This window comes from Bacillus sp. m3-13, from assembly GCF_000175075.1.
Classification (GTDB): domain Bacteria; phylum Bacillota; class Bacilli; order Bacillales; family Bacillaceae_I; genus Sutcliffiella_A; species Sutcliffiella_A horikoshii_C.
Map to the genome: position 1 here is coordinate 57,672 of NZ_ACPC01000009.1, position 57,671 is coordinate 115,342.

At 41.0% G+C, this 57,671-nt stretch carries 52 protein-coding genes and 1 pseudogene (2 of these 53 cut by a window edge); 18 read left to right on the top strand and 35 right to left on the bottom strand.

Going from position 1 to position 57,671, the window contains the following annotated elements; translation table 11 throughout:
- The 4 genes in view from M313_RS22425 to M313_RS0102520 are tightly spaced (at most 28 nt apart) and all read left to right on the top strand, a layout consistent with a single transcriptional unit that may run on beyond the window.
- Positions 1 to 776, top strand: the 3' portion of a protein-coding gene (locus M313_RS22425; RefSeq protein WP_010192092.1) for a carotenoid biosynthesis protein. It extends 16 nt beyond the left edge of the window; only the last 776 of its 792 coding nucleotides appear in the window; the start codon falls outside the window, past its left edge; its stop codon occupies positions 774 to 776.
- Positions 745 to 1,410, top strand: a complete 666-nt coding sequence (locus M313_RS0102510; RefSeq protein WP_010192095.1) for a lysophospholipid acyltransferase family protein — start codon at positions 745 to 747, stop codon at positions 1,408 to 1,410. The genes M313_RS22425 and M313_RS0102510 overlap by 32 nt, the downstream gene beginning before the upstream one ends.
- Before the next feature lie 28 nt (positions 1,411 to 1,438).
- The gene (locus tag M313_RS0102515; RefSeq protein WP_010192097.1) at positions 1,439 to 2,548 is read left to right on the top strand and encodes a glycosyltransferase family 2 protein; all 1,110 of its coding nucleotides are present in this window, start codon (positions 1,439 to 1,441) and stop codon (positions 2,546 to 2,548) included.
- A complete protein-coding gene (locus M313_RS0102520) occupies positions 2,545 to 4,020 on the top strand; it encodes a phytoene desaturase family protein (protein WP_010192099.1) in 1,476 nt (491 codons plus the stop codon). Before M313_RS0102515 ends, M313_RS0102520 begins: the two co-directional genes overlap by 4 nt.
- 223 nt (positions 4,021 to 4,243) lie before the next feature.
- On the opposite strand, the gene M313_RS0102525 is transcribed toward M313_RS0102520, so the two are convergent.
- The 4 genes from M313_RS0102525 to asnB form a co-directional block, all read right to left on the bottom strand.
- Positions 4,244 to 5,077, bottom strand: coding sequence for a phytoene/squalene synthase family protein (locus tag M313_RS0102525; RefSeq protein ID WP_010192101.1), 834 nt, complete (start codon positions 5,075 to 5,077; stop codon positions 4,244 to 4,246).
- The gene (locus M313_RS0102530; protein WP_010192104.1) at positions 5,043 to 6,545 is read right to left on the bottom strand and encodes a phytoene desaturase family protein; all 1,503 of its coding nucleotides are present in this window, start codon (positions 6,543 to 6,545) and stop codon (positions 5,043 to 5,045) included. The genes M313_RS0102525 and M313_RS0102530 overlap by 35 nt, the downstream gene beginning before the upstream one ends.
- On the bottom strand, positions 6,542 to 8,068 hold the full coding sequence (locus M313_RS0102535) for a phytoene desaturase family protein (protein WP_010192106.1): 1,527 nt from the start codon (positions 8,066 to 8,068) through the stop codon (positions 6,542 to 6,544). The genes M313_RS0102530 and M313_RS0102535 overlap by 4 nt, the downstream gene beginning before the upstream one ends.
- Before the next feature lie 286 nt (positions 8,069 to 8,354).
- On the bottom strand, positions 8,355 to 10,205 hold the full coding sequence (gene asnB, locus M313_RS0102540) for an asparagine synthase (glutamine-hydrolyzing) (RefSeq protein WP_010192107.1): 1,851 nt from the start codon (positions 10,203 to 10,205) through the stop codon (positions 8,355 to 8,357).
- 246 nt (positions 10,206 to 10,451) lie between these two features.
- Here asnB and M313_RS0102545 point away from each other — a divergent pair, with 246 nt between their 5' ends.
- On the top strand, positions 10,452 to 11,030 hold the full coding sequence (locus tag M313_RS0102545; RefSeq protein WP_010192108.1) for a DUF2777 family protein: 579 nt from the start codon (positions 10,452 to 10,454) through the stop codon (positions 11,028 to 11,030).
- A 442-nt stretch (positions 11,031 to 11,472) separates the two neighbouring features.
- Here the strand turns inward: M313_RS0102545 and M313_RS0102550 are convergent, their stop codons facing one another.
- Together M313_RS0102550 and M313_RS0102555 are read right to left on the bottom strand one after the other, a co-directional pair.
- Entirely contained in the window at positions 11,473 to 13,230 is a 1,758-nt protein-coding gene (locus tag M313_RS0102550; protein ID WP_010192110.1) for a sensor domain-containing protein, read from the bottom strand.
- A gap of 184 nt (positions 13,231 to 13,414) precedes the next feature.
- On the bottom strand, positions 13,415 to 13,759 hold the full coding sequence (locus M313_RS0102555) for a YisL family protein (RefSeq protein WP_010192113.1): 345 nt from the start codon (positions 13,757 to 13,759) through the stop codon (positions 13,415 to 13,417).
- A gap of 156 nt (positions 13,760 to 13,915) precedes the next feature.
- On the opposite strand from M313_RS0102555, the gene M313_RS0102560 reads away from it, so the two are divergent.
- On the top strand, positions 13,916 to 15,109 hold the full coding sequence (locus M313_RS0102560) for an ornithine--oxo-acid transaminase (protein ID WP_010192114.1): 1,194 nt from the start codon (positions 13,916 to 13,918) through the stop codon (positions 15,107 to 15,109).
- A 65-nt stretch (positions 15,110 to 15,174) separates the two neighbouring features.
- On the opposite strand, the gene M313_RS0102565 is transcribed toward M313_RS0102560, so the two are convergent.
- Positions 15,175 to 16,080, bottom strand: a complete 906-nt coding sequence (locus tag M313_RS0102565; protein WP_010192116.1) for a fumarylacetoacetate hydrolase family protein — start codon at positions 16,078 to 16,080, stop codon at positions 15,175 to 15,177.
- A gap of 158 nt (positions 16,081 to 16,238) precedes the next feature.
- On the opposite strand from M313_RS0102565, the gene M313_RS0102570 reads away from it, so the two are divergent.
- Entirely contained in the window at positions 16,239 to 16,418 is a 180-nt protein-coding gene (locus M313_RS0102570; RefSeq protein WP_010192118.1) for an aspartyl-phosphate phosphatase Spo0E family protein, read from the top strand.
- Between the two features lie 20 nt (positions 16,419 to 16,438).
- Here the strand turns inward: M313_RS0102570 and M313_RS0102575 are convergent, their stop codons facing one another.
- The gene (locus M313_RS0102575; protein ID WP_010192119.1) at positions 16,439 to 17,614 is read right to left on the bottom strand and encodes a DUF418 domain-containing protein; all 1,176 of its coding nucleotides are present in this window, start codon (positions 17,612 to 17,614) and stop codon (positions 16,439 to 16,441) included.
- A 158-nt stretch (positions 17,615 to 17,772) separates the two neighbouring features.
- Between M313_RS0102575 and M313_RS0102580 the strand changes: the two genes are divergently transcribed.
- The 7 genes from M313_RS0102580 to M313_RS0102605 all read left to right on the top strand — a co-directional run bounded on the left by M313_RS0102580 (position 17,773) and on the right by M313_RS0102605 (position 20,162).
- Entirely contained in the window at positions 17,773 to 17,994 is a 222-nt protein-coding gene (locus tag M313_RS0102580) for a spore germination protein (RefSeq protein ID WP_010192122.1), read from the top strand.
- Between the two features lie 27 nt (positions 17,995 to 18,021).
- Positions 18,022 to 18,267 carry a spore germination protein GerPB gene (locus M313_RS22430; protein ID WP_010192125.1) on the top strand — a complete coding sequence of 82 codons (246 nt, stop codon included), beginning with the start codon at positions 18,022 to 18,024 and terminating at the stop codon, positions 18,265 to 18,267.
- Between the two features lie 97 nt (positions 18,268 to 18,364).
- Positions 18,365 to 18,982, top strand: a complete 618-nt coding sequence (gene gerPC, locus M313_RS0102590) for a spore germination protein GerPC (RefSeq protein WP_010192128.1) — start codon at positions 18,365 to 18,367, stop codon at positions 18,980 to 18,982.
- Positions 18,983 to 18,999: 17 nt separating this feature from the next.
- Positions 19,000 to 19,176: a spore germination protein GerPD gene (locus M313_RS24920; protein WP_010192131.1), complete on the top strand. Its 177-nt coding sequence runs from the start codon at positions 19,000 to 19,002 to the stop codon at positions 19,174 to 19,176.
- Positions 19,177 to 19,179: 3 nt separating this feature from the next.
- Complete coding sequence (locus tag M313_RS22435; RefSeq protein ID WP_083800855.1) at positions 19,180 to 19,596, top strand: spore germination protein GerPE; 417 nt, start codon at positions 19,180 to 19,182, stop codon at positions 19,594 to 19,596.
- A gap of 2 nt (positions 19,597 to 19,598) precedes the next feature.
- Entirely contained in the window at positions 19,599 to 19,817 is a 219-nt protein-coding gene (locus M313_RS0102600; protein WP_010192137.1) for a spore germination protein, read from the top strand.
- 126 nt (positions 19,818 to 19,943) lie between these two features.
- Positions 19,944 to 20,162, top strand: coding sequence for a spore germination protein (locus M313_RS0102605; protein WP_010192140.1), 219 nt, complete (start codon positions 19,944 to 19,946; stop codon positions 20,160 to 20,162).
- A 115-nt stretch (positions 20,163 to 20,277) separates the two neighbouring features.
- On the opposite strand, the pseudogene hlpB reads toward M313_RS0102605, so the two are convergent.
- The 5 genes and pseudogenes from hlpB to addB form a co-directional block, all read right to left on the bottom strand.
- A pseudogene (gene hlpB / locus M313_RS22440) lies at positions 20,278 to 20,590 on the bottom strand (HNH nuclease-like protein HlpB).
- Positions 20,591 to 20,678: 88 nt separating this feature from the next.
- Positions 20,679 to 24,104 (bottom strand): SbcC/MukB-like Walker B domain-containing protein, encoded by a 3,426-nt coding sequence (locus M313_RS0102615; RefSeq protein ID WP_010192147.1) that lies wholly within the window; start codon positions 24,102 to 24,104, stop codon positions 20,679 to 20,681.
- On the bottom strand, positions 24,101 to 25,279 hold the full coding sequence (gene sbcD, locus M313_RS0102620) for an exonuclease subunit SbcD (protein WP_029326295.1): 1,179 nt from the start codon (positions 25,277 to 25,279) through the stop codon (positions 24,101 to 24,103). Before sbcD ends, M313_RS0102615 begins: the two co-directional genes overlap by 4 nt.
- An 82-nt stretch (positions 25,280 to 25,361) precedes the next feature.
- On the bottom strand, positions 25,362 to 29,129 hold the full coding sequence (gene addA, locus M313_RS0102625) for a helicase-exonuclease AddAB subunit AddA (RefSeq protein ID WP_010192153.1): 3,768 nt from the start codon (positions 29,127 to 29,129) through the stop codon (positions 25,362 to 25,364).
- Entirely contained in the window at positions 29,126 to 32,641 is a 3,516-nt protein-coding gene (addB, locus tag M313_RS0102630; RefSeq protein ID WP_010192156.1) for a helicase-exonuclease AddAB subunit AddB, read from the bottom strand. Before addB ends, addA begins: the two co-directional genes overlap by 4 nt.
- Before the next feature lie 158 nt (positions 32,642 to 32,799).
- Between addB and M313_RS22445 the strand changes: the two genes are divergently transcribed.
- Positions 32,800 to 33,942: an MFS transporter gene (locus tag M313_RS22445; protein ID WP_010192158.1), complete on the top strand. Its 1,143-nt coding sequence runs from the start codon at positions 32,800 to 32,802 to the stop codon at positions 33,940 to 33,942.
- Positions 33,943 to 34,391: 449 nt separating this feature from the next.
- Here M313_RS22445 and yidC read toward each other — a convergent pair whose 3' ends face one another.
- The 8 genes from yidC to M313_RS0102675 all read right to left on the bottom strand — a co-directional run bounded on the left by yidC (position 34,392) and on the right by M313_RS0102675 (position 44,007).
- Positions 34,392 to 35,162, bottom strand: a complete 771-nt coding sequence (yidC, locus tag M313_RS0102640) for a membrane protein insertase YidC (protein ID WP_010192161.1) — start codon at positions 35,160 to 35,162, stop codon at positions 34,392 to 34,394.
- Positions 35,163 to 35,189: 27 nt separating this feature from the next.
- The gene (locus M313_RS0102645) at positions 35,190 to 35,462 is read right to left on the bottom strand and encodes a hypothetical protein (protein ID WP_010192162.1); all 273 of its coding nucleotides are present in this window, start codon (positions 35,460 to 35,462) and stop codon (positions 35,190 to 35,192) included.
- 144 nt (positions 35,463 to 35,606) lie between these two features.
- Positions 35,607 to 38,663, bottom strand: a complete 3,057-nt coding sequence (locus M313_RS0102650) for an efflux RND transporter permease subunit (protein ID WP_010192165.1) — start codon at positions 38,661 to 38,663, stop codon at positions 35,607 to 35,609.
- 195 nt (positions 38,664 to 38,858) lie between these two features.
- Entirely contained in the window at positions 38,859 to 39,596 is a 738-nt protein-coding gene (gene fabG, locus M313_RS0102655; RefSeq protein ID WP_010192167.1) for a 3-oxoacyl-ACP reductase FabG, read from the bottom strand.
- 101 nt (positions 39,597 to 39,697) lie between these two features.
- Positions 39,698 to 40,222, bottom strand: coding sequence for a signal peptidase I (gene lepB, locus M313_RS0102660; protein WP_087942034.1), 525 nt, complete (start codon positions 40,220 to 40,222; stop codon positions 39,698 to 39,700).
- A gap of 112 nt (positions 40,223 to 40,334) precedes the next feature.
- Entirely contained in the window at positions 40,335 to 40,940 is a 606-nt protein-coding gene (locus tag M313_RS0102665) for a TVP38/TMEM64 family protein (RefSeq protein WP_010192172.1), read from the bottom strand.
- A gap of 92 nt (positions 40,941 to 41,032) precedes the next feature.
- Complete coding sequence (locus tag M313_RS0102670; protein WP_010192173.1) at positions 41,033 to 41,950, bottom strand: aminoglycoside phosphotransferase family protein; 918 nt, start codon at positions 41,948 to 41,950, stop codon at positions 41,033 to 41,035.
- A gap of 65 nt (positions 41,951 to 42,015) precedes the next feature.
- Positions 42,016 to 44,007 (bottom strand): S9 family peptidase, encoded by a 1,992-nt coding sequence (locus tag M313_RS0102675; RefSeq protein WP_010192175.1) that lies wholly within the window; start codon positions 44,005 to 44,007, stop codon positions 42,016 to 42,018.
- 178 nt (positions 44,008 to 44,185) lie between these two features.
- On the opposite strand from M313_RS0102675, the gene M313_RS0102680 reads away from it, so the two are divergent.
- Entirely contained in the window at positions 44,186 to 44,563 is a 378-nt protein-coding gene (locus M313_RS0102680; RefSeq protein WP_010192196.1) for a YhjD family protein, read from the top strand.
- 81 nt (positions 44,564 to 44,644) lie between these two features.
- Here the strand turns inward: M313_RS0102680 and M313_RS26900 are convergent, their stop codons facing one another.
- The 4 genes from M313_RS26900 to M313_RS22455 all read right to left on the bottom strand — a co-directional run bounded on the left by M313_RS26900 (position 44,645) and on the right by M313_RS22455 (position 45,949).
- Positions 44,645 to 44,743 (bottom strand): DUF421 domain-containing protein, encoded by a 99-nt coding sequence (locus M313_RS26900; protein ID WP_268741873.1) that lies wholly within the window; start codon positions 44,741 to 44,743, stop codon positions 44,645 to 44,647.
- A gap of 55 nt (positions 44,744 to 44,798) precedes the next feature.
- Positions 44,799 to 45,068 carry a YetF domain-containing protein gene (locus tag M313_RS26570; RefSeq protein ID WP_029326296.1) on the bottom strand — a complete coding sequence of 90 codons (270 nt, stop codon included), beginning with the start codon at positions 45,066 to 45,068 and terminating at the stop codon, positions 44,799 to 44,801.
- Positions 45,069 to 45,115: 47 nt separating this feature from the next.
- The gene (locus M313_RS26250) at positions 45,116 to 45,277 is read right to left on the bottom strand and encodes a DUF421 domain-containing protein (protein ID WP_234946531.1); all 162 of its coding nucleotides are present in this window, start codon (positions 45,275 to 45,277) and stop codon (positions 45,116 to 45,118) included.
- A 111-nt stretch (positions 45,278 to 45,388) separates the two neighbouring features.
- Positions 45,389 to 45,949 carry a competence protein ComK gene (locus tag M313_RS22455; RefSeq protein WP_010192213.1) on the bottom strand — a complete coding sequence of 187 codons (561 nt, stop codon included), beginning with the start codon at positions 45,947 to 45,949 and terminating at the stop codon, positions 45,389 to 45,391.
- A gap of 193 nt (positions 45,950 to 46,142) precedes the next feature.
- Here M313_RS22455 and M313_RS0102705 point away from each other — a divergent pair, with 193 nt between their 5' ends.
- Positions 46,143 to 46,388 carry an IDEAL domain-containing protein gene (locus M313_RS0102705; RefSeq protein WP_010192214.1) on the top strand — a complete coding sequence of 82 codons (246 nt, stop codon included), beginning with the start codon at positions 46,143 to 46,145 and terminating at the stop codon, positions 46,386 to 46,388.
- Between the two features lie 71 nt (positions 46,389 to 46,459).
- Here the strand turns inward: M313_RS0102705 and aceA are convergent, their stop codons facing one another.
- The 9 genes from aceA to M313_RS0102755 form a co-directional block, all read right to left on the bottom strand.
- A complete protein-coding gene (gene aceA, locus M313_RS0102710; RefSeq protein WP_010192215.1) occupies positions 46,460 to 47,746 on the bottom strand; it encodes an isocitrate lyase in 1,287 nt (428 codons plus the stop codon).
- Positions 47,747 to 47,776: 30 nt separating this feature from the next.
- Positions 47,777 to 49,372 (bottom strand): malate synthase A, encoded by a 1,596-nt coding sequence (aceB, locus tag M313_RS0102715; protein ID WP_010192216.1) that lies wholly within the window; start codon positions 49,370 to 49,372, stop codon positions 47,777 to 47,779.
- Between the two features lie 165 nt (positions 49,373 to 49,537).
- Positions 49,538 to 50,797, bottom strand: coding sequence for a M48 family metallopeptidase (locus M313_RS0102720; RefSeq protein WP_010192217.1), 1,260 nt, complete (start codon positions 50,795 to 50,797; stop codon positions 49,538 to 49,540).
- A 103-nt stretch (positions 50,798 to 50,900) separates the two neighbouring features.
- Positions 50,901 to 51,209: an AzlD domain-containing protein gene (locus M313_RS0102725; RefSeq protein ID WP_010192218.1), complete on the bottom strand. Its 309-nt coding sequence runs from the start codon at positions 51,207 to 51,209 to the stop codon at positions 50,901 to 50,903.
- Positions 51,202 to 51,927 carry an AzlC family ABC transporter permease gene (locus M313_RS0102730; RefSeq protein WP_010192219.1) on the bottom strand — a complete coding sequence of 242 codons (726 nt, stop codon included), beginning with the start codon at positions 51,925 to 51,927 and terminating at the stop codon, positions 51,202 to 51,204. Before M313_RS0102730 ends, M313_RS0102725 begins: the two co-directional genes overlap by 8 nt.
- A gap of 560 nt (positions 51,928 to 52,487) precedes the next feature.
- The gene (locus M313_RS0102740) at positions 52,488 to 53,267 is read right to left on the bottom strand and encodes an enoyl-CoA hydratase-related protein (RefSeq protein WP_010192226.1); all 780 of its coding nucleotides are present in this window, start codon (positions 53,265 to 53,267) and stop codon (positions 52,488 to 52,490) included.
- A gap of 80 nt (positions 53,268 to 53,347) precedes the next feature.
- Entirely contained in the window at positions 53,348 to 54,898 is a 1,551-nt protein-coding gene (locus tag M313_RS0102745) for a fatty acid--CoA ligase family protein (RefSeq protein WP_010192228.1), read from the bottom strand.
- A gap of 177 nt (positions 54,899 to 55,075) precedes the next feature.
- A complete protein-coding gene (gene lplA / locus M313_RS0102750; protein WP_010192229.1) occupies positions 55,076 to 56,062 on the bottom strand; it encodes a lipoate--protein ligase in 987 nt (328 codons plus the stop codon).
- The gene (locus tag M313_RS0102755) at positions 56,062 to 56,805 is read right to left on the bottom strand and encodes an MBL fold metallo-hydrolase (RefSeq protein ID WP_010192230.1); all 744 of its coding nucleotides are present in this window, start codon (positions 56,803 to 56,805) and stop codon (positions 56,062 to 56,064) included. Before M313_RS0102755 ends, lplA begins: the two co-directional genes overlap by 1 nt.
- Before the next feature lie 153 nt (positions 56,806 to 56,958).
- On the opposite strand from M313_RS0102755, the gene yhfH reads away from it, so the two are divergent.
- On the top strand, positions 56,959 to 57,093 hold the full coding sequence (gene yhfH / locus M313_RS24925; RefSeq protein WP_083800857.1) for a protein YhfH: 135 nt from the start codon (positions 56,959 to 56,961) through the stop codon (positions 57,091 to 57,093).
- Between the two features lie 427 nt (positions 57,094 to 57,520).
- Here yhfH and M313_RS0102760 read toward each other — a convergent pair whose 3' ends face one another.
- Positions 57,521 to 57,671 carry the end of a LacI family DNA-binding transcriptional regulator gene (locus M313_RS0102760; RefSeq protein ID WP_010192232.1) on the bottom strand. Its footprint extends 860 nt past the window's final position, so 151 of the gene's 1,011 nt are visible here — the last part of the coding sequence; the start codon falls outside the window, past its right edge — the gene reads right to left on this strand; the stop codon is at positions 57,521 to 57,523.

The following is a 57,671-nucleotide window of genomic DNA, read 5'->3' on the forward strand; positions in this document are numbered from 1 at the left end:
GGGAAAAATTGATTGTCCGTTTTTTTATCATATGGTACATATGCGGGGTCGTGTTATTGACTTTTGATCTCTTGCCTCCATGGCTAGAATGGGCGAATGTCGTTTTTCTCGTTACCGCCGGAACCCTCGGAGCCATATATCTCATTAAAAACTACCGTTCTATTGGATTTTTCTTTACTTTTCTCGTCTTTTTTGCAGCAATGGCTGCTGAGCATTTTGGAGTAAAATACGGTTTTCTTTTTGGGGACTATTATTATAATTCCTATTTCGGACCAAAGTTGTTTGGTGTACCTATTACAATAGGCTTTGCATGGTTATTGGTCATTTCCACGTCCCATGTCCTGGCAAACAGGGTGATTCCAAATGCACCTATTCTCTTAAAAGCAACCCTTGCCGCTCTTGCCACTGTTGTACTCGATCTTATCATCGACCCTGTTGCTTTTATAGCAAAAGAGTATTGGATTTGGGAAGGAACAAGCTTTTATTACGACATTCCTATGTTTAATTTTTACAGTTGGTTCGGTCTTTCTTTCCTGTTTCACATGGTCATATTATTACTTTCGAAAAATATTTCTCCAAAGGAAAATAAGTACTGGGAGAAGAATATGTATGTATTGTACGGTTTGATGATCGGTATGTTCTGTATGATTGCCATAACTGCCAAACTTTATCTGGCATTGACGGTGACCATTATTCCAACCCTATTATTATATTTGGCTACACTGAAATCAAAGGAGTTCCTACATGATTCCAGCAAAAAAAAGCAAACGGTTTGATTATTTTTTTCACCAATTTAATAAACGCTTCCTTCGATTTCATTTTAAAGGAATCTATTATGCCAAGGGTGAGCACGCAAGCCTTCCCCCGTCCCCTGCCCTGTATATTGTCAATCACAGTACATGGTGGGACTCATTGGTTGTTTTCCATTTGAATCAAGTTGTCACCAAACAAGAGAGCTATGTGATGATGCACGAAAAAGGAATCCGGGAGTTCCCCTTCTTTAGAAAAATCGGAGCATTTTCGGTGAACAGAGACAACCCTAAGGACATTGTCCGTTCTATGAATTATGCAAAAGAAAGATTAAAAGACGGCAAAACTTTATGGCTGTTCCCACAAGGAGATGAGAAACACCTCGAGATTCGCCCGCTTGGTTTCCTTCCGGGAGCCGTGCACATCACCAAGAATACTGCTATTCCGATTGTACCTGTCTGTCTTTACTATACTTTCACTGGTGAACGCAAACCTGAAGTTTATATTAAAGTAGAAGATCCGGTCTATTATTCTCAACTGGCAGGCAATTCTTCAAAAGAAAAAAACCAATCATTAGAAGATCGCTATACCATTCTGCTAGATAAAGTGAAGCAAGATGTTATACAACAAACAACAAGCCATTATCAATCTTTACTATAAGTTTGGACTTTGAAGGAGGAAAACAGTAATGGAGTCATTCACTATCATGCTATCTGGCGGGTTATTCTTGTCTTTCCTCTGGATTATTATCAATGGTTTGTTTTATCCTGCCTATCCAAAACCAATGAAATCCGCTATACCACCGCTTGTATCCATTCTTGTACCAATGCGGGATGAAGAACGGAACGTCCTCCAGTTAATAGAAAATTTCAAGAAACTCACATACTCAAATTTAGAATTTATCTTATTGGATGATCATTCTTCAGACTCCACATATTCCTTGGCGGTAGATTCCACTAAAAAAGATAGCCGTTTCTCTATCCTGCAAGGCGTTCCCTTAAAAAAGGGGTGGGCAGGAAAAGTGCATGCCTGCTATCAGCTTTCCCATGCAGCGAACGGCGATTATTTGTTATTTTTAGATGCCGATGCACGATTGAAAAAGAATACGATTGAAAGCATGCTTCCTTTTTTCCAGAATGAGAAAGTGGGATTGGTAACAGGTTTTCCGCGGTTTCCGGTTACAAGCTGGTTAAGTAAGCTAGTGGTACCAATGCAACATTTTGTTATATGGCTTCATCTTCCCCTTGCATTGGCCAATTACAGCTTCTATAAACCTGCTAGTGCCGCTCACGGAGCATTCATGTTTTTTGAAAGAAGCGCCTATGATTTTATAGAAGGACATTTTTCCGTTAAATCTAGTATTGTGGAAGATGTTCATCTTGCAAGGGTGATGAAAGAACACGGATTTCAAGTGAAATTAATCAATGCCACTCCTTTTGTTACCTGTCATATGTATGAAACGAATAAAGAAGTGTGGAATGGCTTTTTGAAAAATATTTATATTGGAATCGGGAAGTCTCCTCTAATGGCAATGGGTTTAACTTTATTTTACAGCTTGTTTTATATTGCTCCTCTTTTCTTGGCACTTCTCTCTCCTTTTTATGGAGTTTGGTTTTTGGTGCCTCTGCTTCTAGTATGGATGCAAAAGCTATATATTGATCTTCGGACGGGACAGCTAGCATACTTATTTCTTTTTATGCCCATAAGCGCCTTGGCATTCTTGGTCATTCTGCACGCTTCCATGTGGAAATCTTGGAGAAAACAACATTATATTTGGAAGGGTCGTGCCTATAAATGAAAAATGTCGTTGTCATAGGTGGAGGCCTTGGTGGTTTGTCTGCAGCAATCAGCCTGGCTACTAAAGGCTACCATGTTACATTATTGGAAAAGAACAACCACCTAGGTGGAAAGCTGATGCCTGTTCAGTTAGGAGAGGCATCTTTTGATTTTGGTCCAAATACGATTACAATGCCAGATGTATTCATGGAAGTAATTTCTCAAACAGGCGAAAATCCCGATTCGTATGTTGAATTTATTAAACTTAATTCACATACTCGTAATTTTTCACCTGATGGGGCCGTTTTTGACTTCAGTTCTGATCGAGAGAAAATGGTAGAGCAGCTCGCAACGCTCGACCCTGTGGGTGCCAAGAATTATCCTGCATATTTAGAGGAAGTAACACGTTTATATAAAATGGGAGAAAGTCAATTTTTCCGAAGGACCTTTACCTCAACTGCGGATTATCTCTCCCCGGGTTTAGGATATTCCTTCAGCAAAGTTCGACCGTTACAGTCCTTGCATCGATTTCACCGGAAGTATTTCACTAACCCTTTTGTTATCCAAGCACTCGACCGATATGCCACCTATATCGGCTCCTCTCCCTATGTCTCTCCTGCGACATTTGGCCTCATCGCTTACTTGGAACTTGTCGAAGGAGTCTATTATACAAAAGGCGGTAACACAAAAATTGCAGAAGGATTCGAGAAGCTTGCAAGAAAGCTTGGAGTTCAAATCCATACAAATTGCAAAGTTACCAGCATTGAAGTGAAAAACAAACAGGCTGTCTCTGTATCAACAGAAGACGAAGAAAAGTATCCTGCAGATACGGTTGTTATGAATGCAGATCTACTTGTCGCATATCCAGAACTGGTTAAAGAAGTAGACAGGCCGCATTTTTCAGATAAGAAGGCGGCAAAATTCGAACCATCCATCTCTGCTTATGTTGTGCTTGCAGAAATGAATAAGAGACATTCTGGACTATTACATCATACTGTCTATTTTTCTAGCGATTACAAGCAAGAGTTCAACAGTTTATTTCAGGACAAAGCGTATGCAATTGATCCCACCATCTACTTGAGTAATTCTTCTTTTACAGAAAAGGAGAAAAGTCCAAATGGGGACAACCTGTTTATTTTGGTGAATGCACCTGCAACATCTCCTCATAACGAGAATGCTAACGACTATAAGGAACTTATATATGATACATTGGCAAAAAGAGGGTTATTGTTGAAAGAAAATGTGCTCGCTGAGAAGGTGATTACCCCAAAAGATATTGAGACTACTTTTGGCGCTTTTAGAGGAGCTTTATACGGAATGGCATCCAATCGTAAAACAGATGCGTTTTTCCGTCCAAGGAACAAATCTGCTGATATTGCCAACCTTTACTTTGTCGGCGGCTCTACCCACCCGGGCGGAGGCTCGCCCATGGTCACACTATCCGGCCTGAATGTTGCAGATGTTATAAGTAAAGCAAATAAAACTAAAAACTAATGTCTTTTTATTATAAGACATTAGTTTTTGGTTTATCACCGCTGTTCCTTTCCGCAAATGGCTTCGCTTTCCGCGGGACGATGCTTGAGCCTCCTAGCTGCGCTGCGGGGTCTCAAGCTACCGTTACTCCTCCGCAGGCAAGCGAAGCGCCTGGAACGGAAAATCAACCGAACTATATACTTTCTTATCCTCAAATAAAACCACAGCCCTTGGACTGTGGTTTTTACATTTGTGAAATGATTTGCTGCTTTTCTTCACTAGTAACATAGTGCTTCGTCTTGAACACGGAATACCCCTTTTTGCGGATCGAACCTAGTATCGCCCGATATAAATAGGCCGCTCCCTTAACAGGAGTTCTCGAATGCATCGGATACAGATGAATCGTACTCAACGCCTGTTCATAAAGACTTTCCGCTTTGTTCGCCATCTCTTCCCACACCGATATGAACTTGTTATTCACGATATGTTTATTCAAGTCATCCAATGAGTAGCCGGCTTTTTCCAACATTTCAATAGGAATGTAGATTCTATCACGCTCAAGATCCTCTCCAATATCCCGAAGAATATTAGTTATCTGCATCGCCTGTCCAAGCGCAATCGCATCCTCTCGCAATATATCTTTATTTGTTGGAGCAAGAATCGGAAGGAGCATCAATCCAACGGTACTTGCTACATGGTAGGAATAATGCAGTACTTCCTCCTCCGAATTATACAACTTTTTATATAAGTCCATTTCTTGCCCAACTATCATGTCATGAAAAGATTGAACATCCATCTCATATCGATTGAACACATCCTGAAGAGCTAACCACATTGGATCTTCAGAGGGCAATTTCCCCTCTAGAAAATCAGCAAACATCGCCTTAAATGCAAAAAGTTCTTCTTTTGGATTCATTCCGTCATCCACTATATCGTCCACCTGTCGGCAAAACGCGTATACAGCCCAGACAGCCTGCTTCTTCTCTTTTGGCAGGAGCATAAAGGCTTTATAAAATGTTTTGGAATGTTCTTTAATTATGGATTCACAATGATGATATGCTTTCATTAAGTCGTTCATTGAGATTCACATCCTTTGCAGATGAATGATGGGCAAAATCATGGATAATCTGGTTTGCTGCAAGCTTTGCGCTTTGCATAACAATTGGAATTCCACCTCCAGGGTGTATGGAAGCACCCGTGGCATAAACATTAGCCAGAGCAGGAGACGGTTTTGCCTGGGGACGGAATACACCAGACTGAAACAGATTCGGAGCGATGCCGAAGCTGCCACCTTGAAACAGTCCGTCAAGCTCTGCATCATTTGGTGTTCTTACTTCCATCCATTCCATTCTTTTAGTCAATTCCGGAAAAGCTCTATTTTCAATACTTTTAATCATCCTGTCTATAAATGACTTTTCCTTACTCCAATCTATGTGACTGCCAGAAGGTACCGGAATAAGGACATAAAGGACGCTTTTTCCAACTGGTGCCAATGTGGAATCGATTACGCTTGGATTAAACGTGTAGAACGAAGGATCTGATGGGACCTTCTTCTCTTGAAACACTTCTTTCATATGCTGTTCGAAATTTCCACCCATAAAAAATTGGTGAACATCCGAATCCTGATAGGTTCCATCCAATCCAAAATATAATAAAACACATCCTGAAGATGGTTCATAGTTTTTCTTCATGTCGAAGTGTTCAGCTGAGGCAGGAAAATCACCATTCCACACGAGTCCATCCACTTTAATAGTCTCATCATTAACCTTAATGGATGTAACGCGTCCATCTTTCTTGTGGATTTTTTCCACCTTACTTGATAAATGCAGTGGAATTCCGTTGGCTTTCAAGGTATCCATCAGTACATCAACGAGAGAGGCATAGCCACCTTTTACATAATGAATGCCATGTTCATGCTCACTGTATGGAATTAAACTATACATGGCAGGTGCCGTTTGTGGATTTCCTCCAATATATAATGTTTGGAGAGAATACGCTTCTCGGAGGCGTTCGTCCTTGAAATAGGATCCTGCGAATTTTTTGGTGGAATGATAAGCTTTTAATCTAAGCAAGGTCTTAAGATTTTTCCCCGTCCAGAAATCTCGTTTTCTCGTAAATGATTTCTCCAGGAAGGAGGCTTTCCCGACATCAAAACTCTTCTTCATGTCTGTCATATATTGCTTAAAACCTTCTTCTTCACCAGGAAATTGCTTTGATAACTCATGTAATTGCGTATTTTTATCTTTATACTTCGTGTATTTTTTTCCATCCTTAAAATGAATAGTATAGAGGGTATCAAGGCCAAGTAGTTCCCAAGCATCCTTAGAAACACCGGCTTCTGCCAAAATTTCTTTAAGCATATCCGGCAGCAGCACGATAGTTGGACCTTGATCAATCCGGTACCCTTCCCTTTCGACAAAAGCAAGCCTACCTCCTGCTTGTTTTTCTTTCTCATATAAGCTAACTTTAAACCCTTGCTTCTTTAGAAGAAGGGCTGTTATCATACCACCGATACCTGCGCCTGCTATTGCAATATGTTTACTCATTGAGCTTTCTCCAATCTTTGCACTTGAAAGTTTTTTTGAGCATGTGTTTCGTGCTTTTCACGCAATAGTCGGGTGGTGATTCTTGCTGATTCGAGAATGGTCGGCAACCCACTTCCAGGATGTGTGCCCCCACCAACAAGCCAACAGTTATCAAGTTCTTCGAATTTATTATGCGGGCGCAAGACCATCATTTGTGTCAGTTGATGACCAAGATTGAAAGTTGCCCCTTTATATACAAGCACTTCTTTTTCCCAATCAGCTGGTGTGATGATTTTTTCTACTTCAATGTGATCTCTCAGCCCTTTAAATCCGCTCTTCTTTTCGAGTATTTCAAAAACTAATTCTCGGAATTTATCTTTATTCTCCTGCCAATCTATTTCACTAAAGTTGTTAGGAACAGGAGCAAGAATATAAAGAGCAGATTTGCCTGATGGAGCCAATGTCGGGTCTGTAACAGATGCATTCTGTACATAGATGGATGGGTCACTTGAAAGTTTTTTTGTTTTAGTGATTTCTTCTACATTCTTTTTATAGTCTTCTGCAAAAATAATGCTATGGTGCGGAAGATCATAAACAGTGTCCAGTCCAAGGTAAATCATGAAAGTGGAACAGGAGTACTTTTTCTTTTCAAGCTTGCGTTTGCTGTACTTTTGTAATACATCCTCATCGACTAAATTTGTCATCACATGGGCAAAATCACCGTTAACCACCACTTCATCCGCTTCCACTTTTGATCCATTCTCCAGTATGACACCTTTCACTTTGCGACCTTCTAGCCAAAGCTTTTTAACACCTGTACCAAGGTTAATCGTCCCACCATATTCTTGCACCACTTTAGCCATGCTCTCGGAAAGCTGATTAACCCCTCCAATAGGATGATAGATTCCATATGCATGCTCCATCCAAGAAAGAATGGAGAACGCACCAGGGCATTCCCAAGGAGACATTCCTAAATATTTGGATTGAAAAGTGAAGGCAAGCTTGAGTTGTTCTTCACGGAAATATTTACTTAATTGATCATACAAACTGCTGCCAAGGCTGAGCTGCGGCAACGCTTTAATAACTTTCCATTGAAAATAATGATAGAAACGATCCATTTTCCCTTGAAGAATTGGAGTAAGGGCGTCCATGCGTTTCTCCGTCTCGGACATAAATCGATCATACCCTTCTCCATCTCCAGGAAAATACCGCTCAATGGTTTCTTTCATTTTTTCCTTATTGCGAGTTACCATAAAAGACTTATCAGGGAAAACAAGTTCATACATGTCCCTTAATTCTTTCATTTCCATGTAGTCATGCATGTTTCGTCTTGATTCCTCAAAAATCTCTTCTGCAATCTGAGGCATACTTAAAAAGGTCGGCCCCATATCAAAAGTGAAATCTCCCAATTTTATAGCAGAGTTTCTCCCTCCAACATAAGGTTGTTTTTCCATTACGGTCACTTCATAGCCATTTGCCGAGAGCATCATGGCAGCTGCCAAACCACCTGGGCCTGCACCAACCACTACAATTTTTTTGCTCATTTTTAGTACGCCTCCTCATTCCAAAAAACCGTTCATTAATTAAACAAAGATTATACAAACATTATACACAATATCATTAACTCTTACAATCAATAACACTCTTTCTATGTAAAAACGGGTGAGACGGTTTTGGGATGATGATTTTCTTCGTAGACTGCCACAGAAGTAAGAGGCTTGTACCGTACTATGGTAGAAATAAAAACTCCTATTCAGGAGCTTTTATCTCTTTAATACGTTAAAGAACTTCTACACTTTAATCAAAACACATTTAATCATACTTAGCAATTTATTCCTTTATTGTTACACCATAATGAGTAAACCATACATGAATTTGTGCGAGATGGGCTAACAGTTGAGGACCTGTCATCAGTTGACCAAACCATGGGACTTGAAAGGCTTTTCCTTCCGAAGAAACGATCTCTTGCAGCTTCTTCTTATCCATAAATTCAAGTAATGGACTATGTGAATCTTCAAGTATTTCTTCTAGCCAGTTTCGAACCAATTTAGTATAAACTGGATGATGGGTCTTTGGGTAGGGACTCTTTTTCCTGTAAAGCACTTCATCTGGAAGTATTCCTTCTAAAGCTTTTCTCAAAATTCCCTTTTCCCTGTTGCCGTGCATTTTCATTTCCCAAGGGATATTCCAGACATACTCTACCAGACGGTGATCCGCAAAAGGAACGCGAACTTCCAAGCTTGCACCCATACTCATTCTGTCCTTACGATCTAATAGTGTTGTCATGAACCAAATCATATTTAAATAGAACAATTCGCGTCTGCGCGCTTCAATCAGACTCTCTCCTTCAAGTCTAGGCGTCTCCGCTACTGTTTCTTCAAATTTGGAAGTTATATATTCATCTAGTTTCAGTTTCCTTCTCCATTCTGGTCGAAGCAACTCCATTCTGGCTTGGGTGGAACGCATCCAAGGAAAGTTACTTGATGCAAGGTCTTCTGGTCGGTGAAACCAAGGGTAACCTCCAAAAATTTCATCCGCACATTCCCCAGAAAGACTTACTACATAATTCTGTTTGATTTCTCTGCAAAACCATAATAAAGAGGAGTCAATATCCGCCATGCCCGGTTGGTCCCTTACCAGCACCGCTTCTTTTAAATAGGCGGCAAGATTGGTTTGTGAAATAATGGATTGATGATGAACGGTACCAAATGTTTCCGTCATTTTTCTTATCCACTTCTCATCGGAATTTGGCTGAAATTCATTTGCTTTGAAATACTTATCATTTTCTTCATAATCAATGGAATAGGTATTTAGTGGAGGCTTTCCTTCATATTTAAAAGCATTTGCAGCGATTGCCGTAATAGCACTTGAATCCAAGCCGCCGGAAAGAAACGTACATACCGGCACATCTGAAACTAGTTGTCTTGTAACAGCATCCGTGAACAAAAAGCGGACTTTCTCCACCGTTTCCTCAAAGCTATCGGTATGCGGCCTGCTCTCCACATTCCAGTATCGCTTGATTTTTACCCCATCCCTTTTACTCATTATCATTAAATGTGCCGGACGAAGCTCCTTGATATCATGAAATAGACCATGTCCGGGAGAACGAGAAGGTCCAAGCCCAAAAATTTCTGCCAATCCATCATACCCAACTGCACTCGAAACTTCCGGATGGGCTAGCAGTGCCTTTAGTTCGGATCCAAAAAGTAACGTCCCCTCCCCTTGATGATAAAATAAAGGTTTCACCCCAAGTCTATCTCTAGCAATGAATAACTTTTCTTCTTCTTCATCCCAAATAGCAAAAGCAAAAATGCCATTTAAATGATGTACACACTCTTCTTTCCATTCCATATAAGCTGTCAGTAAGACTTCTGTGTCAGAGTGACCTTTAAAACCATAACCTCTCTTCATCAATTCTTTTCTAATATCTTCTGTATTATAAAGCTCACCGTTATAGCAGATTGTATAGTCATTCTCTGCTTTATTTCTTGTCATTGGCTGTTTCCCGCCTTCAAGGTCAACAACAGCCAGGCGTTTATGGCCAAACCCCACATGACGGTCCATCCAAATGTTTGTATCATCCGGTCCACGTAAAGATAAGGTTTCCGCCATCTTTTTTACTATATCCTTCTGATCCTTAATATCCTTCTTCCAATCGATCCATCCAGCAATACCGCACATATTGTCCATCCACTCCTTTTGCTTCAAGCAAACTACGGGTGTTCTATACTATGCCGGGAGTGCTTATACCATGAATTCCAGAAACACTTTCACTTTTTTTCCTTGTTAGTCTACCTCCCAATATTCATCTGAAAAGTGGGTAAAGTAATAAAAAAGCATCAAGTTTAAAGGCAACTCAACTAGGGAAGAATGGCAGACACAAAGGTTTACACCTACAAAACTTGTTGACTACTGGAGGAAACGACTGTGAATCTTCAAAAAAGAAAAAACATTATTTACGAACAGAAACGCTCCTATACATGCGGGACAATTGAAAATATAAACGAACAATGGATTTTCTTTGAAGCTGAGGACGATGAAGCATTTCTTTTGGAGGAGATTTCAGAAGAAGGTATTGAAATTCTTTTTTCAAACGAATGGGTACCTGGAGTGTTATTAGAAACAGGTCAAGTTGTGTTACATACCAAGCATTTATATGAATTAAACAATGGCGATGCCGTACGTGTACGTAAAAGACTTCCTCAGCCATATATGGAGTGGCTTGAAGAATTGTCGGAAGAAGCGTTCACAAAGTTCACCACCTTGTTGAATAACTCCAATATATCCATCTATGATTGTATTTATTGCTATAACACGATGCAGTTCATGGACAATATTAAAGAACCATCAGGGGTGAATTTCCTCGTGTATGATAATGAAACATTTATCTGTTCGGTTCAACACCATTTCTCAAGAGGCAAAACGGTAACCGACCGTTTCGAATACACCCTCCAAACCGGCAAAAGATACATGTTCACCAACATGGAGCGCAGAAAAGCTGAATGAACGATTAAAAACTATAATTGATTGGTTAACCGCAGCTGTTCCTTTCCGCAAATGGCTTCGCTTTCCGCGGGACGGTGCTTGAGCCTCCTCGCAACGCTTCAGGGGTCTCAACCTACCGTTACTCCCCCGCTGGAGTCTCCGCCATTTGCTCCAATCCACAGCTAGAAATTACGTTAAGATATGTTAATGCTTTTTAAGATAATTCGATTAGAGCGTTTTATAAAACCTAAGTTGAATGAAGTCACCATGTTGATTGTAGTGGAAGGCGCGTAGACGCCCGCGGGAGGAAGGGACAAGGGAGACCCCGCAGGCGAAGCCTGAGGAGGCTCCCGGACCGCCCGCAGGCAAGCGAAGCGCCTGGAACGGAAATCAACAGTTATATTAACTTTTTAATCTATAAAAAAACCGCGGCTCATTTAGATGAATCGCGGTTTTCCTTGTGTCACACCAAGCTGGGTTGACTATCATTCATAAATTTCTCGAATTCTGTTTGTTCCTTCGGTTTAGAAAGATAATACCCTTGTGCAACATCGCACGTTAACTGCCTAAGGATACTTAGCTGCTCCTCCGTCTCAATCCCCTCTGCAATGACATTCAAGTTAAGTCCTTTGCCCATGGTTATGATGGCATGAACAATGGCAAGGTCTTTTGACTCGGCACGCAAATTTTTAATAAACGAGCGATCAATTTTCAAATTATTGATAGGAAGATCTCGTAAATAACTTAAGGAAGAATAACCTGTCCCGAAATCATCCACGGAAATTTTAACACCCAATCCCTGTAACTCTTTCATCACCTCAATACTATAGGAGGCATTCTTTAACATAGCACTTTCCGTCAATTCCAGATGCAGGTGACAAGCAGAAAGTCCGGAAGTTGTTAATGCATGTTTCACCTCTGATACAAAGCTTGGTTGCTGGAACTGTTGGGCAGAAACGTTTACTGAAATATTCAGCTCTTGATAACCCTCAACCTGTTGCCAATTTTTTGTATGTACGCAAGCAGTTTCCAGCACCCAACCTCCAATCTCTATAATTAATCCAGTTTCTTCAGCGAGAGGAATGAAATCTGCGGGAGGGACAAGTCCCAGCTTCGGATGATTCCAGCGTATTAATGCCTCTGCTCCAATGACGGTGTCTGAATCTATATCGATAAACGGTTGGTAACATAGGAAGAACTCATTTTTCTCCAGCGCTTTACGCAGATAGCTTTCCAGTTCAATCCGGTATAATGCCTGACTATTCATTTCATCGGAATAAAACTTTATTCTGTTTCCGCCAAGCTTTTTTGCTTGATTCATCGCCGCATCAGCATTCTTCAATAAACTCTCTGCAGTTATCCCGTCATTAGGGTACAAACTGACTCCGATACTTGCTGTCACATAGAATTCTTTCTCTAAATACCTAATAGGTTGTTTAATAGTGGTCAAAATAGCCTTAGCCATTGTGATCACTTCATCTATGCTCTCAAAACCGGTATAAGATAATGAAAACTTATCCCCACCAAATCTGGCAAGGTAACAATTCGCAGGTAATAAGGCTGAAATTCGTTCAATTTCCCATTTTAGCAATTCATCGCCAACAAGATGCCCCAGGCTGTCATTAATCAATTTAAAACGGTCAAAATCAATAAAAAGCACTGCTAATTTTTCCTTACTTTTCTTCGATTCTTCCAGCTTCACTTTTAAACTTTCATGAAAGTTTTGTCTATTTGGCAGAGCAGTGGCAGGGTCATAGTAAGCGAGATAAGCCACTTTTTCTTCTGCTTTTTTCTGTGCCGTAATATCTCTTCCTATTCCAAAAACACCTGTCCGAACCCCGTCAATGACAATGGGAATATGTTTAATGAGGTATGTGCTTTCTTCCCCATCCTTCTGGATCAATTCAATTTCATATGTCTGTTCCATCCCATTTAAGGCTTTGAAAAAATGATCAGTCACTCTTTCAATGTCCTTTGCTTTTATGAAATTAAGTGCACTTTTTCGAAGCATCTTCTTTTCTGTAAATCCAAATATCTCTTTGAATTTAGGATTTACACTTATAATTCTGCCAAGCAAATCTACTGAAAAAGCGATGTCACCATTGTGTTCAAATAGTGATTTATATTGTTGGTCCGAAGTTTTCATCATCCGGTTTAGCTTAACTATATCTCTAGCACTTGTTTTATCGGGGTAATATGGTATGTTTCCTTCTGTTTTCATAAGTATATACTCCTATATATTCTTCATCTTTTTACAAAACAAGTGTAATTTTTACAATTTATTCACTAATTTTACTTTATCATATATAACGAGAGAATACATGACTATCATCAAAACATTTACAAAAACATAAAAAAGCTTGAATCTCTTATTAAATAGAGATTCAAGCTTTTGGTTTTATAGATTACATACCCATTGGAAGACTGAAACCTAAGTGGAGAATATATGCAAATACCACAACGAAAAGAACCCAAACCACCACAGTGGATTTTCCTTTTCTAGTGCGGACTGCGATCATTTCCATCAAGCCGATAACGACAATACCTAATACCATCTTCAGTGCGTATTGTCCGTTTGTAATCAAATTCCATCCAAGCTGCAAGCCTGTGACAACGATTAAGATGTAAAACACTCTAAGGACCATCGCTGTTATCTTAGCACCTTTTTCTTTACCTGCTTTTGTTAAAAATAGTACTACGACAAACAGAATAAGTGCGATTGCCCATGTCGAAATATGTGCGTGCGTCATTTCTACTAACCTCCTTCAATTCACTCAAAACTACTAGTATCATACCATAGTGACGGAAAAAAACTAAGTAAATTACCTTAATATAAGATTTTGAATATTAACAATGATATAATACCTTTGTAAACCATTACATTCAATAATGGAGGTACTTCTTTTATGACTACTAAAACACACGATATCATCAGTATGACAGAGAAATTTGGCGCCAATAACTATCACCCCCTACCAATTGTGATTTCCAAGGCACAAGGAGTATGGGTAGAAGACCCGGAAGGTAATAAATACATGGATATGTTAAGTGCCTATTCCGCAGTCAACCAAGGGCACCGTCACCCAAAAATCATTCAAGCGTTAAAAGATCAAGCAGATAAAATCACCTTGACTTCCCGCGCTTTCCACAATGACCAACTTGGTCCTTGGTATGAAAAAATGGCTGCACTAACGAAGAAAAATATGGTGTTACCAATGAATACAGGGGCAGAAGCGGTAGAAACTGCTGTGAAAGCCGTTCGACGCTGGGCTTATGATGTGAAAGGTGTGCCAGTTAATCAGGCAGAAATTATCGTTTGTGAAGATAACTTCCACGGTCGTACCATGACTGCTGTATCCATGTCCTCAAGCGAAGAATACCAACAAGGTTTCGGTCCGATGCTTCCTGGTATCAAGGTAATTCCTTACGGCAGCATTGAAGCACTTAAGGGTGCCATCACACCGAATACTGCTGCTTTCATCTTTGAGCCTATCCAAGGGGAAGCAGGCATCAATATACCTGCAGAAGGATTCCTTTCAGAAGCTTATGAGATTTGTAAAGCAAACAATGTACTATATGTGGCAGATGAAATCCAGGCAGGCCTAGGGCGCTCTGGAAAACTATTTGCTTGTGACTGGGAAAATGTTGAGCCTGATATGTACATATTAGGTAAAGCCCTTGGAGGAGGAGTATTCCCTATTTCCTGCGTGGCAGCAAACAAGGATATCCTTGGCGTGTTCAATCCAGGATCACACGGTTCCACTTTTGGAGGAAATCCACTAGCATGTGCGGTTTCCATGGCTTCATTGGAAGTATTAGAAGAAGAAAAATTAGTAGAACGTTCTTACGACTTAGGAAACTATATGATGGAAGAGTTACGTACCATCCAAAACCCAATCATCAAAGAAGTTCGCGGTCGCGGACTCTTTATTGGAGTAGAGTTGACGGAAGCAGCACGCCCTTATTGCGAAAAGCTTAAAGAAGAAGGCTTGTTATGTAAAGAAACACATGAAACGGTCATCCGGTTTGCACCGCCACTCGTCATCTCCAAAGAAGATTTAGATTGGGCGATTGAAAAAGTGAAACAAGTACTGTCATAATAAAAAAGCTGCCTGCTAGAATGTATTAAGTCTAGCAGGCAGCTTTTTGTTTGACTAACAGGAGGTTACTTGACGGCATTCCTCAGTGTACCAATTTTCTCTAAGCACACTTCCACTACATCTCCCCCGGTTAAAAAACGCGGTGGATTAAATCCTTTCCCAACCCCAGCAGGAGTTCCGGTCGCGATAATATCTCCCGCTTCCAGAGTCATGCCTTTAGAAATAGTTGCTATTATTTCTGGTATAGTAAAAATCATCTGTTCCGTTGATGCAATTTGCCGGACTTCTCCGTTCACCAGTGTTTTCACCTCTAGGCTTTGTGGATCATCTATTGCAGATTTATGCACAATGACTGGTCCCATTGGACACGTTCCATCCAAACTTTTACCAAGAAAGAATTGTTTATGACGCTTCTGCAAATCTCTAGCCGTTACATCATTCACAATCGTGTAGCCAAAGATATAATCCATTACATTTTCTTTGGCTATACCTTTTCCAGCTTTTCCAATTATAATTGCTAATTCCCCTTCATAATCCAATTGACATGTAACCTCTTCGTGTAACGGAATGTTTTCATCGGGGCCGATCACACAAGTGGGAGCTTTCGTAAATATCATTATATGCTCGGGGATATCCTCTTCACTTCCCATCTCCAGTACATGTTCCCGGTAGTTTTTCCCGACACAAAAAATATTCTTACGAGGTCGTTCAATAGGCGCAAGAAGCCTTACCTCTTTCATAGGGATGAAATAATCCTTAGAGTTTCGTTGTGTGAACACCCAGTCCCGCAAGGTAGCAACAGTATGGACAAAGTCCTCACCCATTTCTATGCCTTCCAAAAGAGTGGATGGCCAAATACTTTCCTCTCCCTTAGCTTCGTACGCTTTCTTAAGATCGATGACATATAGTTGTGCTTCGTCGGTTAGTCCAATCCGAACTTCTCCATTGAGTTCCATTGATAATAAATGCATTCACTCATTCATCCTTCCATCTAGACATATGGTGATTATGTAGTAATTTGTTATATTATGACTTGTTTTATCGAAGTGCTTTTTTTCTTATAAAAGCCGTGCCATAATAAGGACAACCGCTTGCGTTACTTAATCTAATAATAATGGAGTAGAAGCAAATGTTAGCCTTAAAAATCGAATTAAAACGACAGCAAATGATTCATTACGCAAAAGAATACGGATTTACTGCATCTCAAACTGTGAAATGCAGCCAAGAACTTGATGTTCTGTTAAACAAGCAGTCGCAACAACAACTCCGCTTATTGCAAAGTCAAAATAAATATTCTTATGCACAGTGACAAAGATGTGAAGCATATGCTCACATCTTTTTAAATTTTGGCTTATTACCGTAAGTACCCGCTCTCCATAACCACTCCATCGGTCCAAAATAGAAGTTAGCCACCCAGACTTTGCTGATAATGATTTGGAAAATATATATACCAAGAACGAGCCATAGACCATAAAACGGTGTAAAGGATCCGTATAACCCTAATCCGTAACTGTAAAAAATGAGCGAACAAACAACGGATTGAAACAAATAATTGGATAAACTCATTTTTCCAACATACTGAAACGGTGACAATAACTTCAAGCCAGCCCCTGTTCTAGTCGCCAACACGATAGATAAAAAATAGAATACGGCACTTGCAGGACCACCTAAACCGTCCTGAAGGTATTCTGTTGTGTAATTTTGTGCGGTGTAATATGGAAGCAACTTAAATATTATTGCCAGCACAAAAGTTGCAATCCAAAGCTTTTTCATCCATGCGAGGTTTTCCTCCACGTTTTCCAACCACTTGGATTTTGCTGCAGCCGCTCCAAACAGGAACATCGGCAGAACCGACAATACAATAAAGAAGAAGTTCGCGATGTTGACGAAAGACCAGTCGGCAATCCGTTGTTTTGTTATCTCCATAAATGTTCCATTGGCATATACCTGTAACGATTGTGCAGCATTAGCCTCAAATGTGGAATAGAGGTCCGTATCTCCCATCGTTAACGTCACGACAAGCATTAACAATGATAACAAGGCTGTCGGAATGACGATAAGAAGTATCCCCGTCCATACCATCGCTTTTGAGGACATTTTCCTCATAAATAGTAAAAGAAACCCACATATAGCATATGTAATGAGAATGTCGCCATGCCAAATCAAAAATGCATGTATGATTCCTATCACCAATAATACAACTAGCCTTCTGGAAAAATATTTTGGTGCAGATAGATTTTTCTCTGCTACTCGGGTTGTGAAAATAATAAAGCCATATCCGAACAAAAATGAGAATAGGGTATAAAAACTTGCTTGGGCAATGATATCAATTCCATTCATCACTAAAATATCCCGTGTATCAGTCCAATAAGTTTTTACGTTCACATAAAGCATCGGAGCAAAAAATGAGGGCATGTTTACGAGAAAAATGCCTAATATCGCAATTCCCCTGATAATATCTAAAGCTACAATTCTCTCTTTTTCTTGTATAGGTGCTGCTTGCATCCAGATTCCTCCCTTGTCCTTTCATAGTGAATATTATAGCTCTTTTTCCTTTATATTCCTATCATCAAATCCTCCTATCCCTTTTTTAGTTTACACTCACCATACCGGGCTAATGTCATAGGATATAACAATAGCGCACAGTAAAGGAGTTAACGTTTATGCCAGCAATCGTCGGAGCTGTAAATGTTAACAGCATCGGTAACTCCGGGATATTTCATATCGGGGATGTATTTCAAATGTCTCCAGTCAGTTCAGCCAAAACATTCGCAGGAGCCGGTAGCTTTAATACCGGAGACAATATCTCTGTTAGCAACACGAACAGTCAAACAAACACCTATGACCAAGATGTTAATGACCAGCCGGTTGCATTGAATATGTAAACCAACATTTATTAGGAGGGGACACGTATGGCATCCAATTTTTTCATCAATCAAAGTATCGTCATCCACCATCTGAAGATAGGAGGTATATCAAACTCCTCCGTTTTTCAGATAGGTAGTGCCGGGGTTATAAAGTCCTTATCAAATTTATACAATACAGGTAACTTTGTCGGACCCGCACCTGTAAGCAGTGCCGAGATAGCACAAGAACAACAAAGTGAAACGCCTCCGAGTGCATCTGAAATATTTGTCCCTTTAACAGGTTCAAGTTGAATTTACATTGTGGGCATTCACCCATTTTCAATGTTTGCATAAAGTATTAGAGATGATTCTTGACGCTTAAACAGCAACCAATGAAAGGGGTGGTCGGATGTACAATAACTATCAGTATTTTTATCAATCGCAGCAACAGATCCAGCAACTTCAACAAGTAGTAGAAAACCAGACGAAACAGATTTCCACCCTCGAGGAACTGGTGAAACTTATGCAACAGGAAATCACCCAATTAAAAGAAAAACCAAGTATGAATATCGAACGAATTGAGTATAAATTTGATCAACTTAAGGTGGAAACGTTGGAAGGCACATTGAATATTGGGTTGACACCTGGGTCCTCAGGTGAGATTGAAGATTTCGTTGTAACCCAAAACAACCTAGAAGTGCCCGTTCCTAAGCGGAACCAGAATTTAGCCCAAGGTATTGAAGCAGACTTACGGGAATATCTCAACAAAAACGGAAAAACAAAGATTGACCAGATAGCGAAACAGCAAGGACGAACTCTTGAAAAACACTATCATGACTTCATGATCCAGGATGTAAACAATCAACTGGCTTCACGAGTGAATCACACGTTAAATACGATTACGGCCGAAGCTGTCCAAAAGGGTTATAATGATGAAAAAATTAAAGAAGTCGCCATTCAACAGCTTCAAGGGGACATGGATAAAGCTTTTGCTACCTTTATTCAAACTCTTCCTCAAAAAAAATAAATGTGTGGTGTTAACCTATGAACTTTCAAGTGACAAACCATAATTTGCAAGTGAATAATGTAGATATCCTTGGGGTTTCTTCCTCGTCTATTTTTCTTGTCGGGGATACCCAGAACATTTGCCTGACATCTTATTTCGACACTCCCCCTGAATCATTGGTAATTGGACCATTTGTTCCATTAACTACGGAATAGCCTATGAGAATTTCTAGAGTAAACGAGATTAATTTGCACTCTTTGTCTTTTAGCTCTTATTTTCATATTGGGGATTCCTATTATATTAATGCTAAATCAAGGGCACTAGCTGTAAAAAGAGAGTTTCCGAAATTTTATGGTAACGAGGGGAACTTCTCTGAGTACCCAATATTTACGATGCAGTCCCCGACTCCTGTTTTAACAGAACGGGTAAACATGTCTGTAAATAATGTAAACCCAAACATTTGTGTGAATCATATCAAAATTAAAGGGGTCTCTTCTTCCTCTGTCCTGCAAATCGGATCATCCCAGACAATCTGCGCGGAAGCGAGGGTTAAACATACAAGACAACTGCTGGGTCCAGAGGTCCACAAAGCAATGGGAATACCAGATACTACGAAAAAGAGCGAGGATGATTAGCGATGCCTTCCATTATAGGACCTGTGAAAGTGACAAATGTAGGCGATGGAATTATTAATTTTGGGGACACTTTTTATATTAGTCCGAAACGAACAGGTAAGACAACGGAAGGGTCCGGCGGTTCCAATACGGGAAATGTTGTAAATACGAATAGTGGATTGAATGCTACCAATGTAATTGACCCTGATGCGACTGATCAGAGTGTTAGTGAAAACAAGTAAACTGCATTTTCACCTTTTAGGGCCGAGGTCATATAGTATAAATATCAAAAACATGGGTGACTGCATTATTTCAATCGTAAGATACCGTGATAGTGCGCTCACCCTAAAACAAAAAGGATGTTCTACATGCCAGCTATCGTAGGTCCGGTTGCCATCAACAGCGTAGGCGGAGGCGTCATCAATTTCGGGGATTCCTTCTACATCTCCCCTAAATCAGCCTCCAAAACCTCAGCAGGATCCGGTGCACTAAACACCGGCAACTTCGTCATCACCAACAACGGTCTATCCGCCACCAACACCATCGACCCTGACATCAATGACCAGGATATAGTGGCGAATAACTAAAAGAGAAAGAAAAGAAAAAAAAGAAAAAAAAGGGGTCAGACCCCTCTAGGACTTTCCACTCCGACCCCGAAATACCACAAAACCCGTGCCAACACAAGTGGCACGGGTTTTGGTATTATCTTTTTTGTTTTCGTTCGTTAGACTTGCGTGTTAGTGGTATTTTGGAAGATGGTTGTTTTTGAATCCATTTAATGAAGGAGGCTATTTTTTGGGTCATCCTTCAGGAGAAGAACTGTGTTCAGACGGATGGCAAGCTCTTCGTTCGTGTATATGGCGTGTATTTGTTTATGACATGGAATACAAAGATTAGCCGTCGGCAGGAAAGTCCCGCCCATCTCCTTTGGAGTCAGGTGATGAACCGTTATTTCCACCTCTTCCCTTTCACAAAGTTCACAGGTCCCAATGTCCCGCTTTTTCTTCTTCCCCATTTAAATACATACACCTCCACCATTTCATTTCAGCATCCATAGACACCCATAACCTTCCTACACCCTAACCACTACTTCCAAGCAAAAATCACAAATTCTCCAGCGTCACAACAGATCCGTTGCCAGAAGATTTGGCAGGTGTAACCACTAATCGTCTCGGCAAACGTGCCCTTAGCTCTTGTACGTGGGAAATGACCCCTACCGCCAAATGGTCGGACTGAAGTTTCTCCAATGCCGTAACCACCGCATCAAGTAGCTCTGAATCAAGCGTCCCAAAGCCCTCATCAAGGAAGAAGAACTGCAGTGGATATTCTCCTCTTAACTGAATCTGAGCGGAAAGAGACAATGCCAGTGCCAGCGAAGTAAGAAAAGTCTCACCCCCAGATAAAGTGGAAACAGGTCTTCTTACGCCACCATTCGCATCGTCACGGATAATGAAGCCGCCATTTGAATCCATTTCCAACGCATATCGCTGGCGGGTAAGCTGCCCCAATCTTTCTGAAGCATCCCTGCTTATTTGATGCAACTGCTCTTCCGCCAAGTATTCAACAAAACTGTTCCCTTTAAAGACACTTTGTAGCTTTTGATATGCTTGAGTTTCCTCCGAAAGCTTGGTCTTCTTTTCCTCGAGAATCCTAAACCGTTCATTACGATCTTTTAGAGAAAGAAGATTTTGTTGAAGCGCACTTTTTCTTTCTATTTCATCACGCAGTTCCTTGCGGGCAAACAATAACTGTTCTTGGGTTTTTCCCCATTCTTCTTCTTCCAACTTTTCTGTACCAATCAAGGCATTCAAACGAGAGAGGTCCTTTTCAACGGCCTTTCTTTCCTCCCAGTAATGTTCTATTTGTTCTTTCCACTTTTCTTTTGAATGTATATGAACAATTGCTGACTCAACAGCATCCGTCGATGTGAACACAGATTTTTCTAGCTCATGTTTCCATTTTTCCTGGAGGAGAGCAAGGCGTGACTCCGTTTCCTTTACCATCTGTTCACTGTGTGAAGCAGCTTTTTCTCTTTCTTGAGCATGCTGCTGGGATTCCATCCATTTTTGATAGTTCTCCCTTTCTAGCCTATTTAAGTTTTCCACCTCGTGCTCAACACGCTTCAGCTCATCTTTGATATTATTCTCACCAACGATGGACTTTATTTCTTCTAGCGTATCTTTAATACGATTCTGAATCTGTTCGAGTTGCAATTCCTCTTGATAAATAGTTTTTTCGATTTCTCTCTTCTTTTCTAGGGCTTCTTTTAATTCTTTCTCTTTTGATTCAATAAAATCCACACTAGTATTGATTCTTTCCTGCAGGTCTAAACGTTTTTTATCAGCATCTTTGACAGCTTGGTAGTTGGTTTCGATTTCTTCAAATTTTTCTTGTTCGAAATCTCTGTGCCAATTGTGTATCTTATTTTCTAACTCCTGTTTCGTATCTTCTAGACGCTTCATCCATTCTTCACGCTGTTCGATAAAACTGGAAGCAAGCTTTTCTGTTTCTTTAAAGGTGCCTGACCACGTTTTAAGGTAGTTGTCTACCTTCTCTTTCTTTTCCTGCAATTGAATGAGATCTTGAATCAATGCCTTTTGTTCTGTTGCGATTCTATGGTGTTTTTCAGCAAGCAGCACCGCTGTATCCTTAGACTCGTTCAATTCCTTGTCCCACAGATCCCATTTTTCCAATGATTCTTTCGGGGCAGGCAAGTCTTTTTCCCCTTCAAGATCTCGGTGAAGCTCGGTAGCTATTTGCTCTAATTTAAACTTGATTTTCAGATTTTCCTGTTTTTGCTGCGTAATGGCAGAAGGCAGCTTTCCAACGCCATTTTCCTCTTTGCTGCTTGCTATTTCCCTATGTGCTTGATGAGAAGCAAGACCAGGATGTTCTGTGGAGCCACAAACTGGACATGCTTCTCCGTCTTCAAGGGATTTGGCCAACTCCAATGCAAGTTGATGAATTTTCGCATCATCTGCAAGCTTTTGTTCTGCTTCTAAAAAGCCTTCAATCTGCCTTTCGAGCCAATCAAGCTGTTGTGCCATTTCTGATGCAAGATCATAGTGATTTTCTGTACGTTGGAAAATTTCTAAAAGGGTTTCTTTCCCCTTATTCAGGTTTTCTTCCGCTTTTTGGTTCTCCACCTGAAACGAAGAAATTTTGTTTTGCAGCGTTTGTACTTCTGCTCCAATTTCCTTCATTTTTTTCTCAAAGAGTATTATCTCTTGTTTTTTATCAAATGCTCTCTCAAGTATTTCTAGGCGTGCAGGTGCATATGCAAGTGTTGCAAGCTCCTCTTTTATCGTCTTTTGCTTGTTAACTGCCTTGGTATACAGGTCCTTAGCCTTTTCTTCCCGTGCTTCTAATTTAGATAATTCTTCTTTATTTAAAAGCAATGATCGTCTTAGTTCTTCCATTTTTGGCTGATGAACAGTCAAACCGTCTTCAAGGGTTTGCGCACGTTCTAACTTTTCTTTCTTTGTAAGCAGCACAGGTAATTCTGCTTCTTTCTTAACCCTTGTTGCCTCATACGTTTTCAAAGCTTTGTACAATGCTTCTTTTGCAGTTTCATTAGCGGTATGGTTTACATTATTTCTTTGTTTCCACTCTAATAATGCTTTTTCTACTTCTTTCAGATCTTCCAATAAAGGTTTTAAGCTCTCTGCCTGTTCTGCCAATGTATAGGAAGTTTCGAGTTCCTTTATAGAAGCCTCTTCCAATAAGTAAGATTGTAGCTTCTTTTCTACCTGAGCCCTTTCCTGCTGATTTTCCCATTGCTTCTTTTTTTGCTCAAATGCAAGTTCCATCTCTTGAAGTGCTTTTTCTGACCTTTTAACGAGCGTTTCTACTTCTTTGAACGCTTTCTCCGCTTCTTTTACCGCTTCATCTGAAGCCTCGCCTAATCCTAACTGCTCGGCATGTATTTCTCCCAAGAGTCTTGTTTTTTCTTGCAGCTCTTCCTTTATTTTTCTGGACAGCTGATCACCGTACTTTTCTAACTGGAAAAGGCGTTGCAACATTTGTCTTCTGTCCGCACCTTTAAGCGAGAGAAATTCCGCAAACTTTCCTTGCGGCAACACAACGGCACGGGTGAAATCATCAATGGTCAGGCCAAGTATCTCTTGAATGGCCTGGTTCACTTCACTTGCCTTATCCGCAATCACGATATGCTCGTTTTCCTTTACTTCCGTCAATCTTGAAATTCCCGATTTCACACGTATATCATCTGTACGTTTAAAGGTCCGTTCCACTTTAAACCGTTGCTTCCCTTTAGCATTTTCCAGTTCAAATAAAAAGGAAACCTCCAACTGATTTTCCGCGTGATTCATGATTCCTTGCGTATTATTGGAAGCACGCTCTACCTTCCCGTACAATGCAAGCGTCATCCCATCTAGAATGGAAGATTTTCCACTTCCAGTTGGTCCAAAAATCCCAAATACGCCACCCTCACAAAGCGATTCAAAATCAACTATTTGTTTTTCACGGAAGCTGTGTAGCCCTGCGATCGTCAATGTGATTGGTTTCATACTTGTTCCTCCTTTACCGTTTCATCCTGCAATAAGGAGAGAAATAACCGGACTAATTCTTCCTCAGGTTTTGCGCCTCCTGATTGTTTTTCATAAAACCTTACAAACAGTTCTTCAATTGGAACACTGTCCATCTTCACTGCTTTTCTCCCCTCGACCATTTCCGGAAAAATAGGACGAATATGGAGAATGCCATCGTGATGTTTTCGGATGCGATGAATTTCTTCCATAGAAAGTGCATTAGTGACATGTATCTCAAGATCTACCCATGCATTATTGTCTTTCTTTTCTTCTAGCCAACCATAGACTTGTTGGACTCCTTCTGTTGCTTTCCACTTCACAAGTGGCTTTCCGCTAGAAAGGAAGACTTCTTTCGTTTCCACTGTTTCGCCCGGCTTAGCATCAATAATGGTTACACTTTTCGTGTATCCAGCCTCTGAAAAGCTATACGCAAGCGGTGAGCCTGAGTATCTGGCTGCCGTTTTGGCACGTTTTATGGTTTGAGGGCGGTGTAAATGGCCAAGGGCAACATATTGCGCTTGATGCGGTAAACTCTCCGCTGCCACCGTAAATGCTCCGCCTACTTCGATTGGGCGTTCCGAATCGGTGGAATTTCCACCTGCAACAAATAAATGGCTCATGGCGATATTCACAGAGGAATCGGTAAACTGCTCACACATCTTATCAAAAAACTGGCGAATTCTTGCATCATAATGGTCTCTGATTACTTTTTCTTCAAATTCTTCGGAAAGCACTTCGTTTAACCTGGACTCTGAAGGATATGGCAAAGAAGCTAGCTTCAACGTTTCTTCCGTTGTGGGGACATAGATGCTCTGAACGTCCATGGTGGGGTATCCTAGCAAGGAGATATTTTGTGAGCTTGCAAGAGGTCTTGAAGCAGAAAGACGGTCTGGATTGTCATGGTTCCCTGCTATTACGGCAACCGGCCTTTTTCCATTGTTTGATAGCTGTTGAAGCGATTCATAAAAAAGCACTTCCGCCTGGGCAGGGGGATTGACGGTATCATAGACATCTCCCGCCATCAGTACCACATCTACTTTTTCCTCTTCTACAATGTGCAGAAGTTCTTCTAAAAATTGTGCCTGCTCCGGCAAACGACTTCTTCCTTCCAATGTTTTTCCCAAGTGCCAGTCGGCAGTATGAAGTATACGCATCTTTTTTTCTTCCCTTCCATGAAAGTGGCTCAAGCAACAAATCTTCAACATTTGACATTTGCCACCTGAGCCGCTCTTTGAATTAATCCATTTTCACTAAATGATTTCCATCAAAGAAATATAAATATTTCTCCTTTAATTCTTTCTTCCAAATTCCTTCAACAGCCCTTGCATATAGAGCTACTTGATCCTTATAGCGATTACGGAGAACTGGTTCCGCCTCTTCAAATCCGTTCGAGAATCGACCTGTGATGGTATCTGTTTTGTAGTCAATTAAGACAAGCCCTTCCTCGTCTTCTAAAAGGCAATCAATGACACCTTGCACCAAAATGGTCTCTTCTTTTAAATCCATTTGCTCGAAAAATTCATTTTCCTGCAATGCAAAGCTGAACGGAACCTCTCTGTGAACATGTTCCGCCTGTTGCATCCTCTTCCCGACAGGAGTAGTAAAGAATGATACAATTGCGTCAAAGTCGATGACATTTGCCTGTTCAGCAGTAATCAGTTCTTTTTGAACCATCTCCATGACTTGCGATTGTACATAATCTCTATCAATAGTAATGGCGGAAAGATCTAAATTCTGCATCACCGCGTGCATCGCTGTCCCTATTTCTGATGGAGACAGTTTTTTCTTCTGCAAGAAGGCAGGGCGATCAAGGAAATACCTTCTTTCTGTTTGAACAAGCGTGTTATCTGCATATGGATCCTGCTGTTCTCTCATTCTTTTTATCTCTGAAACAGATTGCTTAGAGCGATGAATACTGGCTTCCTTATACGGATAGCTCCAAGTAAGCTGTTCTGCCACTCTCGCTTTATAAGGACTTTCAATATCGACCTGCTCGCCTCGTTTCACTTTTTCAAGGAGAAGGTTTTCTGCTTCTTTTTCAGCTTCTATTCCTTGCAGCAGTTGTTCCACATTGGTGACGGATATCTTCCATGAAGTCGGATGATTGGCGATGTCTTCTTGCTTAGTCCCAGCCAGGCTATCTCCTCTCAACACTTCAGCATCCTTATGCCGCACAAGGGCCGGACCAACCCAGTCCATATACGATTTCGCTCCTGCTCTTACATAATCCGGCAACAACCAGTTTTCATGTGAGACGTGTTCACTCCACAGCAATTGAGATTTCTCAAAGTCTTTTACCGTTCCTACCAGATATAATTTCTCTTTTGCTCTCGTGAGGGCTACATATAATACACGCATTTCCTCTGCTATCAGCTGTGCCTTCGCTTTTCGCTTCAATGCCAGCTGCAAGATCGTAGGATAGGTGATTCGCAGTTTTGCATTTACATATTTAGACCCAAATCCAAGCTCCTTATCCAGTAGATAACTATTGTTAAGGTCCATCATATTAAACTGTCTGGAAAGTCCTGCAACAAAGACGACTGGAAATTCAAGGCCTTTACTGGAGTGAATGGTCATCAGTCTGACAACATCCTCTTGTTCCCCAAGCGCTCTTGCAGCACCAAGGTCTTCTCCCCGCTCTTGCATCCTTTCAATGAAACGCAAGAAACGGAACAAGCCGCGGAATGAGGTAGATTCATATTGTCTTGCTCGGTCATATAATGCCCGCAAATTTGCCTGGCGTTGCTTACCGCCCGGCATTCCCCCAACAAAATCAAAGAAATGGGTGTCCTGATAGATCTGCCAAATTAACTCAGATAATGCCCCTTCACGTGCAGCTGTACGCCATGATTGAAGCATCTGATAGAATAACCGAACTCTTTTCGCTAATTCTTGTTCTTCCAAAGAATCCGGTGCCTTTTCCATAAATGCCATCAAGGCTTCATAATAAGAGCCCCTTTTTTGCTGAATGCGGATGGTCGCCAAATCATTGGAATCAAGTCCAACAATCGGTGACCTTAACACAGAAGCGAGTGGAACATCTTGATATGGATTATCGATGATTTTCAATAACGATAGAAGAATTGCAACTTCTGTTGCCTCGAAATATCCCGTGCTTAAATTTGCATATAACGGAAGTCCTTCTTGCTTGAATTCCTCCATGAATTGAGGAGCCCAAGGCATCGAACGCATCAGGATAACAAAGTCCCTATTAGTGACAGGGCGCATAACTTTTCTATCCTTATCAAATATTTCATAGCCGGACTGAATAAGCTGCTTTATCTTCTGAGCGATCATCTTCGCTTCGACTTGAGCTGTTTCTAGCTCCACTTTATCAAAGCCGGTGGTATTATCTTCAGACTCCGAAAGTTCTTCGTCTTCCCCTGCGACTGAAGAGCTTCGATTTAACAACAACAGTTCCGATTCACGATCTGCTGCTTCCGGATAATAGGCTGCGCCGAACTTTAACTCCGCGTCGTCATCATAATCGATTTCCCCAACTGTTTCTCCCATGATTTGTTTAAAGATAAAGTTGGTCGCATCAAGGACTTCCGGACGTGAGCGGAAGTTTTTGTTCAAATCAATACGAAGGCCAGACTCTTTGGCATCCGTATCAAACCGCTTGTATTTGCTTAAGAACAGAAAAGGTTCCGCTAATCGGAATCTGTAGATGGATTGCTTGACGTCTCCTACCATAAACATTTTTCCAGATTCTTCGCTTTCCTTCGTAACTAGCTTAAGGATCGCTTCCTGAACCATATTCGTATCCTGATATTCATCCACCATCACTTCTTTAAAAGTGGACTGATAACGAAGGGCAGCTTCGGACCGCTCTACTTTTCCTTCATTAAAGGTGGTGAGCACATTTAAACAAAGATGCTCTAAGTCAGGAAAGTCCACCAACCCTTTATCTTGTTTCATCAAGCTGAACTCCACACCATACCGCTTTACAAGGTCGACAAGTGTCCCCATCACAGGGGCAAGCTCTTCTAAATCTTTTAAGAAGGACTCGGGACGTCTGGAAAACAATTCATCTTTGATTCCTTGTACCATTGCCTTTGCATCATTACGGACCTTGGTCCATCTTTCTATCAGTTCTTTCTCGTATTCATCTCCGCGGCATGTTTTTGCTCTGGAGAAATCGAGTTCCTGCATTACTTCATACAAGTCTCCCCAAGATGTATTCAGGGCTGCTTGCAGTCTGTGAAGTTGTGCCAAATCTTGCTCAATATTATCAGCACGAGGCGCAGGCCCTCCTGGCTCAAGCGTAATCTTCATCGCCTTTTCCAACAAACTCTCCGCCCCGAGAAATTGCAGCTTCATTTCTCGCTTCAATGTCGAGATAAAAGGCAATTCATCGATGGAAAAATTACTGGTGGACTCATAAAATGTTACGATCTCATCCAGCCACTTATCAGGGTTTGGATTAGCCCTTGAAAACTCATGAAGATCAAGCACAAGGTTTTGCAAAGCTCCATCAGAACGGTCATTGGTATACCGGTCTACTAGTTCAAAAAATAAATCGTTATCTTCTTTCCCATACTCTTCTTCAAAGACGCCTTCAAGAACTTCCTCCTGCATTAACTGGATTTCCGTTGTATCTGCAATACGAAAACTTGGATCAATATCAATCAAATAATAGTATTTCCGGACCACTTCAAGGCAGAAGGAGTGAATCGTCGAGATGGATGCTCTGTTCAGTAAGCTGAGCTGTCGGCGCAAATGGAGCGATGCTGGCTTTTTCTCTAACTGCTTTTCCAATGCTTCGCCGATTCTGTGGCGCATCTCTGCAGCTGACGCATTAGTGAAAGTTACGACAAGAAGCCTGTCCACATCTACATGCTCCTCGACAATCTTATGAATCATCCGCTCCACAAGAACGGCAGTTTTACCTGAACCGGCTGCTGCTGCAACAAGTATATCTCTCCCAGAGGCGACAATCGCTTTCCACTGATCATCTGTCCACTGGGCATCAGTTGGTTTTGGAAGAAGCTCCATGCTCATGATTCCCCTCCCCCTTCTATCTTCGTTTTCATCGAGGAAATGACCTCATTTTTAGGTATCGTTGGCAACACTCTATATTCATTCTCATCAAGAGATGTATCAAATTGACAAAACGATTTATACGAACAAAATGTACATGGCGTTTGATTCTTCAGCTTGTACGGGGCAATGCTTGTTTCCCCTTCGGATATCTTCATGCCAATCTCTTCAAATGTTTTTCTTACATACGTTCTGAGCTGAGTGAATTCTTCTTCACTTGCAATCGAAGAGTTTGCTTGAAATCCGCCATTCTTCTTCAGTGCAGCAGATACTATTTTGGAATGTCCACTCTCTAGCGTTTGATCCATCAGCTTCACAGATTCTTCCTCACCTAAAAGCAAACCCTTCATTTTGAAGCTTTTAAAGATTTCCTCTTCAATGATGTCTTCAGGTTTCATTCCATTCGTTTTAATCATGGGATTATGAACATGGAAATACATGACACCGGCAGGAGTAGCTTCACTTCCAAGCCACCCTTTGGAGTGAGAGATGACGATATCCAAATAGGTCAGCATCTGTAATGCCAAGCCATAATAAACTTCTGTCAGGTCAAGCGCTTTGTTGCTTGATTTATAATCAATGATACGTAGTAATAACCCTCTGCTTCCTTCTGCTTTATCCACCCTGTCTATCCGGCCTACAAGTTCCATCGTCACGCCATTTGGCAAGTTGATTTGAATGGGTGGCAACTCTTCTTGCTTTCCAAAGCCAAGTTCCAAACCAACTGGAGTGAATTTGCTCGCTTTAGAATGATCGCTTAAGATTTGCGAAGCTCTTGTGATAATCGTTTCCAACTTCCGTTTAATATAATGGAAGCGATTAGAGCTTAACAGGATTTCCCCTTGCAGCTTCGGTGCGAGAATATGCACCGCTTCTTTTGCTAGCACTTCACAGTCTTGTTTCGTGAGGTTCTTCCAATCGTTGCCGCTTTGTCTTAACTTATCTGAAATATGCTTAAGTGCCGCGTGGAAGAGCTGACCGATATCTGGTGCTTCCAATCGGTATATTTTTCTTTCCTTCAGCTTTAAACCATGTGATGCGAAATGGGAAAAAGCACATGCACTGAATTTCTCCATTCTCGACACACTTGCTTCCATGAAATTACCATATAATTCACGACTGACCTTTTGTTTCAATTTTTTTGCTTCATTTTTATAAAATAAACTTCGTAAGACCTGTTCGGTTTTATCCTGCCACTCTTCACTTTCTAACAGTGTATTATACACATCCCACCAGATCGGTTCGACCGGATATTTCTTCATCCAAGTTTGAAGCTGCACTGCCAAGTTGGATAATGTGGTCGACGGTGTGTGAATATACCTTAGCTGTTCTTCGCTAGTCAGCTCTGCAGGTTCATTGAGCAACAACTTCTCCTCAAGCGACGGAAACATTTCCTTTATTCGCTTGATATAGGAAGAAGGCAACAGAGTTTTCCCCTCTTCATCTGCCAATGCATAGCTTATATACAAGTGATGGGAAGGGCTTAGAAAAGACGTATAAACAAGGAAATGTTCATCAAGCAGCCGTTCTAAACTTGTCGGTGCAAGCTCCATTCCGTAGTTTGACAGTAGCTCTCTTTCTTCTTCAGATATAAACCCCTCGTCCTTAATCTTGGCAGGAATCACCCCGTCATTTACACCAATCACAAAACTGTGCTTAATATCTGTCAAGCGCGAAAGATCAAAGTTCGCAACAATAACCTGGTCAATGGCCGGTGGCACTAAGCTGAATCTAAGGCTTTCCAATCCACTCTCCACCATTTTCATAAACATGGATAACGAAATGGGATGCTCCCCTATCAGTTCGACCATCTGATCGAGCATTTGAATAATCGCCTTCCACACTTGCTCGTTTTCTTTTGCAGAGGACAGATTTCCTTCTTCCTCCGCTTTTTTCATTCTTGCTTCCAGTTTTTGCGGAATCTTTAAATCTTCCATATATTCATAAAGCGCTTTGCAGTAAGCATCGATTGTCTTTGCCTTTTTCCAGCGTTTTTCAAGCATATGAAGCGGCTCCACAATCATCGTTCTTAACTCATTGATTTCCTTTTCATAAGCAACCTCTTCATCTGTTTGTACGTATGGACCTTCTGTATCCACACTAAAAAAGCGACGATACTTCCACGGCTCAGTCGCAGTCCATCTATGACCTTGTATACCATAGGACAGGCAATAGTTTTCCAGCTTGTCCGTTTTTTCGCGCATCTCATTTATATCTTGATCCAGCGAGTAAAAGAAATCTGTCTTTACACAACGAAATACAGATTCATAGCGCCAGTTCCTTGAAATTACTTCCAGGCTGGAACGGAGCAACTCGACTAAAGGATGATGTAGCATTGTCCGCTTTTGATCGACGAAAAATGGGATATCGTAATCTTTGAAAACGGTATTCACCAAATCAATATAAGACTCTGCATTTCTGACGATGACAGCTATATCTTTATAGCGATTATCCTTATCTCTGACAAGCGAGACGATTTCCCTCGCAATGCCTTCCATTTCCGCTCTGCGATTGACTGCTTGCAAAATAGACACATCAGACTTTTCCGGATAAACAACTGTTGGACGAACATCAAAATATTGTTCCATATGACGCAAGGAGTCAGCATGTTGAAAGCGGGGCGTATCTTTTAAAAGCACCGGCTCTTCTAGTTCGCATCCTTCTTCGAGTGCGATATCCTTCAGTCGTTGATAAGTTGTTCCGGTCTCCCTGAACAGATGAAGATCATATGGCGCTTCTTCGTCATATGGCTTATCCGCAGTCAAGGCAACCGTTACCGAGTTTGCATGTTTCATTAATTCCTTCAAAACTTCTAATTCCTGAGGGGTGAAGCTATGAAAACCATCAATGAAAATATCTGCTTTTTGGATATAGCTTGAATTTGGTATTTTTTCCGCCAATAGCTGTAGGTAATCTTCCCCGTCCAAATATTTTCCTTCCAGCGTTGCTTCTAACTGGCGATAGACAACAAGTATGTCAGTTAGCTTTTTTGCCAGCATTTTTTCGTGCTCAGAAATGGAGGCATCCTCTCCAATCCGTACAATTTCATCTTGTAAAAGTTCTGGTGTGACGCAATAACGTTTAAACTCTGTTATCATGCTTTCCATTTGTTCAATAAATCCGAACTGCTCGGCAGACTTCCCAAACACATGGAACTTACTTTTGTGTTCTTCAATTACCTTCCGAAGCAGCATATGAATTCCTGTCTGATCGATATGAAAACGGCTGATACCGCCGACTTCCTGCAAAATTCTCCATGCCAGACGAGTAAAACTGAATACTTGTGCCCGTATCATGCCCTTTACATCAGGCGACTGAACGATTCGGTATTCTGATTGAAAAGTCATCTGTTCCGGCACAAGGTAGACAACTGGCGGACCTTGCGGGTCTTCTCTAAGCATGTGAAGAATTTTATCATTACACCAGGTCGTTTTCCCGCTGCCTGTTCTTCCTATTAAAAATCGTATAGACACTAGATATCCCCCATTTTCTCCATTCAAAAAATAATACGCACTTATGTTCTTCTTATTCTATTGTACTGAAAAACTACTATTATTGCCAACGTGTTACTTTCGAAGATGGAACCGGTCAAACACCTAGTGCATAAGGTAAAATGGGCAGGTGAACCGGTATGGAACGAAGAAAAAACCATTATTTTTCAGCAACATTATTAATCGTCATGGGTTTTTTAGTGGTCTGTAGCCTTTACACACTAATCCCACTTTATGATCCCATTAGTTTGGAGTGGAATATTTCCAAACAAAAAGTAATATTGGCCAGTAGTTTCTTTAGCATCTTCTATGCAATAGGACTTCTGATGTTCGGACCGTTGTCCGATCGATTCGGCCGGAAGAAGATCATCAGCTACGGGTTTCTGTTTTCAGCATTAGCTACCATACTTATTGCACACTCTGCAACTATTTCTCACTTGTACGTTGGCCGCTCTATTCAAGGGTTCACCCTAGGATGCTTTGCGCCAGTTGCTTTTGCCTATTGCTTTGACCACTTTTCTCCATCTCTTCGAAACTTCACTATTTCTCTTATTAATGCAGGCTTTTTATTGTCCGGTATTTTCGGGCCAATGATTAGCGAAACTATCGTCACTTCTTTTCAATGGGAAGGTGTATTTTTTTTCTTTTCCATTGTTTACTTCCTATTGTTTTTATTGGCACTTTTCATTTTAAGTCCAGCTCATTCATTGATCAGCACAAAGGACAAACCTTGGAAACATTTTTTCACGCTCTTGTCTGATCGTGATTTAAGGATCCTTTACCTTGTTGTTTTTTCCTTGTTGCTCTCTTTCGTGACTTTTTACGATAGCCTGTTTCAATTCTTATCCGAAGCTTTTCCTGATCAATCTTTTTTATTTGTCCGTTCTGTCGGGCTGGTTGGTACCGTTTCTTGTCTCTTTTCTGACATAATGATGCGGACCGTCGGATCCAAGCGTTTACTGCTTATTTGTTCGTTGAGCATTTCCATTTCGTTCTTTTTTATGATGATTTTTTATCAAAACCTATTTGTAATAGGTGCTTTATCTGTGATTTATGTAGCTGCCATTTCCTTTTTTCTACCGGCAATCATCACTTATATCGGGATATTAGGCAGCAAGCACCGCGGCAGCGCCATCTCCTTGTATTCTTTTACTTTACTGATTGGCACGGCGGTCAGTCCTATCATAAGCCATAACTTCTCGTTTCTGTCAGTCCTGGGCTTTTTAGGCATATGGTTCATATTGAATGCTGTTTTAATATTGAGGATTAGAAGGGATGCTTAAGAAACTTGATAAGAGCTTTTAAAAATACTTAGTTGTTTGGTGTAACAACGCTGTTCCTTTCCGCAAATGGCTTCGCTTTCCGCGGGACGGTGCTTCAGCCTCCTCGCTGCGCTGCGGGGTCTCAAGCTACCGTTACTCCCCCGCTGGAGTCTCTGCCATTTGCTCCAATCCACAGCTAGGATATATTGAGAACGTATTGTTAGTGCAATTACAGTTCACTCAGTTAGATTAACACTCACAAACCTTAAGTAAATGAAGTAACATTTGTTGATTGAAGTGGAAGGCGCGCAGACGCCCGCGGGAGGAAGGGACAGGTGAGACCCCGCAACGAAGTGAGGAGGCTCACGAACCGCCCGCAGGCAAGCGAAGCGCCTGTAACGGAAATCAACCGGATTATAAAAAACCTCCAACTTCTCTGTCAAAAGGAGGTTAGAGGTTTCATTATCAGGTTATGTGCTTGGAACGACTGTTCCTTCTTCCATCTGCTTCAACGTTTTCATTCGTTTTTTCAAATATAACCCTTGTCCAATTCCAAATAAATTTCCTATTACCCAATATAACGCCAGTGCAGAAGGCAATGTCAGTCCGGCTATTAAAATAAACACAGGGATGATGTTCATGACCATCTTCATCTGTGGCTGTACATCATCTGTAAGCGTGACTCTTGTTTGGATGAATGTCGTAATTGCTGCCACAACCGGAAGGATATATAATGGATCCGGTTGTCCAAGACTCACCCAAAAGAATGAATGCTCGGCTATTTCCGTTGTTCTGCCAATTGCATAATAGAAAGCCATGATTACTGGCATCTGAATCAACATGGGAAAACACCCAGCTGCTGGATTCACTTTGTGCGTCTGGTATAATGCCATTAATTCTTGTTGCATTTCTTTTTGGTCATCTGGTTTTTTCTTGTCTTTATACTTTTTTTGCAATGCTTCCATTTCCGGTTTTAGCTTTTGCATGGCAAGCATGTTTTTCTGCTGTTTTAATGCAAGTGGCAAAATAAGTGTACGAATAGCGATTGTCACGATGATGATAGATATACCGTAGCTTCCACTAGTCCAATCTGCCACAGTCGTTAATGCAAGGGACAACGGATAGACAAAATAATGGTTCCATACCCCTGAACTATCTGCCGTGATGGGCTCACTCATGTTGCAACCCGTTAATAATGCCAATAAAAAAATGACTAGACTTACTGTCCAAAATTTCTTCATATAAATTCCTCCTACTTTTTTACAAGGTTATCGACTCATGTATGCAAAGTAGTGAGAGGAATCTTCTTCATCTAAGGTTGATTCTTTTGTTGGCCGTTTTCTATATATGAATGTAATAAGCCTTCTCCGCTTACCGATAACAGACTGCAATTTATTTGTTTCAAGGTCCAATGATGTTGTATACCCATTGTGCTGGCAGACCACATACTTGGAATCCACATAAAAGCAGAACGTCATCAGACAAAGGACGGCGGCTGTTACATATGGTGCGTATAGTAGAATATCAAGATAGAATTCCATAAGATATGCAATCACCTTTTTAACTGATTATAGTAGATACTACTTGTACGAACTAAAGAATAATAATGTTTCATTTAAAGTATATCCCTACAATAAAAAGATACACCTAGTCTGCAATAAATGCTAGGTGTATCTTTTTGTTAATTATGCTTCTTGCACTTTTTTACGTTTGATCACAATATAGAATGCCGGAACAAACAGTAGTGTAAAGAATGTAGAGAAGAAGATACCGGAAATAATAGAGATTGCAAGTGGTGTAAATAATACATCACCACTGAATGCAATTGGCAGCAATGCCGCAATGGACGTAAACGCCGTCAGTACGACCGGTCTCAATCTCGCTTTTCCTGAATCTATGACTGCTTCACTGAGAGTGGCACCTTCCTGCAAACGAGATTCCATAAACTCAATGAATACTGTTGCATTACGTACCACAATTCCCGCAAGCGATACAATCCCCATCATTGCCATAAAGCCTAGGCCGGTTTGGGTAATGAATAATCCGATAACCGCACCGGAAATGGCGAGGTAAACAGAGCTCATGATCAATAATGGAAGTCTTAAAGAGTTAAATTGGACAACCATTAAAATATAGATTAGGAAAATAACAATTACGAACAGCTTACCTACTTCAATAAAGAAGTCGCTTCTGGCAGATGATTCTCCTCCAACCGATACAGAGATACTATCTGACTCATAGGAAGCAGCAATATCTTTTACTTCCGCTTCAAGCTTCTGCTTATCATCTTCCCCTGGATATACACGTACAGTAATCGTCCGGTCTCCATCCTTATGAGGAATTAGAGGCAACACTTCTGTTTCTTCTACTTCAACAAGTTCAGATAACGGGACAAGAACAGGGGCTCCAAATTCTGTCGTTTCTGTTTTACTTGGGAGTTCCAAGGTCTCTAAATCAATGGTTTCGCCATCTTCTACGAGATCCTGAACAATTGTTAAAGTTTCCCTTTCAAGTCCAGCCTCATAAGAACCGACAGGAATACCCTCTGTAACGAGCCTAATTTGATTGCTAATTTCCTGGGAGGTGATGCCATGCTCTTCCATCTCTTCCCTGTTTGGAACATAGTTGACAGTTGGTTGGGAGGATCCAACATCATCGATAACCGCTCCGCTTCCTTCTAGGCCTTCTATTTCTTCTTTCATTCCATTTACAGAATCCATTAACTCGTCAATATCATCTCCGACTACTGTCAAAGCAATTGGAGCTCCAACTGGTGGCCCAGCTTCGATAGTGGATAGCATCACAACCGCATCTGGATTTTCATCACGCAGTTGTGGCTGCCATTTTGCGATAGTGTCTGCTGCAGACTGCTGCTCACGATCAACCCTTAGTACTATCTGACCTGTATTCTCACCAGAATTGGAAAGTGTGCTTCCGAAAATACCCGGTTCACCACTACCGGCAAAAATAGTTGTTTCATATACTGCTTCATCTGACTTGATGCTTTCTTCCATTTCTTCAAGCCTTGATTCCGTTTCCTCCAGTGGGGTTCCGGCAGGATATGTTACAGATACCGTAACCTCTTCCCTGTCAGCACTTGGGAAGAAAACAACAGGAATAAAGGGGACAAGAGCGTAAGTTGCCGTACAAAATATAAGAACGGAAAGCCCAGTAAGCAACGGCTTTTTCACAACTTTGGTCAATATTTTCAAACTATACCAATCACTTACTTTCTCAATCTGAGAACCAAGCAGTCCATCTTTCACTTTGTTTCTCTTCTTTTTCTTTTGACGCCATGCCATAAATATCGGCACAATTGTCAATGCAACAATGGTGGAACCAATGATGGTAGCAATCAAAACTGTCGGCAGTGCGGAAATGAATGCACCGTTCGGACCACCAAGGAATGTCAGTGGCAAGAATGTAAATACAATTGCTAATGTGGACGTAATAATGGAAACGCGAACTTCTTTGGTTCCTTTTATCGCGCCTTCTAGTGGGCTGTCACCTAGTTGATAACGCCTTTGAATATTATCGTTCACGACAATAGCATCATCTACTAATATCCCGAGGGCTATGATTATTCCAATGATGGAAATCTGGTTCAAGTCCACATTTGCATATGGCAGCGGAATCAAACCAAGGGCAATGGAAATTGGAATGGATATTGCCACTAGGATCGCGGAGACTGCATTTAGTCCAAAGAATGTGATTAACACGACAGCTAAAATGGAGATTAAAAAGGAGATCCCCAAATCTTTGAATATTTTGGACACAATATCATTTTGTGTGTAATATAGGTCCATTTCCACTTCATCAGGCAACTCTTTTGAGAGACGTTCCATCTCTGCATCCACTTTGGCATGCAATGTTGGAATGTCCACTCCTTTTTCCTGCATAACCGTTAATGATATAGCAGGTGTACCATTATAGGTAATGAAGTCTTCTTGTTCGGTAGGAATTTGCGTTAAGCTTGCAATATCCCCGACATAAAGCGAATTTCCTTCTTCATCCTTTTTCAGAAATACATTCTCTACTTCCTCAATGTTTTCAATATGTTCAAATGTCAGCTGGGATATTTGATTTCCTTCCTGCTGACTGCCAAGCGGGGTGATTTCGAGCTCATTCTGGATAGCTGTTATGACATCTGGAAGCAACACTCTTTCTTCTTGCATGCTTTCAGAATCCAGGTTAAGTGTATAGCTCGACTCTTCTAACCCTTTTACTGTAATCTTTCTAACACCATCAATATCCTCTAATTGAGGAATCCATCCTTCAATGATATCTTTTTGCTCTAATAACAATGCGCGATCTTCATGTAAGACGTTGTAAGATGCGATGGCTCCCATTTGAATGTCTGTGTTAATGGTTGGTTCAAAAGCGTCCTCTGGAAATTCCCGGCTTACATCAGAAACTTTTTGTTGAACTTGGGAGAATACTTTATCCCTGTCCGCATCATCGGTCAGTTCCATCACGATATTGGATGCGCCCAATCCAGAAACGGATGTGACACTGTCCATCCCGTCAATATCCAATAATTCTTTTTCAAGCGGGGTGGTAATATCACGTTCGACTACGTTCGGCGCAGCTCCTGGATACACAGTGGTGATGGTTCCTACGTTGAGGGAGATTTCAGGAATCTCACGTTTGGGTATCTGGAAATAGGTCAAGGAACCGATGACCACCAATAATAGTAAAAATATCAATGTTACTTTTGGTTTTTTAATAAGTGCATTAAACACCTGGATGTCCTCCTATACTCAATTATTCAAATTTGACTATTTAGCCTGAGTTCATCATACGGTGTCGGTGTGAGTCTTGGCAAGAATGAATATGCTTTGGAGTCATTTGTTACTTTTTTCGTCAAAAACTTATAAATGTATACGAAAAAACTAGGCACCTTTTCAGTACCTAGTTCTAAAAAGAAGTATTTACCTTTACATCATAACCCCGCCATCTACATGGAGAACCGTACCATTCACATAATCTGATTCATCTGATGCAAGATACAGATACGCATTGGCAACATCACTTGGCTTTCCTAGCCGCTGTAATGGTACTAACTGTAGCATCGTCTGGATCATCTTCTCAGGTATGGTCTCCACCATGGCTGTTTCCACAAACCCAGGTGCCACTGCATTTACATTAATGTTTTTTCGACCAAATTCCTTCGCCCATGATTTTGTCATACCAACTACGGCAGCTTTAGATGCAGCATAATTGGTTTGTCCAACATTCCCATATATACCGCTAACGGAAGAAGTATTGATGATTTTCCCTTTGCCGTTTTCCAGCATATGAGGAACGACTGCCTGGGTGCAATTAAAGACACCATTCACATTGACTTCCATCACTTTTTGAAAATCTTCGCCACTCATTTTCAAGAGCATATTGTCTTTTGTTATGCCTGCATTGTTAATCAAAATATCAATTTTGCCGAATCTTTCTTTGACCATTGCTACCATTTCAATTACCTGTGACTCGTTGGAAACGTCCACTTGGTAGAATGCTGCTTCCCCTTCTGCTTGGAGTTCTGCGACTCTTTGTTCTCCAGCAACTGCATCATAATCTACTAGTGCTACCTTTGCCCCTTCTTTTAAGAATACTCTTGCAGCTTCCAAGCCTATGCCGTTTGCTGCTCCTGTTATGATTGCAACTTTCCCCTGTAATCTCATATCCATCCCCCTATTATGTCTGAAAATTAAATCTCTTTTCATTATACTGTTTTTTGTGTGCAAAGGTAAAAAAAGAACAGATCTCTTTGGAATCTGCTCTTTTACTTGAAAGTCGTATTAAATTCATCAAATGGCCAGTAGCGGACATGGACCTTTCCGACGATGTCTTCTATTTTCACAAACCCAAAGTGCCTGCTGTCTAAGCTGTTAAGCCTGTTATCTCCTATTACAAATACATGACCTTTCGGTACTGCATCTTCACCCGTCAACTCTTCTAAAGAAAAATCACCTGTAAAGTTGCCACCAAAGATTTTCAAGCGCTCAGCAGAGATAAACGGCTCTGTTACTTGTTCTCCATTTACATAAAGCATATCTTGTTTGTATTCAATTTGGTCACCTGGCAACCCTATTACTCTTTTTACGTAATGGATGTCCTCATCTTCTTGTTGAAAAACAACCACATCAAATCGTTCCGGCTTCGTAAAGGAGTAAACCATTTTATTAACCATGAGGAAATTCCCTTGCTCCAATGTTGGATTCATGGAATGCCCTTCTACAATATAATTAGAAAAGAAAAGCGCACGAATCATAAGCACCAAAAGGAATGTGACAATCAACCATTTCATTGCTGATTTACGTTTTGTGATCTTTTCTTTCAATTCATAACCCCCGAATATCTATCTAGGTCTTTTGTACTTTAATATTATCATAATATACTGAATTTTTACAAACAATTGTTTATTTTTCGCCTGAGAGTTGTAGACGCAGTTCTACTTTTTTACCGATAAACCATAATACCAGCATAATGGTAATGGCGATGGCTGTTTTAATCGGCGCACGAATAAACGAAATGATGTCATAGCCAATATAGCTGATGGTAAAAATCATGACCATTTTCCCGGCTACCAACGCCAGAAAAAATTGATAAAACTTTATTTTGGACAACCCGGCAACCACATTGATCAAAAATGACGGAGTAAACGGAAAACACAGTAAAAAGAATATAGGCCCGAAGCCATGCCTCTCAATCCAAGACATCATTTTCCTTATTTTCTCTTTTCTTAGCAAAGCCTGGATTCTGGGGTATCTTTGCAGTTTATGAACAAAATAGTAAACAATCACGGCTCCGACCACGGCCCCTGACCATGAAATTAAAAAACCCAACCAAAGACCAAAAGCAGCGGCATTTGCCATCACGATTACAATCAAAGGAAGAAAAGGAAGAAAAGCTTCCAGCACCACTAACAAGAAACCTGGTAGTGGTCCAAATGATTGATACTCTTCCAATACCTCCAGAAGATTTTCCATTGTCAGTAATTCTTTTATATATTCTATAAATTCCATTCCACTATCTCCACTTCTCTGCTAGTCATCTTTCTCTATTGTACTAATTATTCCTTTATTGTCCCATTAAATAACCTCATTTAATAATTTTACTATGTTAAACAGCCAAACTTTTCATTATGTAATTTCTCAAATACAAATATGCTTTTATAAAATGGTTCACTATATTCTTCCCCGTCTTCCAACGACCAGCAAACAGAGAGCACAGAGTGTGCGAACCCCCACGCAAGGATTCGTCGTTCATCCAGTTTCAAATTATCCACCAAAACAGCAATTCTTTCCGATAGGATTGGTTCTATATCTTGATCTGGAAGATTATTTAGAAGAAATTGTATCGTATCGTATTCGCGCTCTCCCACTAACCCTTTAGGGTCGATGGCTACCCAGGATGAGTGCGATTTTAAGATATTGTAATGATGAAGGTCTCCATGCAAAATGTATCTTTCCTTTTTTTCTTGAAGTAATCTTTGGAAAGTATGGATGGCTTTCTGAAGAAGGTCTTGTGTAATTGGGGCTTTACCTGTTGGATGTGCTTTATAAAATTTTATGAGACTTTGCTCTCTTTCTTCAATCTGTGGCAGTCGCGAATCCGGTGTTTCCGGTACCCACAACGATTTCATAATGCCGGCGGCAATCTCGGTTGCTTCCACTTCATTCTCCAGTGTTGCCAGGGTATGACCTGGAGATAGACGTTCTAACATCAATATTCCTTTTTCAACATCAGTGTCTATGACTTGGACCATGCCCTCTCCGGCAAAGAAGCTTAACGCTTCCACTTCTGAACGGATTTCCTTGTTCGGAAGGGAAAGTTTCAGAACAACTTGGGCTCCATCCATTTTCTTGGCAGGGGCAACAAAATTATACGAAAGGTCAAATGGAGCGAGAACCTTCAGTCTCCACTTTTCCTCACAGTATTCAATTAGCGAGTCAAAATCCTGCAGCCAAGCCTCTCCCTCTACTTTATGTATGTTCTTGATTGTCTGAACATAATTCGGCGGTAGCTTTACCATGGTCGTACCCCTTTTCAGTAAAACGAAGCTCTCCCAAAAGGAAGAGCTCCGTCTATTACTACTTTTTACTTAGCGCCTTCCAAGTGCTCTACAAACCAGTTTTTAATATGATCCAGTCTGTGAATACGAAGTGCTGGATCTCCGCTTCTCGAAAGCTCATGATTTGCACCCGGGAAACGAACAAGCTTAGTGGTCTTCCCTTGTTGTTTCAAGGCTATGAATAGCTGCTCTGCTTGCTCCACCGGACATCGATAATCTTTTTCCCCATGCAAGATTAGCAGTGGCGTATTGACATCGCTCACGTATTTGATTGGAGAATGGTCCCAAAGCTTATCTACTTTTTCTCCCATATCTCCTTTTACTTCCCATTCGGAGAAGTAGTAACCAATGTCACTGACACCATAAAAGCTCAGCCAGTTTGAAATGGATCGTTGGGTGACAGCTGCTTTAAAACGATCAGTGTGACTGACCACCCAGTTTGTCATAAATCCGCCATAGCTTCCTCCGGTAATGCCTAAATTCTTCTCATCGATAAAGTCAAATGTTTCGAGGGCATAATCCATTGCAGCCATGACATCAAGATAATCCTTGCCACCGTAATCTCCACGCACAGCATCGACAAATTCCTGGCCATATCCATGACTTCCACGGGGGTTAGTGAATAACACGACAAATCCTTGTGCGGTCAATGTTTGAAACTCATGGAAGTAAGTATTGGCATACATGGCATGAGGGCCGCCATGCACCTCTAAGATGGTCGGATATTTTTTCCCTTCTTCAAATCCTGCAGGTTTCATAATCCACCCATGCAAATCCCATCCATCTGGTGCTTTATAACGGATAGGTTCTGCCACACTTAATTCTACTTCATTTTTCCAAGCTTCATTGACTTTGGTCAATTGTGTCCGTGTTTGGGAACGGAAATCAAGGTGGTAAAGTTCTCCTGGATCTGTAGAGTTGCTTACTCCTACAATTGCTTCATGGGTATCCGTCAGCATGCTTACTGCATATACGTGCTCATCCGGGAGATGAATCGGGTACATAGAACCATCCAAAGAACCAAAGTAGATTCCTGTAGCACCTTGGTCACTCATTAAGAAATAAAAACCTTCACTCTCGTCTGTCCACATAAGTCCAGGATTCACATTACCGGAATGGAAATCGCCAATTGCAACGTCGCCAACCTCCACATCAAGGTTTTCTGTTAGGCAATGAGTTTCACCTGTTGCAAGCTGGGTTACCCATACACGGGTCAACGTCGCACTTTGAAACTCTTTTTCATGCCCTAAAAAGCCCAGGTATTGACCGTCGGGAGAAAAGGAGATCGTGGAAAAGAAACCGTTGCTGTGTGTAATTTTATTCTTTTCTTTTGACTGAACATCCATCACATAAACATCAGAAACCAAAGAAACATCTGGATTTTCTTCGAGATTTGCTACAAAAGCAATTTTTGTTCCATCAGGCGACCATGCAGCGCTACCATAATCCCTGTCTCCTTCTGTCAGGAGACTCACTTCCTTTGTTTTCAAATCCAATAAGGCTAGATGATCGTTTTTGTTATCTAAAAACCCCTTAGCATCGGACTTGTAGCGCATTTTCTCCACTACAAGAGGTTCAGGTTTTTTCTTTTCCTCGCTTGTAGAACTCGTAGAATGCAAATCCTCCGCACTCTCTACAGAAGTACTAAACAATAGTTTCGTTCCGCAAGGCGACCAGACTGGACCCCTTGCCCCATTTTTACAAAAGGTAACCTGCTCTGCTTCTCCCCCGTTTACAGGCATAACATATAGTTGGCTTTTCTCATTACGGTTGGAGACAAAAGCAAGCTTGCTCCCATCAGGAGACCATCTTGGGCTTGTTGCTCTCCCTTTCCCAGATGTGAATGGTACCGCGTTCCCCTCTAAATCTCCTACGTAGATGGTAGAGCGATATTCATTTTCTTCCTCATGGACAGTAGTCTGCACAAACGCATACTTACGGGAATGTTTATCCCATTGCGGATCGGTAATAGATGTTAGACGAAACAGATCTGTTGACTCCATTTTTCTTTTTGTCATTGAAATCTCTCCCTTATGTAAAATTCTCTATTCTACTTATTTCGACAAATGAAATAATTCCCCTTTAATAAATTTGAAAAACTTTATTTACAGTTTAAAAAAGTTGCTTGCATATTTTTAAGACTTTGGTATAAAATAAATACGAACAAACGTTCTAGAATTTTAGGAGGAAGATGAAATGACAAGATTATCAAAAGAACAAATATACCTGTTTGAACAGGCGATATATCTTCCTTTGTTACTGATTGTTTTAGAAAGAGATACAAGCATTATTAAAGACAGTGGAATAAAATTAAAAGAACCCTATCTTACTCTCATTGATCAGGTTATGCGCAAAATCCAGCTACAACTTAAGCATATAAAAGCCGATATGAAACAGCAACAAATGAAGCTCCACAAATTAAAACAAGATGAATCCTTCACCATGTATGCTTTTTTGTTTAATGGATATGAAGAACACCATAACTATTTCAACCCGAGAATCAGAAATAAGGTAAATGAACTTTTGATGCAATATATTTTGAGAATGGAAGAGACTTCGACTAGTGAAAAATAGGTATGGTCGGGCTTAGTTTAGTACTTCGCAAAGAAACGTGAAGCTTGTTTTCTTCATTGATGGCAGCAATAAAAAACATCTTTAATATTGATGATGTCCTTTTTTAACAACTCTTCTTTTTAACCAAGCTTCATTCAGTCCCAAAGTGTTCAAAGTTTTCTGCTGTATCCTCCCATCCATAATAACACTGTATTCAATTGAAGATTTTGGGCTCACGGCCGCTGTATTTTCCACTTTAGCTGCTTCTTTTTCCAGGCTTTAATTTCACCGATAGCTCACCATTGGCTTCAATTAGTGCGAAGTGGACATCCTCGATAAGGAATACATCCTTTTCCCTTAACATCTGCAGAATGTTATCAATGGAATAATGTATTTTATACATATTCTCAATATGGAATTTGCCTTCATAAATGACAAGCGTTGGCTCAAAGGATAACAGCCTCCCAATATGATGATTTTTTATTTTTCCACCAAGCAATAAACTTTTGCAAGAGAGCAATGGCAATGATTGCCCCTACTGTCGGCAAGTGATGAACACTTGGATCCGCAATATCAGCTCCAACCACCGATCCTAGTGTTAGGATAACGAAGAAAATCAAAAACCGGCAGTTCACCAATTGAGCGTTTTCCCATAAAGAGCGTAACCAATAACATTAATGGCAGAATGGTAATGATACGGAATAACACTTTTAATAAGTCAACGAAAAGCTCCAAGCGCAACTTACCTCCTCTGTCCTTTTCCTTAGAGTTAATCAAAATGGATGTGATATGCAATTTTCTCCAAAAAAATAACACCTTTCCTGTTGAAAGGTGCATTCCTGTCACTTAGCTCTGCAAATCCTTACTGCTTCTCAATCTGTACATGATCCCAGGTGTAGCAACAAGGCTTCGGTTGGAATTGCTTCTTTTCCTATTGACTCTTTGCTGAAGCTTAGCCCGAAAAAGAGACGTTCGGTGGATTTGTGCCTCATAAGAAGATTTCGAGATGGGAAATTCCACGATGGTGTTGTTCGGGAACATCACTTTTGTGTTAGCGGTTGGGGTCTTATTATATTCATACGCATAATGTAGTGAAATCCAGATGCAGCTATCATTTGTAGGTGATGCAGTGGGGAAAAAGAAAATGTCATTCATCGGATCAATGACGATTGGGGGTTTGTGAGTATAGCCGGAGATGCCCTTTGTACCTTGTTTTCTTCCTTCAAAACTGGATCCGTAAAAGTTGCAGCTGTCTTCAATAATTTTTAATGGCGGCAATGAAACATAGATTTCTCCTTCTTCTTCAAGCACTTTTGAATAAAGATTCCCCTCCATTTCAACAGGAATGATTGCCATAGTAAAGCCATTAATTTCATAATCACTCGACAATTCGACATTGTTCTTCATTATGTTCACCCTTTCCATATGTGTTCTTTGTCATCTCGTGACAATCGAACCACTATTTTGACTATTTATGTATATTTTCCCAGAAAACCCAAACGGTGTAAAGGTTTTTAAAATATTTTAAATATTTTAAAAATTTGTTGATTTTTATTGCGTTCCTCAATATACTATTAAAAAGGCTCGAGGTGAGGAACTCATGAAGAATGAGAAGTCTTATACGGAATTGATGAAAGCGAAAAAGATGAACAAGAAAGTGTCCGTTGAAGCCTATATGATGAATGTGTATGTTCAGATGATCATTGATGAGTCTTTATTCCACTACCACAAAAACCTTCTGCAAGAGAAAATTGACAGTGCCTTGGATGCCAATGACCCTTCCCTGTTCCACTTACTTTCCGACAGATATAAAAAATTCCTAAACGATTGGGGCGTTTCCGCTTAGAGAGTTAAAACGCCTAAATAAAGAGAAGAGCACGGTTGGCTCTTCTCTTTTTCTTGTTTATGTGGAAGTTACTATTTCCCTTGATAAAATTGCGCTTCTTCTGTTGAGCCGCTCAGTGCGGTTGTGGAAGATGTGCCACCGGAAACAAGCTTTGCTACTTCATCGAAGTATCCTGTACCAACCTCGCGCTGATGACGGGTTGCTGTATAGCCATATTGCTCACTTTCGAACTCGGCTTGTTGCAACTCGGAATATGCTCCCATCCCACGGTCACGATATCCTCTTGCCAGTTCGAACATGCCATGGTTCAAGGCATGGAATCCGGCTAAAGTTACAAACTGGAATTTATAGCCGAACTGGGCAATCTGCTGCTGGAATGTTTCAATCGTTGCATCATCCAATTTTGCTTTCCAGTTGAAAGAAGGTGAACAGTTATAAGCCAACAGTTTGCCAGGGAACTTTTCGTGAATGGCTTCCGCAAAAGCTCTTGCTTGTTCTAGATTCGGTTCGGACGTTTCACACCAGATCAAATCCGCATAAGGTGCATAAGCAAGGCCACGAGCTATCGCTTGGTCAATGCCAGCCTTTGTGCGGTAGAACCCTTCCGCTGTTCTCTCACCAGTCAAGAAAGCATGATCGTTCTCATCAATATCACTTGTAATAAGATCTGCCGCATCCGCATCGGTTCTTGCGATCAAGACTGTAGGCACACCCATTACATCAGCTGCGAGACGTGCTGAGATCAGGTTTTTCACAGCCGTTTGAGTTGGCAATAATACTTTCCCGCCAAGATGTCCGCACTTTTTCTCAGAAGACAATTGATCTTCAAAGTGAACACCTGAAGCACCAGACTCGATCATGCCTTTCATTAACTCAAATACATTCAGTTGACCGCCGAAACCTGCTTCTGCGTCCGCAACGATTGGTGCAAAATAATCCACCTCTTCGCTTCCTTCTAAGTATTGAATCTGATCTGCACGCTGCAATGCCTGATTGATTCGTTTAACCACATGTGGCACACTGTTTGCAGGATAGAGACTTTGATCCGGATACATATGACCGGATAAATTGGCATCTGCCGCTACTTGCCAGCCGCTTAAATAGATAGCTTTTAATCCCGCTTTCACTTGCTGGATCGCCTGATTCCCTGTTAAAGCTCCAAGTGCATGCACATAGTCCTCTGTATGAAGAAGATCCCAAAGTTTTTGTGAACCTCTTTTTGCTAATGTATGTTCAATATCAATGGATCCTCTAAGACGCATCACTTCTTCTGCAGAATACGGTCTTTCAACCCCATTCCATCTTTGTTCTAACTCCCAGCTTTCTTCTAACTGTGCAATTCTTTCTTCTCTTCTCATTATTAATTCCTCCCTTAGTTTAGGTATCTATTAATCTTCCAATAAATTGTAAGCTGGAAGTGTTAAAAACTCTGCGAAATTATCATCTTTGATTAGGTTTTCAAAAAGTGTAGCAGCCTGATCTAGCTTTCCATCTGAAAAGCGGTTAGGACCTACTTTGGCTATGATGGCTTGCTTTTCTTCCTGAATCAGCTGTTTGACTAACTCTAATGTAATTTGAGTCCCATCTTCTAATTGCGCTTTAGGATGTCTAACCCATTGCCATACTTGGGACCTTGAGATTTCCGCAGTGGCCGCATCTTCCATCAAATGGAATATTGGTACAGCACCGTTTCCATCCAACCATGCAGCAATGTACTCCATCCCGACATGAATGTTTTTACGTAGTCCATCTGCCGTTATTGTACCTTCTGGAACTTGGACAAGTGCAGCTGGGTCCGCCATAACATCTTCCCTTTTTATGTGCAATTGATTCTGCCCTTCCATATGCTCATTGAAAACTTCTAATGCCACCGGAACCAATGCTGGATGCGCTACCCACGTTCCATCATGTCCATCTTTTACTTCACGAAGTTTATCTTCCCTTACTTTTGCAAATGCTTGCGTGTTTGCTTCCTCATCATTTTTCACCGGTATCTGAGCTGCCATCCCGCCTATTGCAAAGGCGCCACGTTTATGACAAGTTTGGATAACCAATTGGGTGTAAGCTCTCATGAATGGCACTGCCATTGTTACTTGGCTTCTGTCCGGTAAAAGGAAAGTTGGATCATTTCTAAATTTCTTTATGAAGCTGAAGATGTAATCCCATCTTCCACAATTCAGTCCAGCCGCATGCTCTTTCAGCTCGTATAGTATTTCATCCATCTCAAAGGCTGCTGTTATGGTTTCAATCAATACAGTCGCTTTAATGGTCCCTTGTGCGATTCCCAATTCATTCTGAGCAAATACAAACACATCATTCCATAACCTTGCCTCTTGATGACTTTCAAGCTTTGGAAGATAAAAATATGGAGCGCTTCCATTTTCCTGCAAAACCTTGACGTTATGAAAGAAATACAATCCAAAATCGAAAAGGCTGCCAGAAACTGATTCGTTGTTAATTTGCAAATGTTTTTCTTCCAGATGCCAGCCTCTTGGCCTAACAAGAAGGGTGGCGATTTGCTTGTTCAGTTTGTACTCTTTTCCATTTGAAGCGGTAAAATCAATTTTACGCTGATTTGCATCACGCAGATTGATTTGTCCTTCTATCATGTTGCTCCAAGTTGGCGAGGAGGCATCCTCAAAGTCCGCCATGAACACTTTGGCGCCGGAATTAAGTGCATGAATAATCATTTTACGGTCAACCGGACCTGTTATTTCCACTCGTCTGTCTTGAAGATCTTGTGGAATGGTGTTCACTTTCCAGTCACTTGTACGAATAACTTTTGTGCTATCAAGGAAGTTTAATGGTTCTCCTTGATCAATTCTTGCCTGTCTTTCTTTTCTTGCAGTTAACAATTCTCTTCTTCGCTCATTAAAAGTATGATGGAGCTTCTCGATAAAACTTAATGCTTCCTGTGTTAGTACAGTTTCATAGCCATTTCTCATTACACCTGTAACGCTGATTCCTGTTGTACCAGTATTCACGATATACTTGCCCCTCTCTTGTTATGAAACAGTTAGTATATTTGTATTGTATTATATAACAGAAGGTTCGCAAAAAAAAGACTTTTTTGAAATTTTATGCGCAAATATTTTTCGACACGGTCAAAAAACGACAAAAAAAAGAAGCAACGCAAACTTGCACGTTGCTCACTCTTCTTTAACATACCGCTCCAAATGGGCGATTCTGTCCACCATTGGAGGATGGGTATATCGAAAAAATTTCACTAAGGCTGGAGGGTTCACTTCACTTAAACTAGATCTTGTAATCTCCTGAAAAGCTTCTATAGCTGGTTCTGTCTCACCGGTCAGTTCAATAGCATACACGTCAGCCTTGTGTTCTTGATATCGAGATACAGCATTTGTTACCGGACTTGCAAGAAATAGCAGCAAAGACACCAGTAACAACATTAAGGGCAAGGAGGAAAGTTGGTTCAAGCTATTGATTTTCCACCTCTGGCCGAACCTGTCTATCAACTTGCCTGCAGTCAAATAAATCAAGTAAAAAGCAAAGAAAGAAAACACAATGTATCCTGTGATACCCATAACGATATGATTCATATCATAGTGACCCATCTCATGTGCCATGATAAACAGAATCTCCTCTTCCTGAAGTCGAGTCAATAATGTATCCCATAACACGATACGTGAGTTCCCACCAACTCCCGTAACATACGCATTGATGCTATTCGTTTTTTCGGCCATATTTACTTCATATACCCTGTCAGCAGGAATATCCGCTTCGTCAGCCAACTCCAGGATTTTTGCTTCTAACTGCTTATCTTGTAGCTCGGTAAAGTCATTATATAAAGGATCTATGACAACCGGCTGAATATACATTATAAAAAATACAAGTGGAATAAAGCATCCCCAGGCAACTGCCCACCACCATTTGGGGAATTTACGGATAAGCACATAGAGAATTAGGACCACTATCCACATGATAAGGATTCCTTCCCAAAATCCAACAACCTGATCGCGCATCCAGCCGGAAAAAGGCTGAACTGTAATGCCATAATCTTTTGATAGAGAATAACGCAAATAACTTAGTGGATAATGAATAACCGTGCTAAATAAGGTTAGCCAAAAAAGATAAATTCCTGTCTGAAGTGTTTTATATTTTGAGACTTTCTCCGCCCATCCTTGAATGGCCTTTGCCCCACCTAAAACAAGAAGAAGGAAATAAAAAATCCATTCCACTGGAAGTGTCAGAAAATAGATCGTATTTCTAATCTTGGAGTATTCTTCTGTAATCATCAGTTCTTTGTTACTTAAAAAAGTTGCCGGGTCCGCTTTCGTCCCTGCAAGGTCAGCTGGAAGAGATGTATCTGCTCCGACCCATATGTAAAACGTGACTGCTAAAGCATAGAGAATATAGCCAACCAACAATAAAGAAACCGTCTTTTTCACATTTTCGCACCTCCTCGTCCTAAACAACCTTGTTATATTCTATGCCACCATATAAAAAATAAGCAGGCTATCAGAAAGAAAAGCCTACTTACTTCAATCCTTATTAACCAAACAGCCAAGAATACACACTCAAAGCTGCAATGGAGCTGACTACAACCAGAATGACGTTAGCACCGAAATAAGCGACAATAAATGCCACTGTTGCGCCAATCACGCCATACATAATATCTTCATTGATCAGAAAAATCCCAGGAACAATCAGGGCCCCTAGGGTTGCATAGGGAACATTCTTCAATACTGCCTGTACAAATGGCGGCAGTTCCTTTCCTTGAAACATGACAAACGGTATTAGTCTTGGAAGATAAGTGACTACAGCCATGCCGACAATCATAATGAGGATGGTACTATTCATCTGCCTTCTCCTCCTTTGACCATTTCGCGAATAAAAGCTCGATTCCAACAGCACTCGTAATCGTCGCAAGCACAATTGACCATCCAGCAGCTATACCAATTACCAAAGAAAATACAGAGTTAAGAATAGCCGCAGCGCCTGCAAGCAACACCACTTTACGGTGTTTTTTTAAAGAAGGCATCAATAAGCCAACAAACATGGCATAAAGGGCAACTGCCATGCTTTCTTGAAGGGATGAAGGTAAACTGCTCCCGATGACATGCCCGACCCCTGAGCATACCACCCAGCTGGAATAGGCGATTAAGATTACTCCGAACATATACCCTGTCTGTATGGTGCCCTCTTTTGTAGCAGTGACAGAAAAGGTTTCATCTGTAATACCGAATGAGAAGAGCGATTTTTTCCAGAGGCTTTTCTCTTCCACCTTCTCATTAAGGGAAGCGCTCATTAGAAAGTGGCGGATGTTTAAAATAAATGTGGTCATGACAATTTCAAATACTCCCGATCCAAGCACAATCATGTTAAGAGACATATATTGAGCCGCTCCGGCAAATACGAGCAAGCTCATTAGCACGGTTTCAGAGACCGTCAAACCCGCTGATTTTGCCAAAAGGCCGAATGTAATAGCGATTGGTATGTATCCGATTGCGATGCTGACTCCAGCTTGCAATCCATTTCGAAAAGAAGAAGGTTTTCTAGCTGCGATGGTAGTAGCCACTGTGCATTTCTCCTATACTAGTAAATTGAATTATTTATAAATATACTAGTAGTTTACTGGATATGTAAAGAGTATTTCGCAACACGAGATAATTTTCTTAATTGAAAAATCGGTGAAACCCGTCCGGTTCTATTTCGTTGCTTGGTTAGGCTCCGCTGTTCCTTTCCGCAAATGGCTTCGCTTTCCGCGGGACGGTGCTTGAGCCTCCTCGCTGCGCTGCGGGGTCTCAACCTACCGTTACTCCCCCGCTGGAGTCTCCGCCATTTGCTCCAATCCACAGCTAAAAATTACGTAAAGGTATGTTAATGTTTTTTCAGTTAACTCAATTAGAAGGTTTTTGAAACTTAGGTTCAAAGAAGTAACCTTGTTGATTGTAGTGGAAGGCGCGCAGACGCCCGCGGGAGGAAGGGACAGGTGAGACCCCACAGGCGCAAGCCGAGGAAGCTCACGGACCGCCCGCAGGCAAGCGAAGCGCATGGAACGGAAATCAACAGTATTACACACTTTCATAATCGCAAAAAACTCCCCCTTCCTAAAGAAGAGAGAGTCCCATAATAAATTTATTTCCCCTTAAACTCAGGCGCGCGTTTTTCCCCAAACGCAACTAGCGCTTCCACGCGATCCTCTGTCGGAATGATCACTTCATATGCTTTACGCTCGATTTGCAAGCCTGTCTGCATATCCACTCCCATACCTTGGCGAATGGCAAACTTCGCCTGGTGCACAGCAACCGGGCCATTCTTTAACATTTCCCGCGCAAGCTCCATGGCTCCATCAAGGGCATGGGAGGCTTCATCTACTAATCTTGTAATCAAGCCAAAACTGTAAGCCTCTTCGCCAGAAAAACGGCGAGCAGTCAAGATAAGCTCCATCGCTTTTGCTTCCCCGATAATTCGTGGCAGGCGCTGTGTGCCACCAGCTCCTGGAATGATTGCTAAGCTTGTTTCTGTCAGTCCCATTTTCACCTCTTTGCCTGTCACACGGAAATCACAAGCAAGAAGAAGCTCCATCCCCCCTCCAAATGCATATCCATTTATAGCTGCGATGGTCGGCTGAGGTAAATCGGCTATGCGGTTGAACACATCCCCGATTTTGTAAACATTACGTCTTACTTGCTGCTCGGTAAGACCTCTTCTTTCTTTGAGGTCCGCTCCAACACTGAATGCCTTCTCCCCTGCCGCTGTAATCACTACCACACGGACGTCAGCATTTGTGCGAAGCTCCTCCGCAACATTTCCTAATTCTATTAACATATCATAATTAAACGCGTTCATCGCATCTGGGCGATTGAGCGTTACCGTTGCTACATGGTCTTTTACCTCTACTGCAATATAACTCAAATCTGTCCGTCTCCCTCCAAGATTGTTAGCGGTTACAAATTTCGCTATTTTATACATTCTCTACAGAGAGCAAAAATCCTTTATACACCCAGCTTTTCTTTTAATGCTCTTCTTAGAATCTTCCCTGTAGTATTCTTAGGAAGCTCTTCTAAAAATTCAATAGATGTTGGAACCTTATATTTTGCTAGACGTTCCGCACAATAACCAAGTAGGTCCGATTCATTTATCGGTGCATTCGTTACGACAAAACACTTTATCGCTTCGCCGAACTGAGGGTCAGGCACCCCGACAACTGCTACTTCCACCACATTTTCATGACTGTACAGAACCTCTTCCACTTCACGAGGATAAACATTGTAGCCTCCAACAATGATCATGTCTTTTTTACGGTCCACGATATAGAAGTAACCATCTTCGTCCATTTTTGCTAGGTCCCCTGTATATAGCCATCCATCACGAATTGCTGAGGCGGTTTCTTCAGGCATTTTATAATATCCTGACATGACATTTGGTCCTCTGACAACAAGTTCCCCAACTTCTCCTGGTGCCACTTCATCCCCAAGTTCATTCACGACTTTATTCTCCACATTTACAATCGTTGTCCCGATAGAACCAGCTTTTCTAGGTTTATCTAACGGATTGAAACATGTAACTGGAGATGCCTCTGATAACCCGTAACCTTCTGAGATAATAACATTGTATTTCTTTTCGAAATTCTTCAACAGAGCCACAGGCATCGAAGCTCCACCAGAAATGCAAAGTCTTAACGATTTTAAGTCATCTACATCTCCAGGTGATTGCAGGAGGAAATTGTACATGGTTGGAACACCTGCAAACACAGTTGCCTCATTTTCTTTTACCACATCAAAAATCACCTGTGGGCTGAATCTTGGAACAATGATGACTGTCGCGCCGTTCATCAATGGTGCATTCAAGGCTACTGTCAAACAGAATACATGAAACATAGGCAGAGTTGCCACAACCTTGTCCGTTTCGTTCATTTTCAAAAAGTCCGCGGAATCCTTGGCATTGCGATACAAGTTTTTATGTGTCAGCATGGCCCCTTTCGGCTTTCCTGTAGTCCCGGATGTATAAAGGATTACGGCCACATCGTCGTCCTTCAATTCCGGACCTTCATATGTAAAGCTCCCAGAAGCCATTATGGATGTAAACGATTTCAATTTTGGATAAACCGATAGTTGTTCAAGTGGAAAATCTTTCGCTTTTTCTTTCCCGTCAGGTGTTTCGCAAATAATGTAATGCTCCGTTAAAGGCAGGTGACCATGAAGCTTTTCAAATAGTGGAACAAGAAGGTCTAAGGTGATGATGGCTTTGACATCGCCATCTCTAAGAATGTAAGAAAGTTCGTCTGGAGTATAGATTGGGTTGATAGGAATAACTGTGGCGCCAATACGAGCAGCACCATAAAGTCCAAGGACGAAATATGGCGAGTTTCCAACAACAAGCCCGACATGATCCCCCTGTGTGATTCCCATTTTCTCAAGTCCTGTAGCAAACGCATTTATTGCAGCGTTCAATTCTGCGTAAGTTTTTGAATCCCCTTCAAAAATATACGCTTCTTTCATTGGATTTGTTTTCGCGGTTAGTGCCAATTGCGATGAAATATTCAAGTGTTTCATCTCCCCTTCGAGTAAATTGAATGAATGACCATTCATAAATCTCCCATTATCCATTATAGTAGATTGCTAGATATCTGTCATTAAATTATGTCGATAAAATTAAAATTTTCAGATAAAATATTTTAATATAAAAAAAGAGCAAGGAATCCTTGCCCCATGCTCTTGAAATTAATATATTAGATCAATCAATTCATCTTTGGTAATATTTCCAAAATAATGTTTTACATCTGTTCCCTCTAAAGCGTGTGCAATTTCCGCTTTCTCATACTTCACACCTGACAAATGGTTTTCCACTTCTGACACATCTCCAACACCAAAGAAATCTCCATAAATTTTGCAGTTTTCTATTTTTCCTTTTGTCACATCCAAACGCACATCAATCTGACCTACCGGAAAGCGATGCGAGTGCTGAAGATTAAACTTCGGTGACTTTCCATAATTCCAATCCCAGTTTTGGTAACGTTCTTTGGAAAGCTCGTGAATGTTCTTCCAATCTTCTTCTGTTAGTTCGTACTTTGGAATATCTTTGGATTTAAAGATTGCCTCCAATAAAAGCTGGCGGAACTGTTCAATCGTAATATCTTCCTCTAGGAATTCTTTAATATTTGCCACACGGCTGCGAATCGATTTAATCCCTTTGGATTCTATTTTATCCTTCTTCACATTTAACGCGGAAACGACATGCTCAATTTCAGAATCAAACAACAGCGTACCGTGACTAAACATGCGGCCTCTTGTAGAGAACTGCGCGTTCCCGGAAATTTTGCGACCTTCCGCAAGAATATCATTGCGCCCGCTCATTTCTGCCTCTACTCCAAGGCTTTTCAGTGCTTCCACAACAGGTGCCGTAAACTTTTTGAAGTTATGAAAGCTTTCTCCGTCATCTTTTGTGATAAAACTGAAGTTTAAGTTTCCATGATCATGATAGACCGCTCCACCACCAGATAATCTTCGCACCACATGTATGCCATTGTCCTCGACATACTTTGTATTGATTTCTTCTACACTGTTCTGATTCTTTCCGATGATGATGGAAGGTTCATTGATGTAAAATAGCAAATAAGTATCTTCAATATCAAGACTTTTAAGGGCATATTCTTCTATCGCCAGGTTGATTCTTGGATCGGTAATTCCTTTATTATCGATAAAAAGCATCATTTCTTTCCACTCTCCCAACTAAATCCTTTATGTGCTAAATCAATTTTCCCTTTGTAGATTGTTGCGGCCTCTTCGACCAACTGCTCTACCTCTCCAAAGTGTGGTAAATGTGTGAGCAATAGTTGAGGCACTTCTGCACCTTGAGCAACTTTAGCCGCATCATGGCTGTTCATATGACCTGCAGCCTTGCCGTCTTGATGAGCATAAAGGTTACACTCACAAATAAGTAAATCTGTCCCTTTTGTAAAAGGGATGAATGATTCCTGATAGCTTGTATCTGCCGTGTACACAAACGAACCTTCATCTGTGGAGACCTTCATGGCATAACATGGAACAGGATGAATCGTTTTCAGAAATTCTATTTTGAATGGCCCAACCTCTAATGTTTTAGAAGGATCATATGCAATCCCTTTTGTGTATTCTTTATGATCAAGTGTGGAAAAGCCTTGCATGTCCTCCTGGTGTCCGTAGATAGGAAGCTGCGTTACGGATTTTCCCATATAAAATGAAATAAGTCTCGCAAATTGCAATGGACCTATGTCCGCAACATGATCGTGATGATAATGTGACAGAATCACTGCATCAACCTCTGTTACCTCTATGTAATTCTGAAGCTGTGCTAATACACCGCTTCCACAATCAATCAATAATTTAAAATTTTCATGCTCGACCAAATACCCAGATGTTGCACTATTAACAGCTGGATATCCTCCCCAAAACCCTACCACAGTAAGCTTCATGGCTTTACATCACCCTTCTATTGGTATCCAAAATCAAGTCTATCATATCCCTGCCCATTTTCCTATTTCGAGGAGTTGTTTTAAAACAGTTGTTGACAGGACAAGTTCTGTTATAATACAATAACAACAAATAAGAAAACGGAGGGTGATAACATGTTGATTAAAAGTACAGAATTTTTCAAAACCTTACCACCTAAAAAATGCGTTGAGTGCAAAAAAACAATGGATGAGCAACACGAGTGCTACGGCAACCATTGTGATGAGTGTATATCGGGTCAGTTAAAATAATATAAAATATGAGCCAGGAAATTTGCTAGATTCATAGCGGGTTCCCTGGTTTTTTGTTGGGTAACTTTATTTGGTTAACTAGAAGTTTCAGCGTACTTTGTTCTGGGTTAGCAATGTGTACTCCTGCTTACCCCTAACTTCTATTAGTACCTGGTGGGGTAACCAAAGCACCTCTCTGATTACCCCTAACATCCTTTTGGCATCTGTAGGGGTAACCAATACACCTCTCTGATTACCCCTAACTTCCATTTTGCATCTGTCGGGGTAACCAATTCACGCCTCTGATTACCCCTAACTTCCATTTTGCATCTGTCGGGGTAACCAATTCACAATACTAATCAGTAACAAACCATATGTTTAGTCGTACAAAGCATTAATGCAAACAACAAAAAGAGCACTCATCCCCATAAGTGCTCTTTTCTGAATTCTATACGTAAACCCCTTGTTTGACCGTTGATTCCCGAACGATAAGCTCGAGATCGTATTCATATATTTCCTTGTGACGATAGCGTTTGGAACGCACCTTTTCCATCATGACCTGGAAGGCTTTACGTGCCATTTCATCAATCGGCTGATAC

Excerpts from the sequence above, each read along its gene's own strand:
- M313_RS22435 (WP_083800855.1), top strand. The coding sequence starts at position 19,180 with ATGAGAATTTCTAGAGTAAACGAGATTAATTTGCACTCTTTGTCTTTT.
- lplA (WP_010192229.1), bottom strand. The coding sequence starts at position 56,062 with ATGCTTTTTATCGATAATAAAGGAATTACCGATCCAAGAATCAACCTG.
- fabG (WP_010192167.1), bottom strand. The coding sequence starts at position 39,596 with ATGAGATTACAGGGGAAAGTTGCAATCATAACAGGAGCAGCAAACGGC.
- M313_RS0102525 (WP_010192101.1), bottom strand. The coding sequence starts at position 5,077 with ATGAACGACTTAATGAAAGCATATCATCATTGTGAATCCATAATTAAA.
- gerPC (WP_010192128.1), top strand. The coding sequence starts at position 18,365 with ATGTACAATAACTATCAGTATTTTTATCAATCGCAGCAACAGATCCAG.
- addA (WP_010192153.1), bottom strand. The coding sequence starts at position 29,129 with ATGAGCATGGAGCTTCTTCCAAAACCAACTGATGCCCAGTGGACAGAT.
- M313_RS0102510 (WP_010192095.1), top strand. The coding sequence starts at position 745 with ATGATTCCAGCAAAAAAAAGCAAACGGTTTGATTATTTTTTTCACCAA.
- asnB (WP_010192107.1), bottom strand. The coding sequence starts at position 10,205 with ATGTGCGGTATTGCTGGATGGATCGATTGGAAGAAGGATATTAAGGAT.
- M313_RS0102580 (WP_010192122.1), top strand. The coding sequence starts at position 17,773 with ATGCCAGCAATCGTCGGAGCTGTAAATGTTAACAGCATCGGTAACTCC.
- M313_RS0102725 (WP_010192218.1), bottom strand. The coding sequence starts at position 51,209 with ATGAATAGTACCATCCTCATTATGATTGTCGGCATGGCTGTAGTCACT.
- lepB (WP_087942034.1), bottom strand. The coding sequence starts at position 40,222 with ATGAAATGGTTGATTGTCACATTCCTTTTGGTGCTTATGATTCGTGCG.
- M313_RS0102535 (WP_010192106.1), bottom strand. The coding sequence starts at position 8,068 with ATGAGCAAAAAAATTGTAGTGGTTGGTGCAGGCCCAGGTGGTTTGGCA.
- M313_RS0102560 (WP_010192114.1), top strand. The coding sequence starts at position 13,916 with ATGACTACTAAAACACACGATATCATCAGTATGACAGAGAAATTTGGC.
- M313_RS0102575 (WP_010192119.1), bottom strand. The coding sequence starts at position 17,614 with ATGCAAGCAGCACCTATACAAGAAAAAGAGAGAATTGTAGCTTTAGAT.
- M313_RS0102645 (WP_010192162.1), bottom strand. The coding sequence starts at position 35,462 with ATGGAATTCTATCTTGATATTCTACTATACGCACCATATGTAACAGCC.
- yhfH (WP_083800857.1), top strand. The coding sequence starts at position 56,959 with ATGTTGATTAAAAGTACAGAATTTTTCAAAACCTTACCACCTAAAAAA.
- M313_RS0102680 (WP_010192196.1), top strand. The coding sequence starts at position 44,186 with ATGACAAGATTATCAAAAGAACAAATATACCTGTTTGAACAGGCGATA.
- yidC (WP_010192161.1), bottom strand. The coding sequence starts at position 35,162 with ATGAAGAAATTTTGGACAGTAAGTCTAGTCATTTTTTTATTGGCATTA.
- M313_RS0102705 (WP_010192214.1), top strand. The coding sequence starts at position 46,143 with ATGAAGAATGAGAAGTCTTATACGGAATTGATGAAAGCGAAAAAGATG.
- M313_RS0102755 (WP_010192230.1), bottom strand. The coding sequence starts at position 56,805 with ATGAAGCTTACTGTGGTAGGGTTTTGGGGAGGATATCCAGCTGTTAAT.
- M313_RS0102605 (WP_010192140.1), top strand. The coding sequence starts at position 19,944 with ATGCCAGCTATCGTAGGTCCGGTTGCCATCAACAGCGTAGGCGGAGGC.
- M313_RS0102600 (WP_010192137.1), top strand. The coding sequence starts at position 19,599 with ATGCCTTCCATTATAGGACCTGTGAAAGTGACAAATGTAGGCGATGGA.
- M313_RS0102515 (WP_010192097.1), top strand. The coding sequence starts at position 1,439 with ATGGAGTCATTCACTATCATGCTATCTGGCGGGTTATTCTTGTCTTTC.
- M313_RS0102550 (WP_010192110.1), bottom strand. The coding sequence starts at position 13,230 with ATGAAAACAGAAGGAAACATACCATATTACCCCGATAAAACAAGTGCT.
- M313_RS0102520 (WP_010192099.1), top strand. The coding sequence starts at position 2,545 with ATGAAAAATGTCGTTGTCATAGGTGGAGGCCTTGGTGGTTTGTCTGCA.
- M313_RS0102530 (WP_010192104.1), bottom strand. The coding sequence starts at position 6,545 with ATGAGTAAACATATTGCAATAGCAGGCGCAGGTATCGGTGGTATGATA.
- M313_RS0102670 (WP_010192173.1), bottom strand. The coding sequence starts at position 41,950 with ATGGTAAAGCTACCGCCGAATTATGTTCAGACAATCAAGAACATACAT.
- M313_RS0102555 (WP_010192113.1), bottom strand. The coding sequence starts at position 13,759 with ATGACGCACGCACATATTTCGACATGGGCAATCGCACTTATTCTGTTT.
- M313_RS24920 (WP_010192131.1), top strand. The coding sequence starts at position 19,000 with ATGAACTTTCAAGTGACAAACCATAATTTGCAAGTGAATAATGTAGAT.
- M313_RS22430 (WP_010192125.1), top strand. The coding sequence starts at position 18,022 with ATGGCATCCAATTTTTTCATCAATCAAAGTATCGTCATCCACCATCTG.
- M313_RS0102565 (WP_010192116.1), bottom strand. The coding sequence starts at position 16,080 with ATGCATTTATTATCAATGGAACTCAATGGAGAAGTTCGGATTGGACTA.
- sbcD (WP_029326295.1), bottom strand. The coding sequence starts at position 25,279 with ATGCGTATACTTCATACTGCCGACTGGCACTTGGGAAAAACATTGGAA.
- M313_RS0102675 (WP_010192175.1), bottom strand. The coding sequence starts at position 44,007 with ATGACAAAAAGAAAAATGGAGTCAACAGATCTGTTTCGTCTAACATCT.
- M313_RS22455 (WP_010192213.1), bottom strand. The coding sequence starts at position 45,949 with ATGAAGAACAATGTCGAATTGTCGAGTGATTATGAAATTAATGGCTTT.
- M313_RS26900 (WP_268741873.1), bottom strand. The coding sequence starts at position 44,743 with ATGGATGGGAGGATACAGCAGAAAACTTTGAACACTTTGGGACTGAAT.
- aceA (WP_010192215.1), bottom strand. The coding sequence starts at position 47,746 with ATGAGAAGAGAAGAAAGAATTGCACAGTTAGAAGAAAGCTGGGAGTTA.
- M313_RS22445 (WP_010192158.1), top strand. The coding sequence starts at position 32,800 with ATGGAACGAAGAAAAAACCATTATTTTTCAGCAACATTATTAATCGTC.
- M313_RS0102615 (WP_010192147.1), bottom strand. The coding sequence starts at position 24,104 with ATGAAACCAATCACATTGACGATCGCAGGGCTACACAGCTTCCGTGAA.
- M313_RS0102570 (WP_010192118.1), top strand. The coding sequence starts at position 16,239 with ATGTTAGCCTTAAAAATCGAATTAAAACGACAGCAAATGATTCATTAC.
- M313_RS0102665 (WP_010192172.1), bottom strand. The coding sequence starts at position 40,940 with ATGGAATTTATAGAATATATAAAAGAATTACTGACAATGGAAAATCTT.